Annotated in this window: 54 protein-coding genes (1 of these 54 only partly in view); 9 read left to right on the plus strand and 45 right to left on the minus strand. The window is 66.4% G+C overall.

Annotation, left to right across the window (positions count from 1 at the left end):
- The first annotated feature begins 104 nt into the window (after positions 1–104).
- On the plus strand, positions 105–296 hold the full coding sequence (locus AC1DQK_RS07315; RefSeq protein ID WP_477868890.1) for a hypothetical protein: 192 nt from the start codon (positions 105–107) through the stop codon (positions 294–296).
- A gap of 31 nt (positions 297–327) precedes the next feature.
- Here the strand turns inward: AC1DQK_RS07315 and AC1DQK_RS07320 are convergent, their stop codons facing one another.
- From AC1DQK_RS07320 to AC1DQK_RS07335, 4 genes are all read right to left on the minus strand, one after another.
- Positions 328–561: a hypothetical protein gene (locus AC1DQK_RS07320; protein WP_477868892.1), complete on the minus strand. Its 234-nt coding sequence runs from the start codon at positions 559–561 to the stop codon at positions 328–330.
- 150 nt (positions 562–711) lie between these two features.
- Positions 712–1,173 (minus strand): peroxiredoxin, encoded by a 462-nt coding sequence (locus AC1DQK_RS07325; protein WP_477869272.1) that lies wholly within the window; start codon positions 1,171–1,173, stop codon positions 712–714.
- A gap of 50 nt (positions 1,174–1,223) precedes the next feature.
- Positions 1,224–3,155 carry a [protein-PII] uridylyltransferase family protein gene (locus AC1DQK_RS07330; RefSeq protein ID WP_477868894.1) on the minus strand — a complete coding sequence of 644 codons (1,932 nt, stop codon included), beginning with the start codon at positions 3,153–3,155 and terminating at the stop codon, positions 1,224–1,226.
- 228 nt (positions 3,156–3,383) lie between these two features.
- Positions 3,384–6,080, minus strand: coding sequence for a bifunctional [glutamine synthetase] adenylyltransferase/[glutamine synthetase]-adenylyl-L-tyrosine phosphorylase (locus AC1DQK_RS07335; RefSeq protein WP_477868896.1), 2,697 nt, complete (start codon positions 6,078–6,080; stop codon positions 3,384–3,386).
- 67 nt (positions 6,081–6,147) lie between these two features.
- Here AC1DQK_RS07335 and AC1DQK_RS07340 point away from each other — a divergent pair, with 67 nt between their 5' ends.
- The gene (locus AC1DQK_RS07340) at positions 6,148–6,324 is read left to right on the plus strand and encodes a hypothetical protein (protein WP_477868898.1); all 177 of its coding nucleotides are present in this window, start codon (positions 6,148–6,150) and stop codon (positions 6,322–6,324) included.
- Between the two features lie 119 nt (positions 6,325–6,443).
- On the opposite strand, the gene AC1DQK_RS07345 is transcribed toward AC1DQK_RS07340, so the two are convergent.
- Positions 6,444–7,082 carry a sigma-70 family RNA polymerase sigma factor gene (locus AC1DQK_RS07345; RefSeq protein ID WP_477868900.1) on the minus strand — a complete coding sequence of 213 codons (639 nt, stop codon included), beginning with the start codon at positions 7,080–7,082 and terminating at the stop codon, positions 6,444–6,446.
- 162 nt (positions 7,083–7,244) lie between these two features.
- Positions 7,245–8,039 (minus strand): response regulator, encoded by a 795-nt coding sequence (locus tag AC1DQK_RS07350; protein ID WP_477868902.1) that lies wholly within the window; start codon positions 8,037–8,039, stop codon positions 7,245–7,247.
- 275 nt (positions 8,040–8,314) lie between these two features.
- On the opposite strand from AC1DQK_RS07350, the gene AC1DQK_RS07355 reads away from it, so the two are divergent.
- The 3 genes from AC1DQK_RS07355 (at position 8,315) to AC1DQK_RS07365 (ending at position 10,563) form a co-directional block, all read left to right on the plus strand.
- Positions 8,315–8,524: a NepR family anti-sigma factor gene (locus tag AC1DQK_RS07355; RefSeq protein WP_477868904.1), complete on the plus strand. Its 210-nt coding sequence runs from the start codon at positions 8,315–8,317 to the stop codon at positions 8,522–8,524.
- Between the two features lie 60 nt (positions 8,525–8,584).
- Entirely contained in the window at positions 8,585–10,126 is a 1,542-nt protein-coding gene (locus AC1DQK_RS07360) for a sensor histidine kinase (RefSeq protein ID WP_477868906.1), read from the plus strand.
- Positions 10,127–10,422: 296 nt separating this feature from the next.
- The gene (locus AC1DQK_RS07365) at positions 10,423–10,563 is read left to right on the plus strand and encodes an entericidin A/B family lipoprotein (protein ID WP_340315073.1); all 141 of its coding nucleotides are present in this window, start codon (positions 10,423–10,425) and stop codon (positions 10,561–10,563) included.
- A gap of 50 nt (positions 10,564–10,613) precedes the next feature.
- On the opposite strand, the gene tatC is transcribed toward AC1DQK_RS07365, so the two are convergent.
- From tatC to AC1DQK_RS07520, 31 genes are all read right to left on the minus strand, one after another.
- Positions 10,614–11,390: a twin-arginine translocase subunit TatC gene (gene tatC / locus AC1DQK_RS07370; RefSeq protein ID WP_477868909.1), complete on the minus strand. Its 777-nt coding sequence runs from the start codon at positions 11,388–11,390 to the stop codon at positions 10,614–10,616.
- Complete coding sequence (gene tatB, locus AC1DQK_RS07375; RefSeq protein ID WP_477868911.1) at positions 11,387–11,752, minus strand: Sec-independent protein translocase protein TatB; 366 nt, start codon at positions 11,750–11,752, stop codon at positions 11,387–11,389. The genes tatC and tatB overlap by 4 nt, the downstream gene beginning before the upstream one ends.
- Positions 11,753–11,781: 29 nt before the next feature.
- Complete coding sequence (locus tag AC1DQK_RS07380; RefSeq protein ID WP_477869274.1) at positions 11,782–12,039, minus strand: twin-arginine translocase TatA/TatE family subunit; 258 nt, start codon at positions 12,037–12,039, stop codon at positions 11,782–11,784.
- Positions 12,040–12,065: 26 nt separating this feature from the next.
- The gene (scpB, locus tag AC1DQK_RS07385) at positions 12,066–12,644 is read right to left on the minus strand and encodes an SMC-Scp complex subunit ScpB (RefSeq protein ID WP_477868913.1); all 579 of its coding nucleotides are present in this window, start codon (positions 12,642–12,644) and stop codon (positions 12,066–12,068) included.
- Complete coding sequence (locus AC1DQK_RS07390; RefSeq protein ID WP_477868915.1) at positions 12,641–13,420, minus strand: segregation and condensation protein A; 780 nt, start codon at positions 13,418–13,420, stop codon at positions 12,641–12,643. Before AC1DQK_RS07390 ends, scpB begins: the two co-directional genes overlap by 4 nt.
- Positions 13,421–13,521: 101 nt before the next feature.
- The gene (gene nagZ / locus AC1DQK_RS07395; protein WP_477868917.1) at positions 13,522–14,535 is read right to left on the minus strand and encodes a beta-N-acetylhexosaminidase; all 1,014 of its coding nucleotides are present in this window, start codon (positions 14,533–14,535) and stop codon (positions 13,522–13,524) included.
- A 114-nt stretch (positions 14,536–14,649) separates the two neighbouring features.
- A complete protein-coding gene (locus AC1DQK_RS07400) occupies positions 14,650–15,408 on the minus strand; it encodes an SPOR domain-containing protein (protein ID WP_477868919.1) in 759 nt (252 codons plus the stop codon).
- Positions 15,409–17,139: an arginine--tRNA ligase gene (gene argS, locus AC1DQK_RS07405; protein ID WP_477868921.1), complete on the minus strand. Its 1,731-nt coding sequence runs from the start codon at positions 17,137–17,139 to the stop codon at positions 15,409–15,411.
- Positions 17,140–17,199: 60 nt separating this feature from the next.
- Positions 17,200–19,038 carry a M20/M25/M40 family metallo-hydrolase gene (locus AC1DQK_RS07410; RefSeq protein ID WP_477868923.1) on the minus strand — a complete coding sequence of 613 codons (1,839 nt, stop codon included), beginning with the start codon at positions 19,036–19,038 and terminating at the stop codon, positions 17,200–17,202.
- On the minus strand, positions 19,038–20,204 hold the full coding sequence (locus AC1DQK_RS07415) for a deoxyguanosinetriphosphate triphosphohydrolase (RefSeq protein ID WP_477868925.1): 1,167 nt from the start codon (positions 20,202–20,204) through the stop codon (positions 19,038–19,040). The genes AC1DQK_RS07410 and AC1DQK_RS07415 overlap by 1 nt, the downstream gene beginning before the upstream one ends.
- A 73-nt stretch (positions 20,205–20,277) precedes the next feature.
- Positions 20,278–20,493 carry a hypothetical protein gene (locus tag AC1DQK_RS07420; protein ID WP_477868927.1) on the minus strand — a complete coding sequence of 72 codons (216 nt, stop codon included), beginning with the start codon at positions 20,491–20,493 and terminating at the stop codon, positions 20,278–20,280.
- A 67-nt stretch (positions 20,494–20,560) separates the two neighbouring features.
- Entirely contained in the window at positions 20,561–21,952 is a 1,392-nt protein-coding gene (locus AC1DQK_RS07425) for an SPOR domain-containing protein (protein ID WP_477868929.1), read from the minus strand.
- Positions 21,953–22,063: 111 nt separating this feature from the next.
- Entirely contained in the window at positions 22,064–23,536 is a 1,473-nt protein-coding gene (gene ftsZ / locus AC1DQK_RS07430; protein WP_477868931.1) for a cell division protein FtsZ, read from the minus strand.
- Between the two features lie 139 nt (positions 23,537–23,675).
- Entirely contained in the window at positions 23,676–24,938 is a 1,263-nt protein-coding gene (ftsA, locus tag AC1DQK_RS07435) for a cell division protein FtsA (protein WP_477868933.1), read from the minus strand.
- 36 nt (positions 24,939–24,974) lie between these two features.
- The gene (locus tag AC1DQK_RS07440; RefSeq protein ID WP_477868935.1) at positions 24,975–25,886 is read right to left on the minus strand and encodes a cell division protein FtsQ/DivIB; all 912 of its coding nucleotides are present in this window, start codon (positions 25,884–25,886) and stop codon (positions 24,975–24,977) included.
- Entirely contained in the window at positions 25,883–26,824 is a 942-nt protein-coding gene (locus AC1DQK_RS07445; protein ID WP_477868937.1) for a D-alanine--D-alanine ligase, read from the minus strand. Before AC1DQK_RS07445 ends, AC1DQK_RS07440 begins: the two co-directional genes overlap by 4 nt.
- 37 nt (positions 26,825–26,861) lie before the next feature.
- A complete protein-coding gene (murB, locus tag AC1DQK_RS07450; protein ID WP_477868939.1) occupies positions 26,862–27,821 on the minus strand; it encodes a UDP-N-acetylmuramate dehydrogenase in 960 nt (319 codons plus the stop codon).
- Positions 27,800–28,000, minus strand: a complete 201-nt coding sequence (locus AC1DQK_RS07455; protein ID WP_477868941.1) for a hypothetical protein — start codon at positions 27,998–28,000, stop codon at positions 27,800–27,802. The genes murB and AC1DQK_RS07455 overlap by 22 nt, the downstream gene beginning before the upstream one ends.
- Entirely contained in the window at positions 27,997–29,418 is a 1,422-nt protein-coding gene (gene murC / locus AC1DQK_RS07460) for a UDP-N-acetylmuramate--L-alanine ligase (RefSeq protein ID WP_477868943.1), read from the minus strand. Before murC ends, AC1DQK_RS07455 begins: the two co-directional genes overlap by 4 nt.
- Positions 29,415–30,575, minus strand: a complete 1,161-nt coding sequence (gene murG, locus AC1DQK_RS07465; protein WP_477868945.1) for an undecaprenyldiphospho-muramoylpentapeptide beta-N-acetylglucosaminyltransferase — start codon at positions 30,573–30,575, stop codon at positions 29,415–29,417. The genes murC and murG overlap by 4 nt, the downstream gene beginning before the upstream one ends.
- A complete protein-coding gene (locus AC1DQK_RS07470) occupies positions 30,572–31,789 on the minus strand; it encodes an FtsW/RodA/SpoVE family cell cycle protein (RefSeq protein WP_477868947.1) in 1,218 nt (405 codons plus the stop codon). Before AC1DQK_RS07470 ends, murG begins: the two co-directional genes overlap by 4 nt.
- Complete coding sequence (murD, locus tag AC1DQK_RS07475; RefSeq protein ID WP_477868949.1) at positions 31,786–33,066, minus strand: UDP-N-acetylmuramoyl-L-alanine--D-glutamate ligase; 1,281 nt, start codon at positions 33,064–33,066, stop codon at positions 31,786–31,788. The genes AC1DQK_RS07470 and murD overlap by 4 nt, the downstream gene beginning before the upstream one ends.
- The gene (mraY, locus tag AC1DQK_RS07480) at positions 33,063–34,133 is read right to left on the minus strand and encodes a phospho-N-acetylmuramoyl-pentapeptide-transferase (RefSeq protein WP_477868951.1); all 1,071 of its coding nucleotides are present in this window, start codon (positions 34,131–34,133) and stop codon (positions 33,063–33,065) included. The genes murD and mraY overlap by 4 nt, the downstream gene beginning before the upstream one ends.
- The gene (locus tag AC1DQK_RS07485) at positions 34,121–35,521 is read right to left on the minus strand and encodes a UDP-N-acetylmuramoyl-tripeptide--D-alanyl-D-alanine ligase (RefSeq protein ID WP_477868953.1); all 1,401 of its coding nucleotides are present in this window, start codon (positions 35,519–35,521) and stop codon (positions 34,121–34,123) included. The genes mraY and AC1DQK_RS07485 overlap by 13 nt, the downstream gene beginning before the upstream one ends.
- Positions 35,518–36,957 carry a UDP-N-acetylmuramoyl-L-alanyl-D-glutamate--2,6-diaminopimelate ligase gene (locus tag AC1DQK_RS07490; protein ID WP_477868955.1) on the minus strand — a complete coding sequence of 480 codons (1,440 nt, stop codon included), beginning with the start codon at positions 36,955–36,957 and terminating at the stop codon, positions 35,518–35,520. The genes AC1DQK_RS07485 and AC1DQK_RS07490 overlap by 4 nt, the downstream gene beginning before the upstream one ends.
- Positions 36,944–38,704: a peptidoglycan D,D-transpeptidase FtsI family protein gene (locus AC1DQK_RS07495; protein WP_477868957.1), complete on the minus strand. Its 1,761-nt coding sequence runs from the start codon at positions 38,702–38,704 to the stop codon at positions 36,944–36,946. Before AC1DQK_RS07495 ends, AC1DQK_RS07490 begins: the two co-directional genes overlap by 14 nt.
- Complete coding sequence (locus tag AC1DQK_RS07500) at positions 38,701–39,321, minus strand: hypothetical protein (RefSeq protein ID WP_477868959.1); 621 nt, start codon at positions 39,319–39,321, stop codon at positions 38,701–38,703. The genes AC1DQK_RS07495 and AC1DQK_RS07500 overlap by 4 nt, the downstream gene beginning before the upstream one ends.
- Positions 39,318–40,301, minus strand: a complete 984-nt coding sequence (gene rsmH / locus AC1DQK_RS07505) for a 16S rRNA (cytosine(1402)-N(4))-methyltransferase RsmH (protein ID WP_477868961.1) — start codon at positions 40,299–40,301, stop codon at positions 39,318–39,320. Before rsmH ends, AC1DQK_RS07500 begins: the two co-directional genes overlap by 4 nt.
- Positions 40,298–40,789 (minus strand): division/cell wall cluster transcriptional repressor MraZ, encoded by a 492-nt coding sequence (locus AC1DQK_RS07510; RefSeq protein ID WP_477868963.1) that lies wholly within the window; start codon positions 40,787–40,789, stop codon positions 40,298–40,300. Before AC1DQK_RS07510 ends, rsmH begins: the two co-directional genes overlap by 4 nt.
- 450 nt (positions 40,790–41,239) lie before the next feature.
- The gene (locus tag AC1DQK_RS07515) at positions 41,240–41,560 is read right to left on the minus strand and encodes a hypothetical protein (protein WP_477868965.1); all 321 of its coding nucleotides are present in this window, start codon (positions 41,558–41,560) and stop codon (positions 41,240–41,242) included.
- Positions 41,561–41,567: 7 nt separating this feature from the next.
- Positions 41,568–42,566 carry a cysteine synthase A gene (locus tag AC1DQK_RS07520; RefSeq protein WP_477868966.1) on the minus strand — a complete coding sequence of 333 codons (999 nt, stop codon included), beginning with the start codon at positions 42,564–42,566 and terminating at the stop codon, positions 41,568–41,570.
- Between the two features lie 80 nt (positions 42,567–42,646).
- Between AC1DQK_RS07520 and AC1DQK_RS07525 the strand changes: the two genes are divergently transcribed.
- Both AC1DQK_RS07525 and AC1DQK_RS07530 read left to right on the plus strand, forming a co-directional pair.
- Positions 42,647–43,150 (plus strand): DNA-deoxyinosine glycosylase, encoded by a 504-nt coding sequence (locus AC1DQK_RS07525; RefSeq protein ID WP_477868968.1) that lies wholly within the window; start codon positions 42,647–42,649, stop codon positions 43,148–43,150.
- A gap of 96 nt (positions 43,151–43,246) precedes the next feature.
- Entirely contained in the window at positions 43,247–43,627 is a 381-nt protein-coding gene (locus tag AC1DQK_RS07530) for a hypothetical protein (protein ID WP_477868970.1), read from the plus strand.
- A 59-nt stretch (positions 43,628–43,686) separates the two neighbouring features.
- Here AC1DQK_RS07530 and AC1DQK_RS07535 read toward each other — a convergent pair whose 3' ends face one another.
- The 8 genes from AC1DQK_RS07535 to AC1DQK_RS07570 all read right to left on the minus strand — a co-directional run bounded on the left by AC1DQK_RS07535 (position 43,687) and on the right by AC1DQK_RS07570 (position 51,645).
- Complete coding sequence (locus tag AC1DQK_RS07535) at positions 43,687–44,154, minus strand: YbaK/EbsC family protein (protein WP_477868972.1); 468 nt, start codon at positions 44,152–44,154, stop codon at positions 43,687–43,689.
- 4 nt (positions 44,155–44,158) lie between these two features.
- On the minus strand, positions 44,159–45,349 hold the full coding sequence (locus AC1DQK_RS07540) for a hypothetical protein (protein ID WP_477868974.1): 1,191 nt from the start codon (positions 45,347–45,349) through the stop codon (positions 44,159–44,161).
- A gap of 63 nt (positions 45,350–45,412) precedes the next feature.
- The gene (locus AC1DQK_RS07545; RefSeq protein ID WP_477868976.1) at positions 45,413–46,438 is read right to left on the minus strand and encodes a phytanoyl-CoA dioxygenase family protein; all 1,026 of its coding nucleotides are present in this window, start codon (positions 46,436–46,438) and stop codon (positions 45,413–45,415) included.
- 10 nt (positions 46,439–46,448) lie between these two features.
- Positions 46,449–47,252 (minus strand): 3-deoxy-manno-octulosonate cytidylyltransferase, encoded by an 804-nt coding sequence (locus tag AC1DQK_RS07550; protein ID WP_477868978.1) that lies wholly within the window; start codon positions 47,250–47,252, stop codon positions 46,449–46,451.
- Positions 47,253–47,268: 16 nt separating this feature from the next.
- Positions 47,269–48,261 carry a KpsF/GutQ family sugar-phosphate isomerase gene (locus AC1DQK_RS07555; protein WP_477868980.1) on the minus strand — a complete coding sequence of 331 codons (993 nt, stop codon included), beginning with the start codon at positions 48,259–48,261 and terminating at the stop codon, positions 47,269–47,271.
- A gap of 113 nt (positions 48,262–48,374) precedes the next feature.
- A complete protein-coding gene (locus AC1DQK_RS07560) occupies positions 48,375–49,712 on the minus strand; it encodes a class I SAM-dependent methyltransferase (RefSeq protein ID WP_477868981.1) in 1,338 nt (445 codons plus the stop codon).
- Positions 49,713–49,886: 174 nt separating this feature from the next.
- Positions 49,887–50,744, minus strand: coding sequence for an FkbM family methyltransferase (locus AC1DQK_RS07565; RefSeq protein ID WP_477868983.1), 858 nt, complete (start codon positions 50,742–50,744; stop codon positions 49,887–49,889).
- Positions 50,745–50,754: 10 nt separating this feature from the next.
- Positions 50,755–51,645, minus strand: coding sequence for an FkbM family methyltransferase (locus AC1DQK_RS07570; protein WP_477868985.1), 891 nt, complete (start codon positions 51,643–51,645; stop codon positions 50,755–50,757).
- A gap of 306 nt (positions 51,646–51,951) precedes the next feature.
- Between AC1DQK_RS07570 and AC1DQK_RS07575 the strand changes: the two genes are divergently transcribed.
- Positions 51,952–52,743, plus strand: coding sequence for a metallophosphoesterase (locus tag AC1DQK_RS07575; protein WP_477868987.1), 792 nt, complete (start codon positions 51,952–51,954; stop codon positions 52,741–52,743).
- 76 nt (positions 52,744–52,819) lie between these two features.
- Positions 52,820–55,395, plus strand: the 5' portion of a protein-coding gene (locus tag AC1DQK_RS07580) for an EAL domain-containing protein (RefSeq protein WP_477868989.1). Its footprint extends 79 nt past the window's final position; only the first 2,576 of its 2,655 coding nucleotides appear in the window; it begins with the start codon at positions 52,820–52,822; its stop codon lies beyond the right edge, outside the window.

Consider the following 55,395-nt stretch of genomic DNA (forward strand, 5'->3'; position numbering starts at 1 on the left):
CGGTCAATCCGGTGTGGAATAGCTGGAAGGTCGCAGAAGATGATTCGAGTCCCGGCTGGAGCAGGCGTAGTACATGGATCGGGGGCAATCGAAGGATGCGACCGATGAGACTCTTCCTGATCGCCCTCTGCGCCATGATCGTTGCCGCCTTGTTGACCTTGGTCTTCATGGCTTTGGTCGATGTCCGCAGCATGGTCTGGCCGCTGCTGGGCTATGCCTTCGTCACCACATGGGCGCTGCTCACCATCGGCATCCGGTTTGCGATGGGGCGGCCCGAAGCTTCGGACGTGTACTGAGACGCCAGCAGGCCGGCGGGTGCTGGCGATCTCATTCCAGGAAAGGAATGATGTCCTCACGCAATTGATATGCTGCACGCTCGGCGGCAGCCCGGATGTCTGCACCGGCCTTGTTGTCGCCAGCCTCGACCGACATCGCGAGTATCGTGACCAGCGCCTCGCGGATCGCTGGTGAAGAAATATAACTGGCCCCGAGTTCGGAACGATTGGCTTCAAGAACTTCACATACGATCTGCGCGAGGAGATCCTGCTGACGGTCGTTCATGGGGCTACGCTTCCAGTCTGATGGAATGAGACGCTCTATGCCGTTGCAGGTGTCGAAGTGCAGCTGGGACAAAGGCTGGCTTGCGCACCAATGGCGGGGACTGATGCAATGCGGTAGCCGCCGTTCAATCCATGCTGGAATGAACAGGCATCAGATCGCCTCGGCCGCGGCCAGCACCTCCTCGGCATGGCCCTTGACCTTCACCTTGCGCCAGATCCGGGCGATCCTGCCGTCCGCGCCGATCAGGAAGGTCGCGCGGTCTATGCCCATATAGTTGCGGCCGTAGAGCGTCTTTTCGATCCAAGTGCCGAACGCCTCGCAGAGGCTGCCGTCGCTGTCCGAGGCGAGCTGGACCTGCAGGCCATATTTGTCGATGAACTTCTTGTGCTTCGCAGGCGTGTCTTTCGAGACACCGATGATCGTCGCGCCCTTCGCGGCGAAGGCGCCGGCCAGCGCGGTGAAGCCCTGGGCCTCGGTGGTGCAGCCGGGCGTGTCGTCCTTCGGATAGAAATAGAGGACGAGGATCTTTCCGGCCTGGTCAGCGACGCTGGTCGTGGTCCCGTCGGGCAGCGCCAATGTCACGTTGGGGGCCTTGTCGCCTGGCTGCAGCATCATCTGTCCTCTTGTGGATGCCACCTCTTAGGATGGGCTGCGCCCGAAGTTCAACCGCTTCGCGCGGCCGGCTGGGATATCGCGCTGGACCAGACCTTCTGCACGATTTCGCGTGCCTCGGCATAGGCGGCGGTCAACAGATCCCAGCTTTGATAGCCGCAGGCCTGGGCGATCACGCCGCGCTGCTCGGGCGCAGGCAACTGGTTGTGCGGCGACAGCATGCGCAGGACGATCAGCATGCGGCTGAGCACTTCGTGCGCCGGGATGATAGCGGCGTCCATCAGTCCCGCGCTCACCAGCGAACGCAGCGCCGTGCGCAGCCGGGGGTGAATGCCGACATGCTGATCGAGCTGGTTCACATGGACGGCGAATTCGAGATCGACGAGCCCGCCCGCAACCAGCTTGACGTCGAAGGGACCGCGCGGCGGCTTGTGGCGGGCGATGTCGCCGCGCATCTTCATCGCGTCGAGCAGCAGCGTGGCGCGATTGCGCGGGCAGCGCAGCCGCTGGTCGACGACCGTCTTGACCGCCTTGCGCGCGGCATCCGACCCAAAGACCGGGCGCGCCCGGGTCAGCGCCATATGCTCCCATGTCCAGGCGTTTTCGCCATGATAGCGTTCGAAGGTTTCGATCGAGCAGGCGAGCATCCCCTTGGCGCCCCATGGCCGCAGCCTCGTGTCCACCTCATAGAGTGGGCCCAGCGTCGTCACGGTCGACATCGCGGTAGTGATCTGCTGCGCGACCCGGCTGAAATATTCGTTGGCATCCAGCGGTTTGCGTCCGTCGCTATGGGTGCGGGCGTCGCCGGTGAACAGGTAGATCAGGTCGAGGTCCGAGATGTTGGTGAGCGAGCGTCCGCCGAATCGCCCCAGCGCCAGGATCACCAGCTCTGCGCCCGGCACCTCGCCGTGATTCTCCTTCATGCGCGCCAGCACATCGTCGGCCATCGCACGCAGGCCGGCCTCGGCCAGATCGCAATTGGCGATGGCGAGATCGAGCGGATCGTCGGTCGCCTCGAGCAGCTGCAGGCCGAGGCCGAAGCGGTAGCCGCCGATCGCCTGGGCGACGCGGAGCTGGCCGGCGCCACGGTCGCTGCCGCTGATCAGCAGCCTGAACTCGGCATCGAGATCGGCGGCCGGTGGAAGCGGCGCATAGGCGCTGCTGTCGATCAATCGGCCGATCAGCTCCGGCTGCGCGATCAGGTGGCGCGACAGCATCGGCGCATGGCCGAGCAGCGACAGCAGCGACTTCATCAACGACGGCCGTGCCTCGAGCGGGGCGAACAGGGTGACGTCGGCCGGCAGCCGCGACACGATCTCGTCCAGCGCGGCGAGCGCACCGTCCGGGTCTTCGAAATGTTCCAGCTCGGCCACCAGCATAGGCAGAACCGCTTCGACTGCACGCCGCTCCGAGCCGCAGCGCAGCGCCGCCGGCACTCCGGCCCGCCACTCGCGCAGCCGCCGCGCGGCGGTGATCGGATCGGCGAACCCCGCGTCGATCAGCGCGACTTCGGTAGCGTCGCGGACGCCGCGATAGAGCAGCGCTCGGATATCGCGCGACAGCCGGTCGTAGAGCCGCGCGGCATCGGCGCGGATCGGTGCCAGCGTGACCAGCAGTTCGGCCGCCGCCGCCACTGCGCCATCGAAGCCATCGCTGCTGAGCAGAAGATCGGACAGCGGCGCCAAGACCGCCTCGGCCTCGCCGAACGCGGCTTCGAGATCGGCGTAGCTGGCATCGAAGCTCCGGCGCATCGACGGCTGGAGCGACGTCGGCATCGACAGGCAGTCGGTAAGATCGGCTGCCAGCACCGCGAATTCGTCCAGCCTGGCGAACAGCGCGTCTATCCGCTCGCCGCCCGACGCTACCTTGAGGGTGACGCAGCGCCGTTCGAGCTCGGACAGGAGCAGGGCAGCCGGAACCTGGGGCTCTGCCGCCCGAACGATGCCGCCGGCGACATCCTGGAGCCTGGGATCATGCTTCATGCCGTTTCCGGCCCGAAGGAAAGGGGACGCCCCGATACGCTGGGGCGCCCTTCGATGAATACGACCATCGATTTTCTCACGCTAAGCAACAACACAGTTGATGCTCCCTGACTAGCAGCCAGTCTTTAAACCGGCGTCGCCTAGCGTGGTTAAAATCGTGAAAACCCTCTTCTTCCGCCGATTTCGGCTGGAGGCGGAACGAGGCCGGAATGCGGGATCCGGGCGGCGTCAGCGGCCGTTTGCCGCCCCGGCCCAGGCGGCGCTGACGAGCGCTCGTGAGGTTTCATAGGCTTTAACCAGCGAATCCCAGTCCGCTTCGCCGCAGGTCCGCGCGACCAGCGGTTTCGACGCAGGCGGCGGCTCGCCCGATGTCGGCGAGACGAGCCGCAACGTCACCAGCATCCGCGTCAGCAGCTCATGCGCAGCAATCACGGCGGAATCGATCAGCCCTTGATCCGCCAGTAGTCGCATGGCGGTGCGCAGGCGCGGATCGAAGCCGGTGCGATGGCGCAGCTGGAGCAGGTGTACCGCGAACTCGGCATCGATCAGCCCGCCATCGATCAGCTTGACGTCGAACGGGCTGGACGGTGGCTTGTGCCGGGCGATGTCGCCGCGCATCTTGATAACGTCCGCGGTCAGGGTGGCGGGATCTCGCTCGCGGGACAGCGCTTCGGTGATGATGGCCTGCACCTCGTCACGCGCGCCGGGCGAGCCGAAGATCGGCCGTGCCCGGGTCAGCGCCATATGCTCCCAGGTCCATGCGCTCTCGCGCTGATATTGGGCGAAGCTCGCGGTCGACACTGCGAGCAGGCCCTGCGTACCCGACGGACGCAACCTCGTGTCGATCTCGTAGAGCGGACCCGAGGCGGTCGGAACGGACAGGGCGGCGGAGACGCGCTGTGCCAGCCGGTTGTAATAGGTGGTGGCACCGAGCGGCCGCCGCCCGTCCGATTCGGCCAGGATGTCGCCGGTGAACAGGTAGATCAGGTCGAGGTCCGAGGCGTGCGTGAGCACCCCGCCGCCGAGTCTGCCCAGCGCGATCACCAGAAACTCGCTGCCCGGCACCTTGCCGTGGGTCTCCTCGAAAGCGGCGATGGTCGCCCGGCCCAACACATCGAATGCGGCCTCGGCGACACGCGCATAGCCCTGTGCCACGTCGATCGGATCGGCGATGCCTTCAATGAGCTGCACGCCCAGCGCGAAGCGCCGCTCGCCGACCTTCTGGCGGACGCCGTCGAGCAACTGCTCATAGCTGTCGCTGCGTTCTCCCGCGCCCAGCTCCGCGATCAGCTGGGGGAGGGGTGGTGGGGGCTCCAGCGCTGTCGAGTCGATCAGGCCGTCGATCAGCGCGGGCCGTCGGCTAAGCGCCTGCGACAGCGTCGGCGCGTGGCTCAGCACATCGATCAGCGCACGCGCCAGCGACGGTCGCGCCTCCAGCAGCCGGAACAGGTTGATCGCGCTCGGCAGGCCGGCGATCAGGTCTTCGAAACGGTTGAGTGCATCCTGCGGCGACGGTGCCTTGGCGAGCGCCGCGATCAGCGTCGGCAGCATCGCCTCGAGCGCCGCTTGGGCGACTGGGGTGCGCAGCGAGCGGCTCTTGCCGGCACGCAATATCTCGATCCGCTTGCGCGCCGAGGAGGGGTCCGCAAAGCCGCTCTCGCGCAGCAGCGCTTCAAGCTTCTCGGGCTGGTGTGGCAGCCGTTCCTCGCCGCCGCTGTCGAGCGCATCATAGGCGGTGCCGACCGTCTCGATGTGCGGGCGCAGCAAGGCGAGCAATGCGGCGCCATCGTCGAGACCGTGGAGCGCCGCAACATTGTCGAGCGCCTCCGCCTGCCTGGGCAGGCGATGGGTCTGCTGATCGTCGACCATCTGCAGCCGGTGCTCGATCGTGCGATAGAGGCGATAGGCTTCGGAGAGAGCGGCGGCGATGTCGCCATCGATCCGTCCCGCGTCGCCCAGCACGCGCAGGGCGTCCAGCGTGGCGGGCGCGCGAAGCTTCGGCTCGCGGCCGCCATGGATCAGCTGCTGGATCTGCGCGAAGAACTCGACCTCGCGAATGCCGCCGCGCCCGCGCTTGAGATCATAACCGGGGCCGAGCAGCTGCCCCTGGGCGAAATGATCGCGAATACGCCGCGAGATCAGGCGGATCTCCTGGACGGCGCCAAAATCGATAGATCGCCGCCAGATGAAGGGGCGGATCGCATCGAGGAAGCTCTGGCCCAGCGCGGTGTCGCCGGCCGCAGCGCGGGCGCGAATGAAGGCCGCCCGTTCCCACGGCAATGCTGCCGATTCATAATAGCTCAGTGCCGCGCCGATCGGCAGCGCCAGCGGCGATGCTTCGGGCGATGGGCGCAGGCGAAGGTCGACTCGGAACACGAAGCCGTGCTCGTCGCGATTCTGCAGCAGCTCGACCACGCGGCGAGCGATGCGGACGGCGGCTTCGACCGGCTCCTCGCGCGGGCGGTGCGGCAGGGTATCGGGATCGAAGATCAGGATCGGATCGATGTCCGAAGAATAGTTGAGCTCGCGGCTGCCGTGCTTACCCAATGCGAGGGCCGCAAAGCCCCGGGGTTCGGCATCGGGCATGCGCTCGATGATCGCGGTGCGGATCGCCAGGTCCAGCGCATGGTCGGCGAAGGCGGAGAGATGCTCCACCACTTCCTCGAGCGATGCCATTCCGGAGAGGTCGGCAAGCGCGGTCGCGAGCGAGACCACCTGGCGCTGGCGGCGCAGCATCTTGGCGATGTCCGGCGATCTCGCCTCGGCCAATCCGTCCCGGATCGCACGCGCCAAACCCTGGTCACGAACCGCCGCAACTGTCGCGGGGTGACGATGGACGAGCGCTGCGAGAAACGGCGAATGGCTCTCGATCCGGCGCAAAGTGTCGGAAAAATCAACGATATCCGCGCGCGACGTCATGATCATCGAATAGGCGATTTGCCGTGGAGTGCAAGAATGGGAAACTTGCGCCCTGTCGCTGCGTTATGAATATATGGAAAAGCCTAGCGCCTCTTATCTCGCGTCGCATGCGCGCATCGCCGGCGCCCGCGCGATCGATGCGCCCACGCGGCACGAGGGGATCGGCAATGCCCTTCGCGCGGCCTTCGACCCCGGGAGCTACGGGCTGCCCGAGGACTTGGTGCGGCTGCTGGGAAAGATCGACGGGTAGAGTATTTCTGGCCGGCTGGATCCGGCTGACGATGCGCAAAACGCTTGACGCGCAGTCCGTCGGCGCCGTTGATCATCGTGCCGCGCACGCATCGGCACGACGAGGTTCCGCACCTTTTCCTATTCCTTGCTCAGGAAATCCACGTCCGCCATGATCTGCTGAAGCGTCGTCGTCGAAGGGTCGGTCTTGTGGTCGCGCCGCGACGGCAGCTGGCCATGGTCGAGCAGTTGCTCGAGCGCGGCTCTACCCCGGGCAACGCGGCTCTTGATGGTGCCGACCGCGCAGCCGCAGATCTCCGCCGCTTCTTCATAGGCGAAGCCGCCAGCGCCGACGAGTATCAGCGCTTCGCGCTGAGGCTGGGGCAGGTGGAGCAGCGCGCGCTGCATGTCGGCCAGTTCGATGTGGCGATCTTGCGAGGCCGGGGCGGCTAGAAGCCGGTTGGCGGTATGCTCGTCCCACTCGCCCCGGAAGCGGGCACGCCGCATCTGCGAGAGAAACAGATTGCGCAGGATGATGAATGTCCAGGCCCGCATGTTGGTCCCGGCCTGGAAGCGCTTGCGCGCCGCCCAGGCCTTCATCAGTGTTTCCTGGACGAGATCGTCGGCGAGGTCGCGATTACCCGAAAGCGATCGGCCGAATGCCCGCAGATGAGGGATGACGCGGGCCAGCTCGGCCTTGAAATCATCATCCGAAAGTGAAACCAGTTCGGCGGCCGGTGGCGCAACGCCAGCGACGCCGTCTTGATCTTCACCATCCATCTTTTGCCGTGTCCCGCTAAACGAGTGAGCCCTTGCGCGTTTCGTCAGTAGCACTGAAAATCCCACCCGGATGTGATCGGACGGCGAGGGCCGTCCGTTCCGATGCTAGAACAAAAGCCGGGCATCTCGGTTCCAATAAAACCGCATCCGAAGCGATATCGCTCAGGCCTCGATCGTTGCCGCGTTGAAGAAGAGCGCCTGGCTGATCGCCGCCTTCACGGTCGAGCGCTGGAACGGCTTGGTGATCAGGAAGGTCGGCTCCGGCCGCTCCCCGGTCAGTAGTCGCTCCGGAAACGCGGTGATGAAGATGACGGGCACGCTGAACTCGGAGAGGATATCCTTCACCGCATCGATGCCCGAACTGTCGTCGGCCAGCTGGATGTCGGCGAGGACGAGGCCCGGCCGATGCGCATGCGCCAGCGCCACGGCTTCATCGCGGGTGACGGCGACGCCGCTGACGCTGTGGCCAAGATCGCGGACGATGGTTTCTAGATCCATCGCGATGATCGGCTCGTCCTCGATGATAAGGACATCGGTGCGGGTCTGGCGGTCGATCTCGGCGATCGCGTCGGCGACCAGCGCCTCGACCTCCTCCGACGTGGTGTCGATCAGATAGGCGGTGTCGCTGACGGTGAAGCCCTCCATGGCGGTGAGCAGCAGCGCCTGGCGCGACAATGGGGTGATTCCCTGCAGGCGGGCCTGGGCGATGGCTTCGCGTTCCACGCCGCCCGCGGCCGCCTCGATCTCGTCATAATTGGCAGATGCCCAGATCGCCTGGAAGGTGCGGTACAAGCCCACGCGGGCATCGACGTCCTTCGGAAAATCTTCGGGTGCGGCCACGATCGCTTCGAGCGTGGCGCGGACATAATTGTCGCCATGGCTCTGGCTGCCGGTGAGCGCCCGAGCGTAACGCCGCAGGAAGGGCAGGTGGGGGGCGAGTTTCTGGCCGAGCGACATGGTGTATTAGCACTCCCTGACTTCATTGACCGCAGGCATATGCCGCCACGATTATCGGGGAAATAGCAGCCCCACCCGTGTCGCGGAAGCCACCCGCAGCTTCCATTATCGAATGTGCGAAAAGAGACATTCGAGCTATGGAACCAACGGAAGAGTTTTTTGTTTCATCCCCACAGCGTGCATTTTATGGAACTCCATAAGATGATACGCATCCGGATCTATCCAAGGGGGCGGCTGAGCGGAGCGCCGTTTTGCTGGAGAGTGTTGGGCAATAGATGATGTTCAGGGGCGCGGGCCGGTTGGCACAAAAAGATACATCACAAGCACCGGCGAACGATATCGCGGCGAGCAAGCCAGCCAAGCGCCGCCGCAGCGAGACTGCGCGCGACACCAATGTCGGCGCCGCACTGCGTTCGGTATATTCCCAGACGGTTGATGAACCTGTTCCCAACGAGTTTCTGGATCTGCTGAGCAAGCTGGATTGACCCCATGAGGCCGGCTAACCCTCGGACGGGCCGGGCTAAACGCGCTGGTGACGCCTACGGATGAAGCTGACGACCAAGCTCGCTTTTGCCCGTCTCTCCACCGGCACAAAGATGTTGATTATCCTCTCGGCCGCGATGCTGCCGCTGGGATTCATCGCGTTGCTCACCTCGCTCGACATGGCCCGCTCGGCATCGCTCGAAAGCAGGACCGCGGCGCAGACCACCACGGCCATGTACGCAGCTCAGTTGGATGCGGCCCTTAAATATGGTCTCGATACCGTCCGTGGCGCAGCGGCGAGCGTGCAAGAGCCCCGAAGTCTATGTGCCGCGCTCAACCGGCAGACGAAGTTCAACAGTATCCGCCGCCTGCCCACCGCGATCTTCGACCGGTCTGGCCGCAAGCTGTGCCAGTCGGTCGGCTCGCCGATCCGCCTCGCGACCGCGCTGCCACCTGGAACCGATCGTCTCGAACTCGATCCGCAAAGAGGACTTTTACGCTTCACCTCCGCACGCGCGGACGGAAGCGTGACGATCCACTCCGAGCTTCCGCTTGCCGCCATTCACCTGAACCGGCGAGAAGAGGAGGGGTTGCCGCTGACGCATCTGAGTTTGCGGCAAGGCGATAGCGTGCTTGTCCTGCTCAATCGCCCAAACAAGGGGGATGACGGCGTACTGCGCCTGTCGCAGCCGCTGGCCGGTGGCCGGCTGGCCCTGTCGGCCGAATACAGGCTCGCGCCGGCCCGGGCGAGGACCCTGCTCATGGTCATGCTGCCGATCCTGATGTGGGCCGCGGCCGCCTTTACGGGCTGGTTCATCGTCAGCCGGCTGCTGGTGCTCCCGCTGGTCCAGCTCAAGGAATCGATCGATGCCTGGCAGGGTACCGGAGGTCCTCTCGTCCTGCCCCGGATCAATACCCCGAGCCACGAGATCCGCGATCTTGCCGAGAGCTTCGCGACTGTGTCAGCACGCATCTACAAGCATGAGCGAGAGCTGGAGGAAGGGCTCGCCCGGCAAACCAAGCTGACCCGTGAAGTCCATCATCGCGTCAAGAATAACCTGCAGGTGGTGTCGAGCCTGATCAACCTGCACGCCCGCGGTGCAGAGGGCGCCGTTGCCGACGCCTATGGGGCTATCCAGCGCCGTGTCGATGCGCTGGCGGTGGTCCACCGCAACCATTATGCGGAGCTGGAGGAGAATCGCGGCGTCTCGATGCGGTCGCTGGCTGGCGAGCTTGCCAGTTCGCTCCGGGCGTCGGCTCCAGCGTCGGCGGCGGGTATGCCGATCGCGCTCAACATGATCGACGTCTATGTGATCCAGGATGTCGCCGTGCCGGCGGCGTTCCTGATCACCGAAGTGGTGGAGTTGATGATGCACTGCAATCCGCAGGGATCGGTGCTGATATCGCTTGAGACGACCGCCGAGCCGGATCGCGCGAACCTGCGCATCGAGTCTGTGGGCATGCCGGAGGGCGCGCTCGATCATTATCCGGGCATCACGCGATTCGAGCGGGTGGTGACCGGTATTGCCCGTCAGTTCCGGGCCCCGCTGGCCGAAGATCTTCACGCCGGGCGCTTTGAAATCCGGATCAGCATCCTGGGCTGACCAGCCGATTCAAGATCCTGCGGCCCGCGTCGAAAAATTTTCGCGGTGACAGGAACCAAATCAGCGGCAACCCGTTCTCGTCTTCGGATAGCGATGCTTTGCCCCCCCCGCTCCCGCTATCCGCTCAACAAGGGCCCGGTCGCGTCATCCCCCCCGTAGATGCGGCCGGGCCCAATAAATTTCCCAGTAATGTCCATGCATACGCATATGTTACCGCGCGGGAACAAAGCCTGCGCGGGAGCATTGACGATCGAGCCTCTCCGAGGAGGGGCCTGGATCAACCGAAAGGGTTCACCATGTTCAAGCGCACCATCGCCATTGCTTTCGTCAGCGTCAGCTTGCTCGCCATCGCGGCCTGCAACACCGTCGAAGGTGCCGGCAAGGACGTATCCTCGGCTGGCAAGGCGGTCGCCAACGCTGCAGACGACGCCAAGTAAAGGCACGAACTGCCCGGGCGTAGCCGGGGCAGGGCATAAGCCCGGGGCGGTCAGGCCGTCTCGGGCTTTTCGTTGCTGTCCTTCTTTCGGCCGCGCTCGGTGATCCAGATGCCGATCAGCGCCAGTTCGTACAGGATGACCAGCGGAACGGCGAGCAACAGCTGCGAGCCGACATCGGGCGGCGTCAGCACCGCGGCGATGGCGAACGCGCCGACGATCGCATAACGGCGCGCGCCGACCAGTTGTTTGCGGGTGACCACGCCAGCCCGCTCCAGCAGCATCAGCAGGATCGGCAGCAGGAAAGACAGGCCAAAGCCGAACAGGAACTGCATGACGAACGACAGGTAATTGCCCACGCCGGGCAGCGCCTCCTGCTGAACGCCGCCAAGATTGCCCTGGAAGCCGAGCAGGAAATGCAGGGCGACTGGGATCGCGACATAATAAGCCAGCGCTGCCCCGCTCAGGAACAGCATCGGCGTTGCGAACAGGAAGGGCAGCAGCGCGCGCTTCTCGTTGCGATAGAGGCCGGGGGCGACGAACTGCCAGATCTGGTTGGCGATGATCGGGAAGGACAGCATCATCGCGGCAAAGAAGGCGACCTTGATCTCGACGAAGAAGGCCTCGAAAATCTGCGTGTAGATCAGCTTGCCCTGGCCGGCGCGCAGCAGCGGCTGGACGAGGAAGGCGAAGATCGGCCGCGCGAAATAGAGGCACACGGCGAACGCGACCGCAAGCGCCGCGACCGACATCAGCAGCCGTCGCCGCAGTTCGAGCAGATGGTCGAGCAGCGGAGCGCGGCTCTCGTCGATGTCGGCAGTCTCGTTCATGGCAGCGGAGTTTTGGCCGGCTCGGCTTCGATATCGACAGGAGCGGGCATTGGCGCATCCGCTGTCGGCGGTGCTTCCGGAGGACCGCCCAGCGGCACCATCTCCCCCTCGATCATCGGCGGCTCCGCGGCATGCTCGCGCATGATCCGCTCATTTTCCGCCGCCCACTTCTTTTCCATCTCTTCGAGTTCGGCCTGGCGGATCATCTCGTCGATGCCGGAGCGGAAATGGCGCGCGACGCCGCGCGCCCGCGCGACCCATTGACCCACGAAGCGCATGGCCCGCGGCAAATCCTTGGGGCCGATCACAAGCAGCGCGACGACCGCCACGAGCAGCAATTCGGTTGGGGCGACGTCGAACATCGCGATCGATCAGCGGCCGGTGCCCTGAATCAGCTGTGCGGCCGATCATCCTGCATCGGCTGCAGCGTCGGATCCGGATTCGGTTCCAGCGGAGGCTGCTGCTGCAGGCGCGCGGCGGGACGCGGTGGTGCAGGCTGCACCGGCTCGTCTTCCTCGGCCATGCCCTTCTTGAAGCTCTTGATGCCCTTGGCGACATCACCCATCAGGTCCGAAAAACGGCCCTTGCCGAACAGCAGCATCACGACCACGCCGACGATGAGCCAGTGCCAGATGCTCAAACCACCCATCATGAATCTCCTTGGATGGGTGTCATCTAGTCGTCCTCGCCGCCTTTTTCCATCTGTAGTTGCTCGAAAGCGAGATCGACCGGATCGAGCAGGCCTGCGGCCTTCAGGTCTGCGATGCCGGGCAGGTCCTTGCGGCTGCCCAGACCGAAATGGGCGAGAAAGGCCGGCGTCGTCGCGAACAGCAGCGGTCGGCCCGGAGCCTCGCGCCGTCCGGCGGGCCGGATCCAACCGGCTTCGAGCAGCACGTCGAGCGTTCCCTTGGAAATCTGCACACCGCGAATCGCCTCGATCTCGGCGCGACTCACCGGTTCGTGATAGGCGATGATCGCGAGCGTCTCGATTCCGGCGCGGCTCAGCTTGCGCGGCTCCTCGCGCGTGCGCCGGAGGATATGAGCGAGGTCCGCGGCCGTCTGGAAGTGCCAGCGCCCGCCGCGCTCCACCAGCTCTATGCCGCGCCCGGAATAAAGGGCCGCCAGCCGTGGCAGCGCATCGCCCAGGCCGTCGGCGCCGATCACGCTCATCAATTCGGCCGGGCTCATCGGCGTCTCCGCCGCGAACAGGGCTGCTTCGATGGCGCGGAGAAGGTCGTCGGGTTCCTCGATCATGCCACCTCCGGCGCCCTGAGCATGAGCGGCGCGAACGCCCCATCCTGCATCAGTGCGATGCGGCCCTGCCGCGCCAGCTCAAGCGCCGCGACGAAGCTCGAAGCGAGCGCCGAACGGCGATATTCGCCGACCGCGTCGGGCGGCAGGAAGGCTTCGAGGCTGGTCCACTCGATCAGGACGCCCACCATCCGCGACACCCGTTCGATCGCCTGTTCGAGCGTCATCACGGGGCGGCGCTGGACGATATGGACAGGCACGTCGGCGCGGGCGCGCACCATCCCATAGGCGGCGATCAGATCGTAGATGCTCGCGTCCCAGGCGGCCTTGCGGATCACCTTGAGTCCCTCGGGCCTGCCGCGCCCGAACACGTCGCGGCCGAGCCTGTCGCGCCCCATCAGCCGCGCGCCGGCTTCGCGCATGGCGTGCAGGCGCTGGAGCCTCAGCTGAAGCCGCATTGCCAACTCTTCCGGGCTGGGATCAACCGCAGGGTCCTTGGGCAGAAGCAGGCAGGACTTGAGATAGGCGAGCCAGGCCGCCATCACCAGATAATCGGCGGCGATCTCGAGCTTCAGCGCCTTGGCGTTCTCGATGAACGACAGATATTGCTCGGTCAGCGCGAGGATGGAAATCTCGCGCAGATCGACCTTCTGCACGCGCGCCAGGTTCAGCAACAGGTCGAGCGGTCCCTCCCACCCGTCGAGCTCGAGCGTGAGCATGTCCGCGCCCGCCTCGGACAGCGGCAGGTCGAAATTATCGTCGGCGTCGTCCCCCAGCATCGCGCGATTAAAACAGGATTCGCGGCCCTTTGAAACCGACACTGTATGAAAATCATCCCTGTCCGCGGCCTCCGTCGGCTGACGAACGGGCGTTCCGGATGTCAGGCGGGCAGATAGGCCATCAGCGCATCCCGCTTCGCGATCAGCTCCTCCAGCGAAGCACCCGTTTTCGCGCCGGCCACCGTCGCCATCGCGCGGTCGAGCCGCGCCTTCGCCGCTTCTCCGATCGGACCAGTTACCCCGGCAATGGCCTCCATCTCGGCCATTTCGCCCGAGCAGTGCAGGGCGATGTCGCAGCCGGCCGCCAGCACGCCGGCCGCGCGCGCACCGAAGTCGCCGGACAAGGCGTGCATGCCGAGATCGTCGGACATCAGCAGGCCGTCGAAGCCGATCCGCCCGCGGATGATGTTCCCGATCACCCTGGACGACAGGCTGGCGCACTCCTCGGCGTCCCAGGCGGTGTAGACGACGTGCGCCGTCATCGCCATCGGTGCGTCGTTGAGCGCGATGAAGGGGGCGAGATCGGTTTCCAGAGCCGCCACGTCGGCATCGACCACCGGCAGCTCGACATGGCTGTCGGACATCGAGCGGCCATGGCCCGGCACATGTTTGACCACGCCGACCGCCCCGCCGGCGCGCAGCCCCACGAGCACCGCTCGGCCCAGCGCTGCGACGCGCATGGGTTCGGTTCCCAGCGCACGATCACCGATGATGTCGTGCGCCCCGGGCTGGCGGACGTCGAGTAGCGGCAGGCAGTCGACGTTGATTCCCGCCTCGGCCAGCATAACCGCGAGCGCCTGGGCGTTGTGACGGGTGGCCTCGATCGCGGTCATCGGTGCGATGTCATAGAGCCGGTCAAACAGCTCGGCCTTCGGGAAGGCAGGCCATTCGGGCGGCTGCATCCGCGCTACCCTGCCGCCCTCCTGGTCGATCAGGATCGGCACGTCGTCGCGGCCCGACAGGGCCCGGAGGCTATCGGTCAGCGCGCGCAGCTGGACGAGATCGGCGATGTTGCGCCTGAACAGAATATAGCCGGCCGGATCGAGATCGGCGAAGAAGCCGCGCTCAGCGTCGCTCAGCGCGGTACTCGCGAGGCCAAGGAAGAGGGGGGTCATCAGCCTGTAATTCCCTGTCCATTCAGCGTCACCCAGCGGAAGCCGGGGTCTCGGGAGCAGCGTAGCGCGCGAGCCCCCTGTGACCCCGGCCTCCGCCGGGATGACGACTATTGCTTATCCGATCACCGAGCAGCTCTCGCCCGCAGTCCTCAGGCGGCCGCAGATATCGCCTGCATTGCCGCCGCTGGCGCGGAGCCGGTAGAGCGTCTTGTCGCCCGACTGCACCGGCACCACCGACTGGGTGAGCCCGGCCAGGAAGGAAAAGCGCGTCGACAGGTTCTTCCACGCCGCATTGGCTTTGGCCTGGCTGGAGAAGGCGCCGAGCTGGATGGTCGAGCCGCCCGACACCGGCGCGGCGTCCGGCACCGCGGCGGCTGCGGCGGGCTTGGGTTTCGGCACGGTCTTGACCGTCGCGGCGGGTGCGGGAACAGCAGCCGGTTTGGCGGCGCTGGGCTTGGCCGCGACCGGCGCGGGTGGCGGCGCTGCGGGTTCCTCGACCGGCGCGCGCGCGACATTGACCGGCGTCTCGGCGGCGCTGCTCGTGTCGATCACGCTCTCGACCTCGTTGCCCTTGCTCGCGCTGTAGACGATCTCGTCGTCGCCGGCTGCGGGGGCCTGGTCCGCCGGGCGCTCCTTGTAATAGCTGTCGGGCGCCTCGATCAGCGCGCCTTCGCCGGATGCGGCGCGGTCATTGCCGCGCATCCAGAAATAACCCCCGACGACCATGCCGATCAGCAGCAGGGCGGCGACGGCCCACAGGATCAGTCTCCCGGTCGATATGCCGCCCTCTTCGGGCTCCTCCTCGACCGGTTCGAGCCACGGCAGGCGATCCTCGTCGTCGGGGCCGAGGCGGTCGCGCGAGTAATCGGTCATCTACTGCATCTCCTCCGCGGCGGCGACGCCCATCACCCCAAGGCCGTTGCGGATAATCTGCCCGATCGCGTCGCTGAGCGCCAGCCGCGCGCGGGTGATTTCGGGTCTGTCGGCCAGCAAAAAGCGACGAGACGGATCGTCGTTGCCGCGATTCCACAGCGCGTGGAACAGCGCCGCCAGATCGTAGAGATAGAAGGCGATCCGGTGCGGCTCATGCGCGATAGCCGCGGCTTCGACGATCCGGGGATATTGGGCGGCGAGCTTGACCAGCGCCAGTTCCTCGGCGTCGAGCAGCGACAGATCGGCGGCCGGCGTAACGTCGATCCCCGCCTCGGCGGCGCGGCGGTGCAGCGACCGGCCGCGCGCATGCGCATATTGGACGTAGAAGACCGGATTGTCCTTGGACGCCTCGACCACCTTGGCGAAGTCGAAGTCCATCTGCGCATCGGCCTTGCGGGTGAGCATGGTGAAGCGCACGACATCCTTGCCGACCTCGCGGACCACATCGGCCAGGGTCACGAAGCTACCCGAGCGCTTCGACATCTTGACCGGCTCGCCGCCGCGCAGCAGCCGCACCATCTGCACCAGCTTGACGTCGAAGGGGATCTTGCCACCGGTCAGTGCCTGCACCGCCGCCTTGATCCTCTTGACGGTCCCCGCATGGTCGGCCCCCCAGATGTCGATCAGCATGTCCGCGCCATCGGCCTTCTGCGCATGATAGGCGAGGTCGGTGCCGAAATAGGTAAGCCCGCCGTCGGACTTGCGCACTGGGCGGTCGCTGTCGTCGCCGAACGCGGTGGCCCGGAACAGGGTCATCTCGGTCGGTTCCCAGTCGTCGGGGAGCTCGCCCTTGGGTGGTTCGAGGGTGCCCTCGTAGACCAGCCCGTCGGCGCGCAGCCGATCGAGCGCTGCGTCGACCTTGCCGGCCTTCTGGACCGCTGCCTCCGACGCGAACACCTCATGTTCGATGCCGAGCAGTGCCAGGTCGGCTCGGATCATCTCCATCATCGCGGCGACGGTCTTTTCCCGGAACAGGTCGAGCCACTCGCTCTCGGGTGCACCGACGTAGCGCGAACCGAACTCGGCAGCGAGTGCCGTCCCGATCGGGATCAGATAGTCGCCCGGATAGAAGCCCTCGGGAATCTCGATCGTCTCGCCCAGCGCCTCGCGGTAGCGCAGCTGCGCCGAGCGCGCGAGCGTCTGCACCTGCGCGCCGGCGTCGTTGACATAATATTCGCGGGTGACGGTATAGCCGGCATATTCGAGCAGGGCGGCGAGCGCATCGCCGACGACGGCGCCGCGGCAATGGCCCATATGCATAGGGCCGGTGGGGTTGGCCGAGACATATTCGACGTTGACGCGCTTGCCGGTGCCGAGCTGCGACCGGCCGTAATCGCCGGCGGCGGCAAGGATCTGCGCGAGTTCGTCGCGCCAGCTGTCCTCGGTCAGCCGAACATTGATGAAGCCCGGGCCGGCCACTTCGGCTCCGGCGATCTCGGGCAGCGCTGCGAGCTTCGGCACGATCAGCTCGGCGAGCGCGCGCGGATTGGTGCCGGCCGGCTTGGCGAGCACCATCGCCGCATTGGTGGCCAGGTCGCCATGCGCAGGATCGCGGGGCGGCTCGACCGCGACATTCCGTCGATCGATGCCGGCCGGCAGCGCCCCGGTCGCTTCGAGGTCGTCGAGGATGGCGCCGATACGGGCGGCAAAACTGGCATAAAGCGTGGGCAAGGGATGTTCCGTCAGCACTTGGTCAATGGATGGCCGCTCTAACCGAACTGCCGCGAAAGGTCAGGCCTTAGTTTTGATGCCGCCTTCGGCGCGGCTGTAGGTCGGAATCGAAGGGGCGATCGGATCGAGCCGCACCCACAGCGCGAGCAGCATCGCCGCGGCCAGGGCGGTGCCCGGCATCCAGCGCGGGAAGCGCCCCGGCAGCAGCGGCTGGATCAGCGGCAGTGCCGCGAACAGCAGGACGATCGTCACTGCCGGCATCTCGGCGCCGATCGCCAGGAAGATGAAGTGCGCCTGTGCGAGCAGATGGCCGATGCCGATCGCCGCGCAGAGCGCGCCGATGACGAGGGCCGGCGCGAGCGGCAGCCAGGCGCGCGCCGCCAGGGCGATCGCGCCGAGCAGCAGCGGCCAGTGCAGAAGCGGCGCGGCGGTCGGCTCGACGATCTGGACCAGCGCTCCGGCGAGAAGCAGCAGCAATGCCGCACCCTCGCCGCGATCGTCGCTCGACGCCGGCAGGAACCAGGCCGCCGCCATCGCCATCAGCGCGACGGCGACCAGCGGGATGAGCGGACCGCCGGTCAGCAGTCCTACCCACATCAGCGCCATGGCGGGCGCGATCATCAGCGGACGCAGCTCGTGACGCCGAAAGCGATCGAACAACATCAACGTGGCGAGGATGGCCAATGCGGCGGCCATCTCCAGGCGGGGCAGCGCGGCGAGCCGATCATAATAATTGGCGCCGCCGCTCCCCGACAGCGCATTGAACATGGTCAAGAGCAGCGATGCGTGGAGCAGCAGCGCGGCCGTCACGATCATGCCCCGGCCGATCGAGCTCATCCCCGGCCGCGTCCGCGACAGCGCGGCGGCGATCAGCGCACCGGCCAGCAGCAGGACCGCCCAGCCGGCCGCTATGGGATAAACGATGGTCACCCGCCCCAGCAGATCGGCGAAGGCGGCATTCGGCGTCCTGGCCGGCAGGTCGGCCGCGAAGGCCATCGCCGAGGCGAGCGCGAGCGCCTGATCGCCCATGTCCTGCAGCGAACCGCGATCGACCGCTTCCGGGATTGCGAGCGGCGAATGATAGGCATAGCCGCCGTCCAGCACGGCGAGGTTGAAGCCGGCGATGCCGCGCTGCTTGGCAACGCTATAGTCGGTGTAGTTCGGCATCATGTCGTAGATCAGGACCGACAGCGAATTGGTCGCCGGCCGCGCGACCCTGTCGGCATAGAGCCGCATCTGCGCGCCGTTGGCGGATCCGGTCTCGAACATGTTGGCCCGCCCGCCCGCGCCCCGTGCCTCCATGTTGATGATCATCCCGACATGGGCCGCGAGAGGATGCCGGGTGAAGAAGGCCGTCGAGCCGTCGAGGCCGATCTCCTCGCTGTCGGTGAACAGCAGGATGACGTCGCGTAGCGGCTGCCCCTGCGCGCGCAGGGCGCGGCCTGCTTCGAGTGCCGCAGCAATCCCCATCGCATCGTCCGCTGCGCCCGGCGAACCCCACACGCTGTCAAAGTGCGCCATCAGCAGCAGCGCGGCCCGGGCACGATCGCGGCCGGGAATGATGCCGACGACATTATGCGCGACGACGCCCCGTTGCTCGCGGCCGCTCCATTTGCCCAGCCGGTCGAGCGACTTCTGCGGCAGCGGTGCGACCTGCTCCGAGACCTCGGCGCCGAGCACGCGCAATCTGGCGGACAGATAGGCGCGTACCTTGGCATTTTCCGGTGAACCCACGGGGTGGGGGGCACGGCCGATCGCCACGATGTCCGCAAAGGCACGGTCGGCTGAGAAGGCAGCCGGCGGAGCGTCGACGCCCCGCGCTGCCGGCGGCATCACGCTCAACACCGCCCAGAGGATCGCGCCCGCTAGCGCCGCGGCGAGGGCGATGGCGCGCGCCATCAGAATCCCTCGTCGAACTCGATCGGTCCGACCAGCTCGCGGTACCGGGACAGCGCATAGCGGTCGGTCATGCCGGCAATGAAGTCGCCAATGTGGCGCGTCCGTCCCGGCTCGGCCTGCGGCATGGTCTCGCGCCAATGAGGCGGAAGCGTGCCGGAGTCGGCCTTGTAGACATCGGCCAGCCCCCCGATCACCCGGCCGGTACGCGCCGCGATGTCGAGCTGCTGCGGATGGTGGTAGAGATTGGCGTACATGAAGCGGGTCAGCGCCTTTTCGCGCGCTGCCATATCATCGGAAAAGCCGATCAGGGCGCGGCCGGCTGCGCGGACATCCTCGACCGAGCCGGGCGCGGCTGCGTCGAGACGGCGGCGGCTCTCCGCGAGCAGGTCGTTGACCATGCAGCCGATCTGCTCGCGAACCAGTTCGCCAAGCAGGCGCGGGGACGGGACGTCCGGATAGCGTGCGCGGACCTTGTCCCAATTGGAGCGGACCAACGGGTCTTCGAGCACCTGGTCGAACGTCAGCAGTCCAGCCCGCACGCCGTCGTCGATATCGTGATTGTCATAGGCGATGTCGTCGGCGAGGGCCGCGACCTGCGCCTCGGCACCGGGCCAGCTGTCGAGGTCGAGCGGCCAGGCGGCGTCTATCTCAGCCATCGCCCAGGTCCTGCGCGCCAGCGGACCATTATGCTTGGCGAGGCCCTCAAGCGTCTCCCAGCTGAGATTGAGCCCGTCGTGTAGCGGATAGGGGGAGTCCAGCCGGGTCAGCATGCGCAGCGTATGGGCGTTGTGATCGAAGCCGCCGACCTCCGCCATCGCCGCCTGCAGCGCTTCCTCGCCAGCATGGCCGAAGGGCGGGTGGCCGATGTCGTGACCCAGGCAGAGCGCCTCGGTCAGGTCCTCGTTGAGGCCCAGCGCGCGCGCTATGGTGCGGCCGATCTGCGCGACCTCGAGGCTGTGGGTGAGGCGGACGCGGTAATGGTCGCCGTCCGGCGCCACGAAGACCTGTGTTTTTTGGCGCAGCCGGCGAAAGCTGATCGAGTGGATGATGCGGTCACGGTCGCGCTGGAACGCATCGCGCGGTCCCCGCGTCTCGCCGCCGCCCGCAATGTGGAACCTGCCCCGGCTACGGGCCGGATCGGAGGCATAAGGCGCAAGCGTCGGCATCGGCGCCGTGATGGCCGAGCAACGTGCGCAAGTCGAGGGGACTTCGCGATCCGCTCGGCCTCAAGCCGTCGGGTCAGCGCAGTTCGCTGCGCTCGTCGTTCTTCACGGGCCGTTCGGCGACATCGTCGATGTCGAGCAGGATGACCGGCAACAGCCCGCGCCACGCATCTTCGCTGACCTGGATTTCCGGGTAGAGCATGTCCACAGGCATCGAGACCTGCTTGAGGCCGACCGTTCCCTTGGAAGCCACCGCCGGTGCTGCCGTAAGCGTGAAGAGCGCCAGAATCATATGTTTCAGCATACCGCCCCCATGTCCCTTTGAGAGGTTAGCATGCCGCAGCAAGGTTAAGAAATCGTCAGTCGAGCCGCTCGACCTTCTGCCCTGGCGAAGTCGTCACCGGGAAGCAGCTGAAGCCCGCCGCGCGGGCGTCGTTGACATAGTCCTGCGCGGCCGACGAACTGGGAAAGGGACCGATCAGCAGCCGGTTGGTGGCGCGGTACGGCGCTGTCCAAGGCGTGCGGCCGGCGAGCTGCTTGCCGAACTTCGACTTCTGCTTGGCCCATTCCTTGTCGAGGTCGGGCTTGTAGGAACCGCTGGCGATCTGCACCCAATAGCGCTCGGGATTGGCCTTCCTCGCCTTGGCTTCCTCCTTCTCTTTCTCCTTCTTCTCGGCTGCGGCCTTTTCGGCCGCGGCCTTCTTCTGGGCGGCACGTCTGTCCTGGGCCAGGCTGCGCGAATCGATGGCGCGCTGCTCGGCATCGGAGGCCGGATCGGGGGAAATGGCAGCGGCGGCGGACTGCGATGCCGAGCCGGCCTTGGCGGCCGGCCCCTCGGTCCTCACCATCAGCCGGCCGGCATTGTCGAACTGCACCTTCGGAGTGGGGGCGGCGGCAACCGGTGCGGGCGCCGCCTTGTTCGATGCCACCGGGCTGGCGGCTGCCATCTGCATCGGCACCTTGTCTTCCGGGAAGTGCCCGAAATGGACCGCCGCCGCCTTCTCGGCGGGCCTGAGCGTGGGTAGCCGCTCCAGAAAGGGCTTGAGCGCGTTGGATTGGTAGCGCGGCAGCACGGCATCGGCTGCGGCTTCCGCGCCTGCCGTGTCGCCGGTCATCGCAAGCACGAAGGCGCGTGCGCGCCACGCCGGGATGTCGCGCTTGCGCAACAGCGGATCGAGGATGGCGAGCGCGCCGACCCTGTCTCCGCTCATCGCCAGCGACAGCGCGAGGCGGCGGATCGCCTCGGGATCGGGGCGGACGCGCAGCAGCAGATTATATTCCGCCTGCGCCCGCCTGTTGTCGCCGCGCAGATCATAGGCGAGGCCGCGGTCGAGGGCGACTTCAAACGGCGCCAGACCGAGGTCGGTGGCGCTGTCGAACAGCTTCAGCGCCGCGCGCGGCTGCTCCTTCTGCACGAGCGCCGATCCGAGCCCTGCCTTGATGCGCCCGTCGCGCGGCGAGATCTTGTCGGCACGGACATAGAAGTTGATGGCGGCATCGGCGTCTCCGACCGCGAGCGCCGCAGCGCCCGCGCCCGACAGTGCGTCGAGGTCACCCGGATCACGCGCCAGCACGCGCAGATAGCGGGCCAGGCCTTCGGCGGGATCGCCCCGTGCCATCGCGTCGCGCGCCGACGCCATCGGGTCGACGATCAGCGGCTCCTCGCCGATCGGCTGGGAGGCCGCCCTCTGGGTGAGCGCCGGCATCGCGGCGAGCAGCACCGAGATAGAGATGATATGGTGTATCTTCATGGGCGCATCGCTTACAGACGTTCGCTTTGTCGCCGACAACAGGTGAATGGAGGCAGAACGCCGAAGCGGGGCCGGATCGCGCCTATTGGCGCGGCCGGCCCCGCGGGACGGCTATTGATTGCCCTGGCGGTTCAGGAAGCGCGGGATCTCGGCGCCTTCTGCAGCGCTATCTTCGGGTGTGACCTGTGCCTTGGCAGCGCCGCGCGCGATGTTCGACATCCGCTCGAACAGGGTCGCACCGGCGGCCGACTGACGGCGCACGGGCTCCGGTTCGGCGACCCAGCGGCGATTGCCCGCAGGCTCGGGCGTTTCCTCCGCCTTCGCTTCGGCAGCCGGGGTCGGCATCGCCGTCTCCGGCTGGAGCAGCAACTCGTCGTTGAACAGGTTGGTCAGCTCGAGCGGTTCGGCTGCGGCTTCGGGCGCCTCCAGGACGATGCGCTCTTCGGCGGGCGTGTCGGCGGCCGGCTCGATCGTCGGTGCCGTCAGGGGGGCGGCAGCGGCGGCCGTCGGTGCAGGCGCGGGTGTCGCAGCCGGCGGCACGGCGACCGAGCGCTCCTCGCGGGCCGGCGTGCGCGGCGGGAAGCTGAAGCTCTTCGACGGCTCCGGCATGGTCGCGGCATCGACCTCGATGCCGGTGGCGACCACCGACACGCGGATCTTGCCTTCCAGGTCATTGTTGAACGCGGAACCCCAGATGATGTTCGCATCCTGGTCGACCAGCTGGCGGATATGATTTGCGGCTTCGTCGACTTCGAGCAGACGCATGTCGTCGCCGCCGGTGATCGAGACGATCACGCCCTTGGCGCCATTCAGGCTGACGCCGTCGAGCAGCGGGTTGGCGATGGCCTTCTCCGCTGCTTCGATCGCGCGGTTGTCGCCGGATGCTTCGCCGGTGCCCATCATCGCCTTGCCCATCTCGCTCATCACCGAACGGATGTCGGCGAAGTCGAGGTTGATCAGGCCCGGCATCACCATCAGGTCGGTGATGCCGCGGACGCCCTGCTGGAGCACCTGGTCGGCCATCTGGAACGCTTCCTTGAAGGTCGTGTTCGGGTTGGCGATCAGGAAGAGATTCTGGTTCGGGATGACGATCAGCGTATCGACATGCTTCTGCAGCTCCTCGATGCCGGCATCGGCCGAGCGCATCCGGCGGTTGCCTTCGAAGCTGAACGGCTTGGTGACAACGCCGACGGTCAGGATCCCGCGGTCGCGCGCGGCCTTGGCGATGACCGGGGCGGCGCCCGTTCCGGTGCCGCCGCCCATGCCGGCGGCGATGAAGCACATGTGCGATCCGTCGAGCGCCTTCTCGACCGCATCCATGGTCTCTTCGGCGGCGGCCCGTCCTATTTCGGGACGGCTTCCGGCGCCCAGGCCCTGGGTGATCTTCAGGCCGAGCTGGATACGGCGCTCCGCAGGCGACGCATTGAGCGCCTGCGCGTCGGTATTGGCGACGACGAAGTCGACTCCCTGCACATCGGCGGCGATCATGTTGGCGATCGCGTTTCCGCCCGCGCCACCGACCCCGATCACGGCAATACGGGGTTTCAGCTCGTCGACTTGCGGGCGCATGAACTCGATCGTCATATTAAATCTCCTTTGCGGCCCTGTCCGCCAAACCGCATCATGCGGCGAATCTTGCCAGACGCGAATCGCCGAATCACGCGAAAAGTTGTGCTATCCACAATTTTCGGGGTTAACGGAGGCGAGGCGCCGAAACCCACGGTCAATAGCCACTCTTCAGGGCCGTGATCAGCCTTGATACCAGTCCGCTGGCCTGAGCGCGATGGACGGTCTGCGGTTCGGCCGAGAATGGTCTCAGGTCGGCCGGATTGGTCGCAGCAACCTGGGCGAGCCCGGCGAGCGTGGCGAAGGCGGGGCCGCTATGGGCATCGGGCAGCCCGTGCATCGTCTTGGGCCGGCCGATGCGCACGCTCCGGCCCAGCAATCCCTGCGCATAATCGGCGATGCCCTTGAGTTCGGCGCCGCCGCCGGTCAGCACCACCTGGCGGCCAACCGGCCCGACATAGCCGAGTTCGGTCAGCGCCTTGGCGACAGCGTCCATCCAGTGGTCGAGCCGCAGCCGGATCACCTGGATCAGCTGTGCCCGGCTGATCCGCGGCGGTTCGGCGCCGTCCTCGGTTTCCTCGGGCGAGCCGATCTCGATCATCTCGTGATTGTCGCGCGGTGAGTTCTGTGCCGAGCCGTGGAAGCATTTGAGCCGCTCGGCCTGCGCGCGGCGGATGTTGAAGGCCGAGGCGATATCGTCAGTGATGTCGGAGCCGCCCATCGGCAGCGAGGTGAGGCCGACAAGCAGGCCGCCGGCGAACAGCGCGACATTGGTGACGCCGGCGCCCATCTCGACCAGCGCGATGCCCATTTCGCGGTCTTCCTCGGTCAGGCACGACACGCCGGTCGCGATCGGCGAGGCGACGATCGACTTGACGCCGAGATGCGCCGATCGGACGCATAGTGCGAGGTTGCGCACCGGTGACGGCTCCGCGGCGATGACATGGATCTCGACGCCGAGCTTGTCCGCGTGGAGACCGAGCGGATTCTTGACGCCGGTGAGGCCATCGAGCGTGTAGAGCGTCGGCTGGGCGTGGAGGACCATCCGCCCTTCGGGATTGAGCGAGCGCCGGCCCTGGCGGAGCAGCTCGTCGATATCCTGCTGCTCGATCTGGACGCCGCCCAGGTTGACCTCGACCTGCGCCACGTCGCTGACCAGCCCGCCGGCCGAAAAGCTTACCCAGACATGGTCGATATTGGTGCGGGCGATCGTCTCGGCCTGTTCGACAGCCTCGCGGATCGCCGCTTCGGTCGCCTCCATGTCGGCGATATAGCCGCGGCGCACGCCCCGGCTCTCGCGCTGGCCGGTGCCGAGCACTTCGAATTCGCCCGCCTCGTCGACGCGGCCGATCAGCGCCGAAATCTTCGACGACCCGATGTCGATGGCGGTGATCAGACCGTCGTTACGCGATTGCGCCATCACAGCTCCCTTTCCCCACATCGCCATGCACCCACCTCATGTCACCGACTTGGCGCTGAGTGGCGCTGGCGCTTCTATCTTGGTGCCGGGCTCGCGCGACATGCGGGCAACCACCCGGGTCGGATCGCGCATGTCGATCGATACCAGCCCCTTGCCGAGCAGGCCCGCGCGGCGATCCTCGAGCGCGAAGAAGGCGAGCGCCTTGGCCGCCTCCTCGTCGCCTTCCGGCAGCATCAGCTTCTCGCCCGACTGGAAGATGATGTCCCAGCGGCGGTCGCCCTGCCAGCTTGCGGCGGTGACGAGCGGCCTGAGCGACGGCGTCGTCGCGATCAGCCTGGCGAGTTCGGTGGCGCGGCGATTGGCGCCGGGGCCGACGACAACCGGCAGATCGGGCATCGCGCGGTCGTCGACCGGGCCGATCACCACGCCGTCCTTGTCAATCAGTGCGAGGCGGTGCTGATATTGCCAGATCGCGGTTGGCACGCGCTCGACGATGTCGACCACCAGCGTGTCGGGCAGCCGGCGCGAGACACGGGCGTCGGCGATCCAGCCGAGCTTCATCAGCTCGGCGCGGGTGCCGTCGAGATCGACCAGCGGCATCGGCCGGGCCTGCTGCCGCATGGCGATGTCGTAGACCACCGCGCTGTCCACCTGGCGGCGATTGAGGATCTCGACGTTGCGGACCTTGAAGCCGGCGTCGCCGATCCCGTCGGCGATCAGCAGGCCGATCATCTGGGGCAGGCCCATCGCGATCAGGCCGGCGATGATGCCGACGCAAATGCCGCCGCCGAGGATCCAGTTGCCCGTGCGCCGCAGCGTATCGCGCGACATCGGCAGATTGTCGACGGCGCGATCGATCGTCGACGCGCGGCGTTTGGCCGGCGTGCGGCGTGGCGGTGCATTGGTGCGCGGGCGCCGGTCGGCGGAACGGGCGCGGGCGGCGGTCATCCGCGCTCGCCCCGGGGCAGCGCTTCGTCGACGATAGCCTGGACGAGATCGGCATAGCTCATGCCGACGTGGCGGGCCTGTTCGGGCACCAGGCTGAGCGGCGTCATGCCGGGCTGCGTGTTGACCTCGAGCAGGTAGAGTCCGGCCTCGCCCTTCTCGTCGTCCCAGCGGAAGTCCGAGCGGGACGTGCCCTTGCAGTTCAGCAGGCGATGCGCGTCGAGCGCCATCCTCATCGCCGCATCAGCGATATCCTGCGGCACGTCTGCCGGGCAGATATGGGTGGTGAGGCCGTCGGTATATTTGGCCTCATAATTGTAGAAGCCGCTGGTGGGCACCAGCTCGGTCACGCACAGGGCGCGATCGCCGAGCACTGCGACGGTCAGCTCGCGGCCCCGGATGAAGGGCTCGGCGAGCAGGGTCTTGAAGCTTTGCCAGGGGCCATGCGCGTCACGATGAATCGGCGTGCCGTGATTGTCACGCTCTTTCACGATCGCCACGCCGACCGACGAGCCCTCGTTGACAGGTTTAAGCACATAGGGGCGCGGGATCGGGTCCGCTTCGTACAGGCTGGCGCTCGCGACGATCCTGCCCTCGGGCATGCGGATGCCGTGGGGAACGAGCTGCTGCTTGGTCAGCTCCTTGTCGATCGCGATCACCGACGTGGTGAGGCCGCTATGCGTATAGGGCAAGCCCATGAGGTCCATCAGGCCCTGCACCGTGCCGTCTTCTCCAGGCGTGCCGTGGAGCGCATTGAACACGACATCGGGCTTCGCCTCGGCAAGACGCAGCGCGACCTCGCGATCCATGTCGATGCGGGTGACGCGATGGCCGAGGCTCTCCAGCGCATCGGCGACGCCATGGCCCGAGGTCAGCGACACCTCGCGTTCCGAGGACCAGCCGCCCATCAGGACCGCTACGTGCAGCTTGGGGTGGGTCATGCCCAATTCCTCCCCGGCGCGGGGAACCGAAATCCGCTCACTTTGCCACCCTCGCGTCGTTCCGAAACAAGCCGACCCGTTGTATCTCCCACTCCAGTGTCACGCCCGACGTCGCCTTCACCTTCTCGCGCACCTCTTCGCCCAGCGCCTCGATATCGGCGGAAAGCGCCGTTCCGAGGTTGAGCAGGAAATTGCAGTGTTTCTCGCTGACCTGGGCGTCGCCGCGGGTGAGGCCTCGGCAGCCGGCCGCGTCGACCAGCGCCCAGGCCTTGTGACCATCGGGGTTCTTGAAGGTCGATCCGCCGGTGCGGCTGCGCAGCGGCTGGCTCGCTTCGCGTTCGGCGGCGATGCGGTCCATCTCGGCGCCGATCACCCCGGGCTCGCCGGGCACTCCCTCGAACAGCGCCTCGACCACGACGGCACCCTCGGGCAGTGCCGAATGGCGGTAGCTATAGCCCAGCCGCGCTGCGGGCCAGGTTTCCACGCTGCCGTCGCGCAGCACCACCGTCGCCTCGACCAGGATGTCGGAGGCGTCGCGGCCATAGGCGCCGGCGTTCATCCGAACCGCGCCGCCGACCGTGCCCGGGATGCCGCGGAGAAACTCAAGCCCCGCCACGCCCGCGTCGCGCGCGGCGCTCGCCACCGTGATGCCCATCGTGGCCGCTCCTGCGCGGACCCGATGGCCGGGCTCGATCGTCACTTTCGCGAAGCTCTTGGGCAGCCGCACGGTCACGCCCGGCACGCCGCCGTCGCGCACGATCAGGTTCGATCCGACGCCGACCGGGAACAGCGGAACTGCGGGATCGAGCTCTTTCAGGAAGTCGGACAAGTCCTGCGCATCGGCAGGGCGGATCAGCCACTCGGCAGGTCCGCCCGTCCGGAACCAGATGAAATCCGCCAGCGACGCACGCGCCTCCACGCTGCCGCGCAGGGGCGGCAGCCGCGGCGCTGGCAAGGTCGTGGCGGACGCGGGGCTCACTTCTTGTTGATGCCCCACATTGCCATCCACTGTTCCCACGCCCTGGCCTGCATGTCGGCGAGTTCCTTGGCCGCCTTGGCCGCGTTGTTGAATTGCTCGCCGCTGCCCATTGCCTTGAACGCCGCGTCGACGGCGGTCTTGTGCATGTGCAGGGCCTGGTCCTGCAGGAGTTTCCAGGACGCGAAATAGTCGGTCATGCTGCCTTCTCCTTGGTTATCGCCCCTGAGAGTCCCGCCGCCCATTTGGTGATATCACCGGCGCCCAGGCAGATCACCATGTCATCGGGGCCGATCGTCCGCGCCAGGGTGTCGGCCAGCGCATCCGGCCCGGAAATAGCCTGTGCGGCGCGATGCCCGCGCTGCTTGAGTCCGGCGACCAGCGCGGCGGCGTCGATGCCCTCGATCGGCGTCTCGCCGGCGGGATAGACAGGCGTGACATAGACGATGTCCGCATCGTTGAAGGCGGTCTGGAAGTCGGTCATCAGGTCGCGCAGCCGGGTGTAGCGATGCGGCTGGACGACGGCGATCACCTTGGCGCGGGCGCCTTCGCGTGCCGCGGCCAGCACCGCGCGGATCTCGACCGGATGGTGACCATAATCGTCGATGATCGTGGCGACGCCGTTGCCGACCGGCACTTCGCCGACCTTCGTGAAGCGTCGCTTGACGCCGCCGAACTTGGCGAAGCCGGTGGAGATGATGTCGTCGGTTATGCCCATCTCCAGCGCGACGCCGACCGCGGCGAGCGCGTTCTGGACATTGTGGCGGCCAGGCATCGGCAGGGTCACACCTTCGATCCGGCGGGTGGCGCCATCACGGTTGCGGACGACCACGTCGAAGCGGTTGCCGCCGGGGATCGGGGTGACATTGTCGCCCCGGACGTCGGCCTGCGCCGAGAAGCCATAGGTCACGACGCGCCGGTCGCGAACCCGCGGGATGATCGCCTGGACCTCGGGATGGTCGATGCACAGCAGCGCCGCGCCATAGAAAGGAACATTCTCGACGAACTCGACGAAGCTGTCCTTCACCTTCTCGAACGAGCCGTAATGATCGAGATGCTCGGGATCGATGTTGGTGACGACGGCGATGGTGCCGTCGAGGCGCAGGAAGCTGCCGTCGCTTTCATCGGCTTCGACCACCATCCAGTCCGATGCGCCGAGCCGGGCGTTGGAACCGTAGCTGTTGATGATTCCGCCATTGATGACGGTCGGATCGACTCCTCCCGCATCGAGCAGCGCCGCCACCATCGAGGTCGTGGTGGTCTTGCCGTGGGTGCCGGCGATGGCGACGGTCGACTTCAGGCGCATCAGCTCGGCCAGCATTTCCGCGCGGCGAACCACGGGCACGCGCTTTTCCAGCGCCAGCTCGACCTCGGGATTGCCGCGCTTGATCGCGGTCGAGGTGACGACCACTGCGGCATCGCGAAGGTTTTCCGCCTTGTGGCCGATCATCACCTCGATGCCGCGCTTGCGCAGCCCCTCGACGACATAGCCTTCCGCGACATCGGAACCCTGCACCTTATAGCCGAGATTGTGCATCACCTCGGCGATGCCGGACATGCCGATGCCGCCGATCCCGATGAAGTGGATGGTGCCGATGTCAATTGCGACACCCTTCATGCGAATGCGCCTTTCAAAGGACGGAGTTCGAGATTTTGTACCGGGATGGGATCCATGATCGGGGTGAGCCCGATCCGCTCGACCAGGTCGGCGAGATCCTCCGCGGCGTTGGGGCGGCCGACGCCATAGGCGCGCCTGGCCGCGTTGATCAGCGCCTTGGGATCGAGCGCCAGCTTCTGCATCTGCTTGGCCAGCTCCTGCGGCGTGAAGTTCTCCTGCCGGATCGATCGCGCGCCGCCGACTGCCGCGAGTTCGCGCGCGTTGGCGGTCTGGTGATCGTCGGCGGCAGACGGCAGCGGGATCAGGATCGCGGGCCGGCCCGCGACGCTGATATCCGCGATGGTCGACGCGCCGGCGCGCGCGATCACGAGATGCGCCCAGGCGAGCCGCTCGGGCAGGTCGGTGAAATAGGTAGCGAGATCGGCGGGGATGCCCAGCACCTTATATTTGCTGCGCACCGCCTCGATGTCCTCGGGGCGGCATTGCTGGGTCACCTGCAGCCGGCGGCGGAAGCCCTGCGGCAGTAGCGCGAGCCCGTCGGGCACGACATCGGAGAGAATCGACGCACCCTGGCTGCCGCCGGTGACGAGCACTCGGAAGATGCTGTCGGGGCCGATTTCGGGAAAGGGCTGGTTGCGGATATCGCGAACGATGTCGCGCACCGGATTGCCGACGAGGAAGGTCTTCTCCTCATATTTCGGCTTGAGCCGCTGGACCTGCGGATAGGCGGTGGCGATCGCGTCGACCTTGCCGGCGACGAGCCGATTGACCCGCCCGAGCACCGCATTCTGCTCGTGCACCAGCGTCGGGACGCGCGCCTTGAAGCCGGCGCGCAGGGCGGGGAGGGCGGGATAGCCGCCGAAGCCGATCACCGCCGCCGGATCGAAGGTCTCGTAGAGGGTTCGCGCCATCGCCGTACCCGCGCGAATGTCGCGCCAGGCCTTCAGCCATGCGCGCGGGCCGCCGCCAAGACGCCCCGCCGGGATGATATGGGTCTGGACGCCGTCGAACAGGCCCGGGATGCGCGCGCCGCGCTCGTCGGTGACGAGGGCGACGCGGTGGCCGCGGCGCATCAGCTCGGCCGCCAATGCATGCGCGGGGACCATATGGCCCCCGGTCCCGCCGGCCGCGAGGGCGAAATGGCGAACGATCGTCATCGGCCGTTCCAGCGCACCGTATAGGCGGCTTCCTTGAGGTGCGGGTTCTCGCGGGTGAAGGCGAGGAGCAGCCCGAATCCGATCGACAGCGCGATCATCGACGAGCCGCCATAGCTGATGAACGGCAGGGTCATGCCCTTGGACGGCGCCAGCCCGACATTGACCATCATGTTGATCAGCGCCTGCAGCCCGAATTGCGACACGAGGCCTGCAGAGGCGAGCAGCAGGAAATCATTCTCCTCGCGCAGGAGGCGCAGGCAGACGCGGGCGACGATGGCGAGATAGAGGCAGGCGATGGCGATGCACGCGATCAGCCCGAACTCCTCGCCGATCACCGAGAAGATATAGTCGGTGTGCGGCTCCGGCAGGGTGAATTTCTCGGTTCCCGCACCCGGGCCGGTCCCCAGCAGTCCGCCGTTGGTGAGCGTGGCATGGGCGCGGTCCATCTGGTAGGTGTCGCCCTGCTTGAACAGGAATTTGTTGATGCGTTCGGTGGCCACCGAATAGAACAGATAGGCGGAGACGACCGCGGCGAGACCGCCCGCGCCAAGCATCCCGAGCAGCTTGAGCGACGCGCCCGACAGCATCAACAGCACGATCCATACCGAAACGAAGATCACCGTTTGGCCGAAATCCGGCTGCTTCATCAGCAGCACCGCGATCAGAGCCATGGGCAGGACCGAGATCAGCGCGAAGGGAATGCCCGGATTGCGGGTGCGCAGCGAGAAGAGCCAGGCCATGCCGACCGCGAACAGCGGTTTCAGGAACTCCGACGGCTGGATCTTCGCCGGGCCGAGCGCGATCCAGCGTGTCGCCCCGTTGGCGGCGCTGCCGACGACCGGCACCAGCGCCAGTAGCAGCAGGAAAATACCGCCGCCGATCAGCGCCATCCGCCGCGCGACCTTTACCGGCAGTGCCGAGACGCCGATCATCACCGGCACGGCGATGATCGTCCAGGCGAGCTGCATCCAGAAATAGTGGCGCGCGGCGACGGTGACCCCATTGCCCGAATAGCGCACGCCCGCCGCCGGCGAGGCGGCGGCGACGGCGATCAGGCCGATGCCGATCAGCATCGTCACCAGCAGCAGCAGGACGCGGTCGATCTCCCAGAACCAGCGCGCGAAGGGCGTGCGCTTGCCGCGCCCGAACCGGGAGCGCTTCACGGGGCGGGGCGACGGCGGGACGGCAGAGTCGAAATTCACCGAGACGTTCATAGCGAAAGCCCCTTCACCGCGCGACGGAAAGCGTCGCCGCGTGCTTCATAATCGCCGAATTGGTCGAACGATGCGCATGCCGGCGAGAGCATCACGACCTCGCCGGGTCTGGCAGCGGCGGCGGCATCGCGCACCGCTTGGTCGAGCGTGCCGCTCTCGGTAACGGGCTTGCCGGCATCCTGGAGAATCCGCGCGTACATCGGGCCGGCCTGGCCGATCGTATAGGCGGCGACCACATGATCGAACTGCGGTGCGCAGTCGTCGAGATCGTCGGTCTTTGGCAGGCCGCCGAGGATCCAGTGAATGCGCGGATAGGCGGCCAGCGCCGGCGCGGTCGCGGTCGCGTTGGTGGCCTTGCTGTCGTTGACGAACAGGATGCCGGCCTTCTCGGCGACCCGCTCCATCCGATGCGGCAGGCCGGGATAGGTCGCGAGACCCTTGTCGATCGCACCCTCCGGGATCTCCAGCGCGCGGGCGACCTGTATCGCGATGACGGCGTTCTGCGCGTTGTGCGGTCCCTGCAGCGCCGGCCAATGCTCCTGGCCGGATACCTCGGCCGAAGACACGCCGATCACCTGGGGATAGCGCGATGCTATCGCCCGGCTCGGCGCATCCTCGACGGCGATGATCGCGACATGCTCGGGTGACTGCATCGCGAACAGCCGTTCCTTGCTGTCGGCATAGCCCTGGAAGCCGTCATAGCGATCGAGATGATCGGGGGTGATGTTGGTCAGCACCGCGACGTCGCAGTCGAGGCTGAAGGTCAGGTCGATCTGATAGCTCGACAGCTCGAGAACGTAGATGCCGTGCTTTTCGAGCGGATCACGGCCCATGATGGGGAGCCCGATGTTCCCGCCCATCAGGGTCGGCACGCCAGCCGTTTCGATGATGTGCTTGATCAGCGCGGTCGTGGTCGACTTGCCGTTGGTGCCGGTGATGCCGACGACCTTATGGGCAGGGAGGTCGGCGCGCGCCTGGGCGAACAGCTCGATATCGCCGATCACGGGCACGCCGAACTGCGCGGCGTGCGCTACGATCGGATGCTTGTTCAGCGGCACCCCGGGCGACACGATGACGCTCTCATATTCGCTGAGGTCGGAGGCGAGCGGATCGGCCGGGGTGGCGCCGCCCGGAAGCTTCGCGCGCGCTTCCTCCTTTCCGTCCCACGCGGTGACGCGGGCGCCGCTCGCCAGCAGCGCCTCGACGGCCGCCAGTCCCGAGCGCGCCAGCCCGAGCACCGCGTAGGTCTTCCCCGCAAAGGCGCTGCTCGTGATCACCGCAACTTGAGCGTCGCGAGGCCGGCGAGGGCGAGGACGAAGGCGATGATCCAGAAGCGGATCACGACGGTCGGCTCGCTCCAGCCGAGCTGCTCGAAATGATGGTGGATGGGCGCCATGCGGAAGATGCGCTTGCCGGTGCGCTTGTAGAAGAACACCTGGAGGATCACCGAGACGGTCTCCATCACGAACAGGCCGCCGACGATCGCCAGGACGATCTCGTGATGCGCGACCACCGAGATCGCGCCGAGCGCTCCGCCGAGCGCCAGGCTGCCGGTGTCGCCCATGAACACCGCCGCCGGCGGCGCGTTGAACCACAGGAAGGCGAGGCCGCCGCCGATGATCGCCGCGGTCATGATCGTCAGGTCGCCCGCCCCGAAGACATGCGGAATGCCGAGATAATGCGCGAATTTGGCGTTGCCGACCAGATAGACGATCACGAAGAAGGCGAGGCTGGCGATCACCACCGGCATGGTGGCGAGTCCGTCCAGCCCGTCGGTCAGGTTCACCGCATTGCCGAAAGCGACGATCACGAAGGCGGCAAACAGGATATAGAAGGGGCCGAGATCGATCACCGGTCCGTTATAGAAGGGCAGGTACAGCTCAGTGCCGTTGCCCGACACGATCAGCCAGCTTGCCAGCCCGGCGATGACGAATTCGCCCAGCAGGCGAACCTTGCCCGAGACGCCCTTGTGGCTGCGCTTCGTCACCTTGTCGTAATCGTCGAGGAAGCCGATCAGCCCGAAGCCGAGCGTCACGCCGATACAGGCCCAGACATAGCGGTTGGTAAGGTCCATCCACAGCAACAGCGAGACCATCACCGCGATCAGGATCATCAGTCCCCCCATCGTCGGCGTGCCGACCTTGGCGAGATGGGTCTGCGGGCCGTCGGCGCGGATCGGCTGGCCTTTGCCCTGGCGAATGCGCAGCCAGCCGATGAAGCGCGGGCCGATGAGCATGCCGATGAACAGGGCCGTCAGCGCAGCCGCGCCCGCGCGAAAGGTGATGTACCGAATGAGGTTCAGGATTCCCGGAAACCCGAGCTGATCGGCAATCAGGTAGAGCATGTCGTCCTTTCGCCGGCTCCTGCCCTCGAGCGCAGATGCTCGACGAGGCGCGAAAGGCCGATCGCGTTCGATCCCTTGATCAATATGGCATCGCCGGGCGCGATCAGTGTCTCGATCGAATCGAGCGCCGCGCCGGCGTCGGGCACATGCGCGAAATCGATGCGTCCCTCAAGAGCGTTGGCGAGCGCGGTCATCTCCGGGCCGACGAGCAGTGCAAAATCCACCTTGGCTTCGTGCAGCGGCCCGGCGAGATCGGCGTGGTAGGCGGGCGATCCGGCGCCCAGCTCGCGCATTTCCCCGAGCACGGCTATCCGGCGCTCCGCCTTCTCCTCGCCCAGCATCTTGATCGTCGCCGCCATCGAGGCGGGGTTGGCATTATAGCTCTCGTCGATGACCAGCGCCGTGCCGCCGCCGGCGGCGACGTGGCTGCGTAGCCCGCGCCCGGGCAGGCCCGCCATGTCCGCGAAGGCGAGGCCGGCGGCGGCCAGGTCGCCCCCGACTGCCCAGACCGCGGTGATCACCGCCATGGCGTTCGATACCCAATGCTCGCCTGGAGGCGCGATGGTGAAGGTGAGCTCGGCATCGGGAAGGATCAGCGATACCAGGGTGCCGTTGTCGAGCGGCACCATGTCCTGGATGTGGACATCCGCGGCCCGGTTGGCGCCGAAGGTGAGGATCCGGCCTGCGAAGGGCCGGGCGGCGGCGAGGAGCCGCTCGCGGTGGGGGCTGTCATAGGGAATGATCGCGGTGCCGCCAGGCTCCAGTCCCTGGAATATCTCGCCCTTGGCCTCGGCTATCGCGGCCTCGCTTGCGAAGAATGCGCTATGGGCCGGGGCGATGGCGGTCACGATCGCGACATGCGGACGGACCAGTCGGGTCAGCGCGGCCAGTTCGCCGCTATGGTTCATCCCCATCTCGAAGATGCCGATGCGCGTATCGGCCGGCATCCGGGCGAGGCTCAGCGGAACGCCGGTATGATTGTTATAGCTTTTGACCGATCGATGGACCCTGCCGCGCAGCGACCGGTCGAGGCAATCGAACAGGGCTTCCTTGGTGCCGGTCTTGCCCACCGAACCGGTGACGCCGATGATCTGGCCCTTCATCCGGGCGCGGGACGCGGCCGCCAGCGCGTCCAGTGCCGCCATCGTATCGGCGACTCGAACATGCGGGCCGCTGCAGGCTTCCGATACGATCGCGCCGGCGGCCCCTGCCGCGAAGGCCCTGTCGAGGAAGCGGTGCCCGTCGGTCGCTTCACCCTGCAGCGCGATGAACAGGTCGCCGGCGCCGATCTCCCGCGAGTCGAAGGCGACGCCGCTCGCGGAGAAGTCGCCATGCACTTCTCCATCGACCGCCGCGGCGATGTCGAAGGCGGTCCAGAGCGGGGTCATGCCGCGCACTCCCGCGCCACGCCGACGTCGTCGAACGGCAGCACGCGCATCGTCTCGCCGGCACCGATGATCTGGCCCTGCTCATGGCCCTTGCCCGCGATCAGGACGATGTCGCCGCCCTGGGCCTCGCCGATTGCGGCGGCGATGGCCTCGCGGCGGCCTGCAACCTCGATGGCGCCGGGCGCGCCAGCCATGATGTCCCGACGGATTGCGCCGGGATCCTCGCTGCGGGGATTGTCGTCGGTCACGATCGCGCGGTCGGACAAGCGGGTCGCCACCTCGCCCATCAGCGGGCGCTTGCCGGTATCGCGATCGCCGCCCGCGCCGAAGACGGTGATGAGCCGATTGGCGGCGTGCGGGCGCAGCGCGCTGATCGCGGCTTCGAGCCCGTCCGGCGTGTGCGCATAGTCGACATAGACCGGCGCGCCCGTCTTCGTGATCGCGGCGCGTTCCAGCCGCCCGCGGACCGGCGCCACGCGCTGGAGATTGGCGAGGGTCAGGTCGACCTCGCCGCCAGTGGCGATGACCAGGCCTGCCGCGACGAGCGCATTGGCAGCCTGATAGGCGCCGATCAGCGGCAGCTTGAGTTCGCGTGCTTGGCCGTCGATTTCGAGGCGCAGGGTCTGGCCCAGCGCGGTGGGGGTGCGATCGAGCAGCCGGATTGCCTCGCCCTTGGCACCAACGCTGACCAGCCTGATGCCGCGCGCCGAAATCGCCGCCAAGACATCTGCCGCCTTGGGATCGTCGGCCCACACCACGGCGGTGCCGTCCTGATCGAGTACCTCGGTGAACAGCCGCAGCTTGGCGGCGAAATAGGCCTCCATGGTGCCATGATAATCGAGATGATCGCGGCTGAGATTGGTGAACGCGGCGGCGCGGACCGGCAGACCCTCGGTGCGATACTGCGACAGGCCGTGGCTCGATGCCTCGAAGGCGGCATGGGTGACGCCCTCGCGGCGCAGCCCGGCCATGTTCGACAGGAAGGTGACGATGTCCGGCGTGGTGAGCCCGGTCGAAACCTGCTCGTCCGCGGTCGTGACGCCGAGCGTGCCGATCGACGCCGCGTGGTAACCCGCCATCCGCCAGAGCTGGCGGGTCAGCTCGACCGTCGAGGTCTTGCCGTTGGTGCCGGTGACAGCAACCGTCGTCTCGGGGAAAGGGGCGAAAAAGCGTGCGGCGAGCGCGGCAAAGGCGCGGCGCGGCTCGGCATCGCTGACATGGACCGCCCCTTCGACCGCCACGCCGGGCGCCGAGATCACCGCGACCGCACCATCGGCGATCGCCTGGCCGATGAAATCCTCGCCGTTGAAGCGCGCTCCCTTGAAGGCGCCGAACACCGTTCCCGGCGCCACCTTGCGATGATCGATGGCGAAGCCGGTGATGCGGGCCTGTCCTGCCTCGGCGGGAATGTCCGGGAGAAGATCAGTCAATCGCATGGATCGAGGTCTCTTTCTGCTCGCCCTCTTTCGCCTTCAGCTGCTCTTCGTAGACATAGGGAAGCAGGTCGGACAAATCGATGTCCTTGCTGGGATCGGGAATGATGCCGAGGAGCGGGCCGATGCGGGCGATGATGTTCTTCACGGCGGGCAGCGCGGTCCAGGCGGCAGTGCGGAAACCATAGGTCTCCTTGATGCCCTGCGGCTCGTCCATGGTGACGATCACGACATAGCGCGGGGCGTCCATCGGGAAGACGCCGGCAAAAGTCGTGACCAGGCTGTTATGGATGTAATGGCCATTGAGGTTCTTTTCCGCGGTCCCGGTCTTGCCGCCGATCCGCAGGCCGGGAAGATTGCCGCTCTTGCCGGTGCCATGGGTCACCACCAGCCGCATCAGCTGCCGCATCCGCGCGCTGGTCGCCTCCGAGATGACGCGCCGGCCCGCCGGCACCGTGCCGGGCGCCCGCTTGAGCATCGTCGCGGGACGCATGATCCCGCCGTTGACCAGCGCCGCATAGGCATTGGCGAGGTGGAGCTGGCTCACCGCGATGCCATGGCCATAGGCCGTCGTCATGACGGTGGTCCGCGCCCAGAAGCCGGGCCAGAGCGGCTTGCCGCGCGCACCAAGCTCCAGATCGACCGGGCGATCGAAGCCCAGCTTGCGGAAGAAGGCGGAGGTCCGCGCCTCGCCCAGCTCGTCGGCGATCCGCGCGGTGCCGATGTTGCTCGAATGGATCATGATGTCGGGGATCGACATCCAGCGATTCTCGGGATGATCGTCCCGGATCGTGAAGCCGCCGACGTGCAGCGGCGCGGTCGCGTCATATTTCTTGCCGAAGTCGGTGATGACGCCGTTCTCGATGGCGTTGGCGAAGGTGATCATCTTGAAGGTCGAGCCGAGCTCATAGACCGAGCTGATCGCGCGATTATAGCGGGCGTCCGGACGAAGCGGATCGGTGCCGACGGGCACCAGTCCCGGCGCATTGGAGTTGAACACCGGCAACGACGCCATCGCCAGTATTTCGCCGGTGTGCACGTCGAGAACGATGCCCGCACCGCCGACGGCGCTATGCTTGATGACCTGCGCGGCGAGGGCGCTCTCCATCGCGGCCTGCACCCGGCTGTCGAGTGACAGCGCCACCGGCTGGCCGGCATTGGCAGGGCTGGTCAGCCGCTTGTCGAGATAGGCCTCCATGCCACTCACCGGCACGCCGCCGATGTCCATATAGCCGATCACCTGGCTCGCCATGGTGCCCTGCGGATAGAAGCGCTTGGGCTCGGGAACCTCCTCGATCGCCGGTTCGCCGAGCAGCCGCACGGCGTGGATCTTGGCCGGCGTCGCGCCGCGCTCGAGATAGACGAATTTGCGCGGGCCGCGCAGGATGCGCCGGTAATAGTCGATCGGCCGTGATGGGAAGAGCCGCGCCAGCTCGGTCGCCAGCTTCTCCTTGTCTCCGATCACCCGCGGCGGGCGCACGGCCAGGCTGACGCCCTTGATGGTTGCGGCGAGCACGACGCCATTGCGATCGGTGATGTCAGCGCGCGGACCCGTGGCGGCCGAGACGGCGCTGCGATCGGGCGCGTTAAACAGCGCGAGATAGAACAGGCGCAGTCCGATGATGCCCGTGAGCAGCGCAAACAGCAGCATCAGGATCATCAGCCGGTAATGTGCGATCCGGGTCGCGTCGTTTATCTTGGCGAGGGCGCGATCGCGCGGCGGGGCGAGCCCGACGGCGATCGCGTTCATGGCCGCGCTTTGCGCGGGCGGCCGGCGGATCCCTCGTCGCCGAGATCGGCGAGGAAATCGTCGCCCAGTCCCGCCCTGGCCGGCCGGTGCTGCGCGATCTCCTGGATCGGCGAAGGCGTCGAGGGCGCCAGCGCCGACGGCTTGGCCTGGACGAAGCTGGCCTGACGCAGCGTCGGTTGCGCGATCTGAGGCGATGGCGTCGCGGCCACGGTCTTGATCGCCCGTGCGCGCATGCCCCCATCCTCGATGACGTTGAGGTTGACCTGGCTGACCGCGCCATGGCTGGCGACGATAGCCGGATCGAGCGGCAGCGCCGGCGCCGTCTGGGGCTGGGTGAGTGCCACCAGCTTGATCGCGTTGTCGACGAACTGGCCGGCACCGGGAGCCTGCAAGCCGTAGACCCGCTGATTCCAGCTTTCGATCTGGGCGAGCCCGCCGCGCGTGTCGATCTCGGTGCGGAGTTGGCGGATCTCCTGGTTCGTCGCGGCGATCTTGCGCTCGACCCCGGTCAGCTCCGCGCGCTTCGTCGCCACGGTCTGCGACACCATGTAGAAGGAGAGCGCTGCGGCGCAGATGCCCCCAGTCCAGACCACCTCTCTGAATCGGGTCGTGATCATCCCAGACGTCCTTCTTTTTGTGCAGCGGGGCCCCATGGCGAGGCCTCGGTCCGACGTGCGACGCGCAATGTCGCCGAACGGGACCGGGGGTTGCGGGCAACCTCGGCATCGCCAGCACGCACCGGCTTGGCGACGGCCTCGAAGCTTGGACGCGGCCCCCCGCCGCGCACGTCTGGAAGGTGCCGCGAGCCGGCGGGGGTCGCCCCGCTTCGCTCGCGCAGGAAACGCTTTACAATCCGATCCTCGATCGAATGGAACGACACGACCGCGAGGCGGCCGCCCGGGCGAAGCACCCGTTCGGCGGCAGCAAGGCCCTGCTCCAGTTCATCGAGTTCGGCATTCAGGTGGATCCGGATCGCCTGGAAGGTGCGGGTGGCGGGATCCTTCTTCTCATGCGGCCGATGGCCGAGCGCGCGGCGCACCACTTCGGCCAGCTGCGCGGTCCGGGCGATCGGGCGCGCCGCCACGATCGCACGCGCGACGCGGCGTGCTCGCGGCTCCTCGCCCAGCTCGTGCAGCACGTCGGCGATCTCAGCCTCGTCGGCTTCGTTGAGGAAATCGGCCGCGGTCATGCCGGCCTGCTCCATGCGCATGTCGAGCGGGCCATCGGCTTGGAACGAAAATCCGCGATCGGCCTGGTCGAGCTGCATCGACGAGACACCGATGTCGAGGGTAACCCCATCGACTTGGTCGACACCGCGCTCATGCAGGGCCTCGGCGATCCGGGAAAAGCGATCGGATACCAGGATCAGCGCCCCGTCATTCTCCGCTTCCAGGGCGCGGCCTTCGGCGATGGCGTCGGGATCGCGGTCGAAGGCGATGACGTGCGCCCCGGTGCGCAGGATCGCGCGCGTATAGCCGCCTGCCCCGAAGGTGCCGTCGACATGCGTTTCGCCTGCCTTGGGGGCCAGGCCGGCGAGCACCTCGTCGAGGAGCACCGGGATATGCGGTGCGGCATTCTGGGAGGCGGTGGCGGTCATGCGCGCTCCTTCCGCTTGGCCAGCAAGTCGTCCATCTCCTCGAGGACGTCTTCGGATTCGGCATCGAGGTTGGCGCGGAGAATTTCGGGGTTCCAGATGCGGAAGCGTCGGCCGCGGCCGACGAACAGCGCATCGCTGCCGATCTGCGCCTTGGCGCGCAGTCGCTCCGGCAGGATCATGCGGCCTGCGGAATCGTAGCCGACATCCTTCATCTGCGGATAGGTCTTGGCCTCGAGCTCGTCGAGCACGTCGCCGTGCAGCTGGCCGGTCTGTTCTGCCATGCGGGCGGCATGGGCGTTCATCTGCTCTTCGGTTTCGGCGATCTGCAGCGCGTCGCTGACCTCGATGCACGGCAGGGTCGGGTGCTTGGCCATGCGCAGCGTCTTTTCGAGACCCTTGGCCACGTTTCCGGTGGTGCAGCGGATGTCGATGGTCTGGCGGAAGGCAGCCGGCAGCGAGACCCGCCCCTTGGCGTCGACGCCGTTCAAATGAACGTCATTGAAGACCGCACCCGCCGCCACCGCGTACCCCGTTCGGGGGAGGAGGATCGCCGGAGCCGCGCTGCCCTTTCCGGACGGCGGGAGGCGTCAATACGCCGGGCGATATTCCTAACCCCATTTCACCGCCTGGATGTACTTGGTTTGGGTCGGGTTTTCAAAGCCTTTTTATACCATTTCGTGGTTTTAGCTGCCTTCAGGTTGTGGATTTCAGGAATCCCGTGGACAGCGCCGCGACCTGTGCGCGACCGCGGGGCGCGGGAATCCGGCACTGCCGGTGCGGACAAGGCTGTGGATAACTATGTCGAGAACATTGAGGGCGAGTGGCGCCGCGCTACCCCGGATCGGTGGTGACAGCCTCAGGCCGGTCGCCTAGCTGGAGCGGGCGCGGCTTTGCGCGCGACTCGATCGAGTGCGAATCGCAGCCCGAGTTCCGCCCCGTTATTTCGTGGACTGCGGTCCGGGGTCGTCGCCCGCTGTGCCGCCCGGCGCGACGCCGAGTTCGGCCAGCGGGTCGGCTGGCGCGACTTCGCTATTATTGCCGGCAGCCGACGAGCCATTGCCGCCGGTGGCATTGTCCTTGGAATGGAAGCCGACGATGGCGGCAGCCAGCAGCACGACCAGGAACACCACGGCCAAGCCGGTAATGCCAATCCGCACGCGCTGCATCAGCCGGTAATCCCCATAAGCGCCAACTTCCGCCAGGCGCGGGCGGAGGTCAATTGCAAATGTTAAGCCGTTCGCCGTCGTCGCGACGATCACGTCCCGTTCAGCGGTTGAGCAGGGCCGGGACCGGCAGTCCTTTTGCCTCCAGCCAGGCCGGATTGTACATCGACGAGAGATAGCGCATCCCGGAATCGCACAAGATGGTCACGACGGTCTTGCCCGGCCCCAGCTCCCGGGCGAGCGCGATGGCCCCGGCGACGTTGATGCCGGAGGAAAGACCGACGCACAGCCCCTCGTTCTGCAGAAGCGCGAAGGCCTGCTCGAGGCCCTCCTCGTCGGAAATGCGGAACTGGGTGTCCACTGGCGCGCCATCGAGATTGGCGGTGATCCGGCTCTGCCCAATGCCTTCGGCGAGGCTCGATCCCTCCGCCTTCAGTTCGCCATGCGCAAAATAATTGTAGAGCGCAGCGCCGTGCGGGTCGGTGAGACCGATCACGATATCCTCGCTATACTCCTTAAGCCCGAGGCCGACCCCTGCCAGCGTGCCGCCGGTGCCGACCGCGCAGGTGAAGCCGTCGATCCGGCCGCCGGTCTGCGCCCAGATCTCAGGTGCGGTGGTACGGATATGAGCCAGTCGATTGGCGGTATTGTCGAACTGGTTGGCCCAAAGCGCGCCCGGCGTCTCCTCGGCTATGCGTCGCGATGTATGCACATAATGGGCAGGGTTCGAATAAGCGGTCGGCGCGACGAGGACGAGCTCGGCGCCCAGCGCGCGCAGCGTGGCCTGCTTCTCCTGGCTCTGGGTGTCGGTCATCACGATGATCGTGCGATAGCCGCGCGCATTGCCTACCAGCGCCAGGCCGATGCCGGTGTTGCCCGCCGTGCCCTCGACGATGATCCCGCCCGGCTCGATCAGGCCGCGTTCCTCCGCGTCGGTGATGATCGCCAGCGCTGCGCGGTCCTTGACCGAACCGCCAGGGTTCATGAATTCGCACTTTGCGAGAATTTCACAGCCGGTCGCTTCGCTCGGGCCCTTCAGTCTCACAAGCGGGGTGTTGCCGATGAGAGCGAGCGCGTCGTGCGCAATCTTGTCTTGTGCCATTGGCGGAATCTAGCCGAGCGCGGTCGCGCTTGCCAACATAGCTTCTCTTTGGCGTTCGTCTGTGCTGCTTGTCGGCGTTGATGACCCGCAAAGCCAGTTTTCCGCCCGTCGTCGGCCCCGAGACCCGTCTGCTGCTGCTGGGCAGCTTACCGGGCGAGGCATCGCTGCGCGCAGAGCGCTATTACGCGCATCCGCAAAATCAGTTCTGGCGCTTGATCGGCGCGGCGATCGGCCGGGAAGAGTTGAATCAACTCGCATATGCCGAGCGCCTGGCCCTGCTTGGCGCCGCGGGTGTCGGCCTGTGGGACGTCGTTGCCGACGCGGTGCGTCCGGGTAGCCTCGACGGCGCGATCCGCGACCACCGGCCGAACGACCTGGCTGCCCTTGTGGCGACCCTGCCTGCCCTGCGCGCAATCGGGTTCAACGGAGGGACGGCCGCGCGAATCGGCCGCAAGATGATCGGCGCTGTGGCCGAACTGGAGCTGATCGACCTCCCGTCGAGCAGTCCGGCCTATACGCTCGCCTTCCCGGAAAAGCGGCTGAGCTGGCTCCGCCTGCAGAGATTTGTGGAACATTCCACCTGATCCGGGGTCTGATCGCAAAAAAACCGATGTTCATGCAGGCTTCATGGCGTTCCTGTACTTGACGCACCGCACAAAAGGACCACAAGCACCGCCGCTATGTACATCCAGACCCGCTACATCACCGCCGCCGTTCTCGGCTCCGCTCTCATGCTCACCGCATGCGGCAAACCGGAAACCATCACTGCCAGTGAATCCGATCCCGATGCCGCGGCGCTCAATGCTGCCGCGCCGGTTGAGCTTCCGCCGATGGTGACGCAGAGCCGGACCTACCGGTGCAAGGACGCCAGCCTCGTCTACGTCGACTTCTTCAGCAACAACACGGCTGCGTACAAGACCTCGAAGGAGGGTACGCCCACGATGCTGAAGGCCGCCGAGGCCGGCAAGCCCTACGCCGCCGATGGCTATTCGGTGAGCAGCGACGGCCCGCAGGTCGAGATCGCAGCCCCCGGCAAGCCGGCCCAGAGCTGCAAGGCCTGATCTCTTTCCCTTGAATGGCCAGGCCGGCGCGAGCGATGCTCCGCCGGCCTTTTTTATGCCTATGCAGGCAAGTGGCACACGTCGATCCAGCTGGCGCCGGTCAGCGCGGCCAGGCGATCGGGGCTGATCTGCACCGATGCGGTGCGCGCGCCCGCCGCAGGATAGACGACAGTAAAGTCGCGCAGCGAGATGTCGCAGTAGATCGGCAGTGGCCGGGCAAGCCCGAACGGACATATACCGCCCACGGGGTGCCCGGTCAGGGCTTCAACCTCCGCGCGATCCAGCATCCTTGGACGCCCGCCGAGAGCGTCCTTCGCTTTTCGGTTGTCGAGGCGGGCGTCACCGCGCGCGACGATCAGCATCACCGCGTCGCCGATTCGCACCGACAGCGTCTTGGCAATCTGGCCGGGCAGGACGCCAAGCGTCTCGGCGGCCTCGTCGACGGTGGCGGTGCTCGCTGCCTGCGTGATGATAGTGATCTCGGGCGCATGCTCCGCAAAGAAGGCGCGGACGGAGTCGAGGCTCATGGATTCAGCCCTTGCGGACGATGAGACCGAAGGGGACGCTATTCCCGCGAACGGCTGAGCCGCCGAAATTAAGCTGGGCGACGCTGAAGCCGCGCGAGATCAAGGTGATGGCGGTGCGCTCCAACTCCGCTCGGGGAATGGGGCCGCCGGCCGCGACCGCCATGTCGAGCATGTGCACTGCATAGCCCCCAGGTCGGAGCAGCTTCATCATATCGAGCAGCGCCGGGACCAAATTGCCCGCGGCATAGGCCTGGGTGGCCACGCCGATCGACCAGGTGAAATCGAACCCTCGCTGATCGGCGGCCGTCTCCGCCATCGACAGCAGGACAGCCGGCAGGGCGCCATCGGGAGCGGGCTGGGTATCGAGCCGTGCGCACGGCAAAGGATCCGCCGCGAAATTTGGCGTTCCCTCTTCGGCCGGCAGAGCCAGCAAGACTTCGCAGCCAGCGGCGCTCATGGCCGGCGCAAGCGCCCTGCCTGCACGTCCGAAAGCAAGGCCGCGGCCGCCGGGGCGCAGCATTTCATACCGATCCAGCACCTGGGCGATAAAGGCGAGTTCCCAGCGTGCGGCATTGCTCGGCGGAGCTGGGGTCAATGTCGCCGCCCACCGGCCGAAGTCGGGTTCCGCAAACTGATCCTCGGTCATCGCCTGCGATACCGGGTCACGGAATGATGGCCTGACGTCCTCGATCAGCCTCGACGGCATATCTAGGGCGGCCGTGCCGAGCCGGGTCGGCAGCAGCAATTCCTCGGCCGCGCGTCCCTCGGCCGCTTCGAGCTCCTCCACCGTGATGGTCAGGCCCGATGCGCTGGCGTCGGTTCCGCCCGTGCAAAAGCCGTATGCGGCATAGGCAGCGCCCGCCACGCTGAGGATCGAGATGGTCAGCCCGCGCTCCGCGGCGGCACGATCCGGAAGATGCAGGCGCGATGAGGTGACGAAAACGGCGTCGCGGCCGCTATCCGGGATGAAGGCATTGATGTTGACCTGAAGTTCGCCAAAGCTCGCCTTCAACCCGTCGAACCTGATATGGAAGATCAGCCGGCCGGGTGGGAACTCCACATAAGGCGTGTGGAAGACATAGCGTGGATCGGGGCCGCGTTCCGCCCCGCCGAGCGAACGGATAGCACTGCTATGCCCGATCAGGAATCCGAAGGGATCGAGCGTGCGGACCGCGTCCTTGATATTGGCATCCATGATCGCGGCTCTTAGCGGTGGAGCGCTGGGATATCCAGCGAAGCCGCTCTCGCTGCGACGGGATTATCCTTCATGGGGACGTTTGCGGCCAGCCTTGGCCCAAGGTTGGCCGATCCAGCGCCGGTAGATGTCATGGGTGAGCCATAACAGTGGCACTCGGCGCTCGGCGATTCCCGGCAGGCTCCAGATGTCGAGCCCGGCGAAGGGGAGGAACGGGTTGCGGCGGCTATAGGCGAACAGTTCCAGGCGGGTAGACGCCCGCTCGCTGCGGCCTCGCGCATGGAAGCCGAAGGTATCCGCGATGACGAGCGTATTGGCCGGAACGGCAAAGGCGGTCGGCTCCGGCAGGCCAAGAGACGTCAATTGCCCCCTTTCGATCCGGAACGAGCCGCGTGCCGAAAGATAATCTCCCTCGCTCCGGGCTGTAAGGCTGCGACCTTGCTCCCATGCCAGCCGCTCCGGGGTCAGTCGGTGCGATCCGGCGACATAGGTCAGCGGACCGTCTTCGAGTGTCACGTCTTCGAGGAACAGCCAGGCCTTCATCGTCGGGTGAAAGGTGTCCGCGTGGAGGTTTGTCTGGGGATCCGGCGCCGCGTCGTAACGCTGGCTGAGGATCGCCTGGACGTAAAGCAGCGGCTCGATGTCGAAGCTCGCCACATATCTCGCCAGCGCGCGCCAGCGCCGATCGCGCAGAAAGGCGCGCATCGCAGGGACCGCATCCAGCAATTCGGGGTCGGCCGCGTAGCGGCGGGTGATGGTGTCGCCCTGGACCATTTCGCGCGCAGGCCCCTGCCATGCGAGCAGTTGCTCACGAAGCGCCGCGAAGATGTCGGGCGGCAGGAAGTCGCGTTTCATGACGAAGCCGTTGCTTTCGAACGATGCAATGTCGACGGGGTCCGCCCGCTTCGCGAGCCGGGTGCGGCGGCGCTCGGCCATCGCATGTGCAAGCTTGACGCGGCGCACATGCAGGCCACGCCGGTTGAGGCGTTCCGACCCGATCAGCGGATTATCGAGAAAGGATTTCGCGCCGGTCAGAAGTTGCATCGCCCACCAGGGCGCAAGCAGCAAGCGCAGGATCGAACCGGTCATGCAGCGGTTCTTATGCGATTCCGCGCGCTTTGAGTACGGCTTCGATCGGAGCCACGTCCGTTGGGTTGTTCAACTCGATCGCATCCCAGCCAAGCGGCTCGAACGGGACCACGCCGACCGCTATGCCACCATCGAGGAAGCGAAGCTGTTCCAGCCCTTCGAGCTGCTCGATCTCGGACGGGCCCAAGGCGACATAGCGGCGCAGCGCCTCGGGCCGATAGGCATAGACGCCGAGATGGAGGTGGACAGGGGGAAAAGCCTGGGCTGCGGCATCGGGCGGAAGATGCGGGATCACCCGCTTCGAAAAATACAGCGCGCGATGGTCGCTGCCGAACACGACCGTCGTACCGCCGACGCGGCCTTGGGCCTGGTCCTCCACGAGGTGGCTATAGACGCTCCGGGAGCAACGGATCGCGGGCGTCGTCATCGCCACGTCCGGAGTGGCCCGCAGGGCATCGACCAGCGCGGTCACGACATGGGCCGGCGTGAGCGGCGCGTCGCCCTGGAGGTTGACCACCGTTTGCGGCTTGATGCCCAGCCGGGCGATCGCGTCGGCGCAACGCTCGGTGCCGTTGGCGCAACTCTCCGCAGTCATCACCACCTGTCCGCCAAAGCCGCGCACGGCATCGGCGATGCGGTCGTCATCAGTAGCGATCCAGATAGATCCCCGATCGGTGATCGTCGCCGCGCATTCCCAGCTGCGCTGTACCAGCGGTTTGGCCACGCCGCCGGCGCCCACGAGCAGCGCCAGGGGTTTGGCCGGGTAGCGGGACGATCGATAGCGTGCGGGGATGATGACCGCGAGATCGGTCATGGCAGGAATTTCAAACCTAGCTCAGCCCGTAGCGCACGAAGTCATGAATATGGACGATGCCAGCCGGATAGTCCGGGCGGTCCTCTTCCATCACGAAGACGGTGGTGATCTTGCAGTCGTTCATGATCATCAGCGCATCTTCGGCGAGCGTGTCGGGCGGGACGGTCTTGGGGCTGGCGGTCATGACCTGGGCCGCGGTGCCATCCAACAGATCGCCGATGTGGCGCCGCAAATCGCCATCGGTGATCACGCCGACGAGCCGGCCATCGTCATCGGCGACGCCTGCAACACCGAAGCCGATCGAGGTCATCGTCATGATCACGTCGCGCATCGGCGTATCGAGCGCCACCAACGGAAGACTGGCGCCGCTGTGCATCATCTCGGTGACCGCCATCAGCCGAAGGCCGATTGCTCCACCGGGATGCAGGAGCTTCAGGCTGTCCCGCGCGATGCCGCGCACGTCCATGAGCGCCATCGCCAGTGCATCGCCGAGCGCCAGCATCATTATGGTCGAGGTGGTCGGTGCGATGTTGCTGGGGCAGGCTTCTCGCACTTGCGGCAGCAGCAGCCGCACATCGGCAGCCTGCATGACCGGAGAATCGGCGCGCGAAGCGATGCCGATGATGCGGATGCGGAGGCTGCGGCAATGCTGCATGATCGGCGTCAATTCGGTGGTGGCACCCGAATTGGACAGGACGATCATGGTGTCGCCGTGCTGCACCATGCCGAGATCGCCATGCGCGGCCTCGGCGGGATGGATGAAGATGGCCGGAGAGCCCGTAGCGGACAGCGTGGCAGCGATCTTGCGCGCCACGTGGCCCGACTTGCCCATGCCGGTAACGACGATCCGGCCCCTGGTCGATTCCAGTAGCCGCACCGCTGCGGAAAAGCTGTCGTCGAGAGATGCCTCGAGCTGAACCAAGGCATCGATCTCGGCCTTCAAGACCTCCCGACCCCGGGACAAAATGTTCAGATTGGTCGCGTTGGACCGGATGTCGTGTGTTATCACGCTCGTCTCCCTGGCCCCCTAGCGTCGGCGCAAAATAGCCACGCCGGCATTTGTTGCAACATCTTAATTGCGGCAATGCACCAAAATGGACGCCGCGGCCGGGCTGGCGCCGATTAGCCCTTACGCACGATCATTCCGAAAGACGTTGATACCCAACGCAATAGTGCGAGTTTCAGATGGGGATCGCTGCTGTACGGCGGCACATCGATGAGGCGGTCGAGTTCGCTGTCGCCGCTATCGAAGGTGATGGGAAAAACCTCGTGCCCCGCGGCGATCAGGCGACGGGACAATAACTCGAAGTCGGCGCGGCGAAACAGCACGGTCGCCCCGCCTTCGAGCGTTCCCTCGTTCGAGCTGAGGTTCAGTTCGGTAGTGTGCACCGCCAGGCCTCCCTTTTTGAGGCATCGCAGCGAGTTCTCGAAGAATTGCAGGCCTGCCTCGATCGATCCCAGATGTTCATAGGCGCAGGACGACCATGTGAAGTCGAAATCGGTAAGATCGGCGGGGATCGCGTTCATGTCGACAGGTCGATAGGAGACGCGCGCGAAGAAATCGGCCTCGCTGCATAGCCCGGGATAATGCATCTCCCTGAGATTTCCGCCCAGTTGCGCGGTGTCGCCCCAAATCTTTGCGCGATCGTCCTCGGTCGGCAGGTCGGTTGCAAGCACCTCGCAACCGGCAGCGGCGAACAGCGATGACATCGGTTCGACACCCACCCCGAAACCGAGCCCGCGATGACCAGGCGCAATGGCGCCATGATATTCAAGCGCGCGCAGAATAAAGGCGAATTCCCAATGCTTGCGGTGCAATGAGTTGGGCTGGCCAAGCCGGTCGGACAATTCCCGGAAAATAGGCTCCTGCATCTGATGCGCCGTGCACATCTGGGAAATCGGTTCGACCAGCGTGGCCTTCCTATCAACGACGATGTTTTTCAGCGTACCGGTACCCGGCTCCGACAGGAAATCGCGCCGCGCCGTATCGAGCCGCGCTACCAGGGCGTGGTCGGGTTCGCCGCCGATCGCGCTGATTTCGATCTCATCGGCATAGGCGTCGGCATCGGACGAAAGCGTTCCGATGAGCGCGTAGCTATGGTCCGGGTCCGCCGACACCGCTAACTCGATCCGGCCTCCACCAGCAGCAAGGCGACGCAGCGGCCATTGCTTAGTTTTGACCACCTCAGTCTGCCCGCGATCATCGAGCCGGTTGATCGTCAGCGTCAGTTCACCCGCTTGCGCCGTGAGGCCCTTGAGGCCCACCTCGAAATCTATGCCGGTGCCGGCCGCCGCGATGTAATCGCTATGAAACATATAACCTGACACCAGCCGTGCATCCGTTCCGCCATGATCGACGACGCCGCTGGCATGGCCATTCGGAAAGAAAAAGCCGGGCAGGCGCACCTTGGGGGCGCTGCGCAGCAACGTGAGGAAGCGTGCCCTATAACGCTGAGCCAATCGCGCGGCCCATCCTCGCAGCGGTAAAATCGGACGCGGCGAACGCTCTGCGGACAGGGGGCTGTTGATGGTCATGGTAGGAGCGTCCCTGTATGACCGCGAGCGCAACGTTTCAACAACGCAGATCAGAGGGCTGCCCCACAGCGCTGAGCTCGGCGCTGCAAAGTCGCGAGATCAGCGCTGGAAGATAAGCATTTGCTGCGCTGCGCCGTGCAGTATATCGGAGCGGCTGATAGAACAGATGCCGCGTTCGTCGTCGATGCTCGAAATCCTGAAGCCTGCCGCTTCGGCTTCGTCCAGCATGGCTGGGGCGTTCTTATAGCTCGATGGCGTGAACTCCACGATCACGTTGCGGAGACGATCGCCCGCGATCATCGCAGTCATCCCGCGCCAGATCTCTTCCTCCATGCCCTCTGCGTCGATCTTGACCAGCGCTGCATCGAGCGCCCCTGGCACACCATCCAGACGTCGGGTCCGCGCCTTGATGAAGTTCGGCCCGTCGGGGGTGAGCGAGGTAACCTGGGTGCCGCCGGGATGGTTGAAAGACAGGAGGAGGTTGACCTCCTCGCCATCCGTCGCGCCAAGCACGACCTCATGGAGATCCACGCGGGTCTGAAAACCGTTGAGCAACAAGGATTCCCGCAACCGTTTCGCCGTTCCCGGGTTCGGTTCGAAGGCCAGCACCCGTCCAGGAGTTCCGCCGACAGCCGCCATGACGATGGTAAAATAGCCGAGATTGGCGCCGACATCGATGGCCGTCATGCCGTGCCTCATCAAATCGATGATGACTTCGGTGGTTCGCGGTTCCCAATAGCCCTGCATGATCAGATGCGGTGAGATACTCCGATCCGAAGGGTCGGCATAGAGCTTGTAACGGCCGAGGATACGGCAAAGGATCATCTCGTCATCGAGGCGGATCGCCCACGCCATATGCCTGAGATAGAGCTCGCGCAGCAAAATCTGCAAACGCGGCCAGCGGCGGAGCCATGATCGGCGGTGCGCGAGAAACGCGTAGTTCAGGGGATGGCCCATCGGTCGAATCCTAGCGAGTAAAGACCAGCATCTGATCGACATGCGCGGGTCTTGCCAGGATCTCCTCGCGCGTCGTCGGAACGACGCCTGCCTCATAGTCGATATGGGCCGACGAGAAGCCGCTGGACATTATCGTGTCGAGGAACCCGCCCGGGTCGCCATAGCGCGCCGCCGTGAATTCGAGGATGACGGTAAGGGGCCGCCGGCTGTCGAGAATACCCTGCATCCCGGCCCAGACATGCTCTTCGGCGCCCTCGACGTCGATCTTGATCAGATCGATCGTATCGGCGCCCGGGAGCTCGTCGAGACGCAGGATCGGGATGTTCGCGGCGATATCCTCCGCTCGTGCTGGATGCGGGCTAAGATAGGCGTTCTTGGGTTCGTGCGGCGGGATCTGGAGGATCGCTTCTCCGCTGGCGCGGCCCAAGGCGGCCCGGTGCAGGGTAGTCCGCCCGAGAAAGCCGTTCACTTCGATGGTCTTGGCGAGCTTCGCCGCGATCGCCGGATTGGGCTCGAACGCGTCGACATGGCCGGTTTCGCCGACCAGATCCGCCATGATGAGCGTGAAATAGCCGAGGTTCGCACCGCAATCGACGACATGCATGCCCGGCCGCACGCGCGTCACAAAGGCTTCGGTGACCCACATCTCCCAATAGCCGCTGAGCAGCATGTGGCTCGAAAACCCGAGATCGGTTGTGTCGACGAACATGCTATACCGGCCCAGCACGCGGCAGAGTGAACTGTTGTCGCCGAGATAGGCATTATCGCACAGTCCGCGAATGATCGCCTGGTTGCGGCCGCGGCTGCCCGGCTGCAGGCTGGCGATGTCGAACAGCGGCTTGCCCTCGACGGTTGCGGCAGGGGCCCTGACCGCACGCTTCAGCGCGCTGAACAGCGACATTTCAGCGTTGTCCCGCGTTCACGGCGGCGCCAGGCGCGCGCTCACCGGGAGCCGAACAGGGCAGCGCGACGATCGATGACCAGGCCGACGCTGACAATTCACGGAAAACCAATATTCCCCCTGCGGAGTGCTGAAATTGAAGATCGGCCACGCTATGGCCCCATGAAGCTGGTCTTTCAACCATGCAGATGGTCCCGCCCGCCAGCATTGCCATTCCTCCAGTGCACCGCCATATTCTCCCGTGCGGAGGCAGATTTGAACCAGGCTGGATTTGGGCAGGGCGGCGACAGGGGCTGGTTGCAGCGGATGAATACGCTGACCGCCCGGCGCGGCGATGCGTCCCGGCCGCAGATTCCCGCTGGCCAGCGGGTCTATGCGGTCGGCGACGTCCATGGCCGGCTCGACCTGCTGCTGCCGCTGCTGGCGCAGATCCGCGACGATATCGCCGCCCGCGCGCCGGCCGACAACCATGTCGTGCTGCTCGGCGACCTGGTCGACCGCGGCCCCTATTCGGCGGAGACGATCGAGTTCGCGCTCGGCTATCTCCCCGGCTTCGCGACCTTCCACGTGCTGATGGGCAACCATGAGGAGGCGATGCTGCGGGCGCTCGATCCGCTGGAGGACCGCAGCGAGAATCTGTGGCTGAAGTTCGGGGGCTATGAGACGCTGGCCAGCTATGGCGTCCCGGTGTCGACGCTCGGCGAACAGCTGCCGCCGGTCGAGACGCTGCGGCACTATATCCCGGAGCGGCATCGCCAGTTCCTCGACAGTCTGCCGGATGCTATCCGCTTCGGCGACTATGTGTTCGTCCATGCCGGCATTCGGCCGGGGGTTGCGCTCGAAGAGCAGAATTCGAGCGACATGCGGTGGATCCGCCACGAGTTCCTGCAACATCGTGGCGATCTCGGCGCGTGCATCGTCCATGGCCACTCGATCTCGACCGAGCCCGACGTCCAGGCGAATCGCATCGGCATCGACACCGGCGCCTATCGGACCGGCGTGCTGACCGCGCTGGGCCTGGAAGGCGACCGCCGGTGGCTGGTGCGCGCCAGCGTCGTCGATGGCGAAGTTCAAACGAAATTAAGCAGCCTGGGTTAAGCACCGAATCGGGGGCGGGCGCCCGCKGCCGGGGGACCGGSGGGGCGCCTCGCCGATAACGAGGAGGATGCGCCGCATGCGGCGGGTGCGTGGACGATCGGCTCTTGCCGTCGAAGCCCTGGATGAGATCGATGCGATCCGTTTTCGCTTCGTGCGCGGCCTGTTTCCGCGCGCCGGCGAGCATGACCAGCAGTCGCTCGCCAATCGCGTCCGCATGGCGGTCGACGCCATGCCGATGCTGCTGCTGGCGAACGCCGCCGTCGCCTGTGGCCTCTGGCTGGTGCGGGCGCCGCGACTGAACCTCGCGCTGGGGTCGATCGTTGCGCCGCTGGGCCTGCTCCTGGCTGCAGGTACCGTCATCCGCCACCTCGCCCGCCACAAGCGGCCGGCGCGCAGATCGCCCGAACAGATGCACGCACTGGTCGCGCTGTTCGGGCTGGCGCAGGGCCTGTGCTGGTCGGCCTGGATGCTGGGCGCCGCGCGCGACATGACTTCTGCGAACTGGCCGATCGCGGCGGTCGCCTATTCGGCGCTGCTCGTGATCACGACACTGGTGTTCGCGCCCGTGCCCACCGCCGCGCTGGCGCTGTGGCTGACCCTGTCGATCAGCGTCGCGCTGGTGGTGAACGACTGGATGGCGCTGGTCATCCTGGTCCCGCTGCTGGGTATCGCCACGGTCGCGCTCGGCGGCATTTCGGAGCGCAGCTACCTGGCCTCGCGCCGCTGGCTCGCCAACGCGGCCTCGGCGCTGAAGGCGGCGGTGCTGCTCCGCGAGTTCGAGGAGAACCGGCGCGGCTGGTTCTGGGAGACCGACGCGCGCGGCCTGCTCAGCTATATCTCGCCGCAGATCGCGGCCGCGCTCGACCTGTCGGTCGACGATCTTCTCGGGACGCCGATGACCGGCCTCGTCCTGCACGAGCGGCGCGATGTGCGCGGGACCGGCGACGGCGAACGCACGCTGGGCTTCCACCTGTCCACCCGCCTCGCCTTTTCCGAGATCGCGGTGCGCGCCGCGGCCGGGCAGGATGTCCGCTGGTGGTCGCTGTCCGGACGACCAGCCTTCGACGAATATGGCAGCTTCCTGGGCTTTCGCGGTAGCGGCACCGACCTGACCGAGATGCGCCGTTCCGAAGCCGAGGTGAAGCGGCTGGCGAGCTACGATGCGCTGACCGGCCTGCCCAACCGCATCCTGATGCGCCGCACGCTCGACGAGTCGCTGCACGATGGATCGGGGCGCGCCCAGCGCACCGCGCTGTTCATGCTCGACCTCGACCGCTTCAAGACCGTCAACGACACGCTGGGCCACCCGATCGGGGACATATTGCTGCGTCAGGTCGCCGATCGCCTGAACAAGGTGGTCCATAATGACGGCCAGGTCGGCCGGCTCGGCGGCGACGAGTTCAACATCGTGCTGCCCGGCATCGTCGACAAGAGCCGGCTGGCGACCCTGGCCGCCGCCATCATCGCCGAGCTGTCAAAGCCCTATTCGATCGAGGGCGCGCATGTCTCGATCGGCGCGTCGATCGGCATCGCCATGGCGCCCGACGATGGCGCGAGCGCCGACAAGCTGGTCCGCAACGCCGATCTCGCGCTCTACGCGGCCAAGGCGGACGGCAAGGGCGTCCACCGCTTCTACGAGCCCGAGATGCATGCCACCGCCAAGGAGCGGCGGCTGCTCGAAATGGACCTGCGCAAGGTGATGAACGAGGGTGGGCTGCATCTCGTCTACCAGCCGGTGGTCGACGCGGAGAGCGAGACGATCGTCTGCTTCGAGGCGCTGGCGCGCTGGAATCATCCGACGCGCGGGCCGGTGTCGCCCAGCGAGTTCATCCCGATCGCCGAGGAAATCGGGCTGATCGCGCAGATCGGCGAATGGGTGCTGCGCACCGCCTGCCTGGAAGCGGCGAACTGGCCCGATCCGGTGCGCGTTGCCGTCAACATCTCGCCGATCCAGTTCGCCAGCCCTGCGCTGCCCGGCATCGTGATGAGCGCGCTGGCCGCGGCCCAGCTACCGCCCCACCGGCTCGAGCTCGAGATTACCGAGGGCGTGTTCCTGAACGACGATGCCGCGACCGACGCGATGTTCGCGAAGCTCAAGGCGATCGGCGTCCGCTTCGCGCTCGACGATTTCGGCACCGGCTATTCGTCGCTCGGCTATCTGAAGAAGGCGCCGTTCAACAAGATCAAGATCGACCAGAGCTTCGTGCAGGGCGCCGCCGTGCCAGGCAACCGCAACGCCGCCATCGTCCGGGCGATCGTCGCGCTGGCCGAGAGCCTGGAGATGGAGACGACCGCCGAGGGCGCCGAGACCCCCGAGGAGCTGGCGCTGATCCGCTCGCTCGGCTGCAGCCATATCCAGGGCTATATCTTCGGCCGCCCGATGCTGTCGGACGAGGCCCGCGCGCGGGTTTCGGGGTCGGGCAAGCTTGTCATGCCGGCGCTGCTGGTGACCCGCGATCCGCGCGTCGCGGTGCTGCGAGCGGCCACTGTCCGCAGCCGGCATGGCGTCGATACCGGCCGCGTCCGCAACCTTTCGCGCTCCGGCGCGATGATCGAATGCGGGATCGGCTTTCGGCCGGGCGAAACCGTGACGCTCGATTTCGGCGACGGCCGGCCGGTGGGCGGGGTGATCCGCTGGGCCGACGAGGACCG

Source organism: Rhizorhabdus sp. P4_G5 (assembly GCF_056401065.1).

What these genes read in the sequence shown, in the direction of transcription:
- AC1DQK_RS07315 (WP_477868890.1), top strand. Translation starts at nt 105, where the DNA reads ATGAGACTCTTCCTGATCGCCCTCTGCGCCATGATCGTTGCCGCCTTG.
- AC1DQK_RS07320 (WP_477868892.1), bottom strand. Translation starts at nt 561, where the DNA reads ATGAACGACCGTCAGCAGGATCTCCTCGCGCAGATCGTATGTGAAGTT.
- AC1DQK_RS07325 (WP_477869272.1), bottom strand. Translation starts at nt 1,173, where the DNA reads ATGCTGCAGCCAGGCGACAAGGCCCCCAACGTGACATTGGCGCTGCCC.
- AC1DQK_RS07330 (WP_477868894.1), bottom strand. Translation starts at nt 3,155, where the DNA reads ATGAAGCATGATCCCAGGCTCCAGGATGTCGCCGGCGGCATCGTTCGG.
- AC1DQK_RS07335 (WP_477868896.1), bottom strand. Translation starts at nt 6,080, where the DNA reads ATGATCATGACGTCGCGCGCGGATATCGTTGATTTTTCCGACACTTTG.
- AC1DQK_RS07340 (WP_477868898.1), top strand. Translation starts at nt 6,148, where the DNA reads ATGGAAAAGCCTAGCGCCTCTTATCTCGCGTCGCATGCGCGCATCGCC.
- AC1DQK_RS07345 (WP_477868900.1), bottom strand. Translation starts at nt 7,082, where the DNA reads ATGGATGGTGAAGATCAAGACGGCGTCGCTGGCGTTGCGCCACCGGCC.
- AC1DQK_RS07350 (WP_477868902.1), bottom strand. Translation starts at nt 8,039, where the DNA reads ATGTCGCTCGGCCAGAAACTCGCCCCCCACCTGCCCTTCCTGCGGCGT.
- AC1DQK_RS07355 (WP_477868904.1), top strand. Translation starts at nt 8,315, where the DNA reads ATGATGTTCAGGGGCGCGGGCCGGTTGGCACAAAAAGATACATCACAA.
- AC1DQK_RS07360 (WP_477868906.1), top strand. Translation starts at nt 8,585, where the DNA reads ATGAAGCTGACGACCAAGCTCGCTTTTGCCCGTCTCTCCACCGGCACA.
- AC1DQK_RS07365 (WP_340315073.1), top strand. Translation starts at nt 10,423, where the DNA reads ATGTTCAAGCGCACCATCGCCATTGCTTTCGTCAGCGTCAGCTTGCTC.
- tatC (WP_477868909.1), bottom strand. Translation starts at nt 11,390, where the DNA reads ATGAACGAGACTGCCGACATCGACGAGAGCCGCGCTCCGCTGCTCGAC.
- tatB (WP_477868911.1), bottom strand. Translation starts at nt 11,752, where the DNA reads ATGTTCGACGTCGCCCCAACCGAATTGCTGCTCGTGGCGGTCGTCGCG.
- AC1DQK_RS07380 (WP_477869274.1), bottom strand. Translation starts at nt 12,039, where the DNA reads ATGGGTGGTTTGAGCATCTGGCACTGGCTCATCGTCGGCGTGGTCGTG.
- scpB (WP_477868913.1), bottom strand. Translation starts at nt 12,644, where the DNA reads ATGATCGAGGAACCCGACGACCTTCTCCGCGCCATCGAAGCAGCCCTG.
- AC1DQK_RS07390 (WP_477868915.1), bottom strand. Translation starts at nt 13,420, where the DNA reads ATGCTGGGGGACGACGCCGACGATAATTTCGACCTGCCGCTGTCCGAG.
- nagZ (WP_477868917.1), bottom strand. Translation starts at nt 14,535, where the DNA reads ATGACCCCCCTCTTCCTTGGCCTCGCGAGTACCGCGCTGAGCGACGCT.
- AC1DQK_RS07400 (WP_477868919.1), bottom strand. Translation starts at nt 15,408, where the DNA reads ATGACCGATTACTCGCGCGACCGCCTCGGCCCCGACGACGAGGATCGC.
- AC1DQK_RS07410 (WP_477868923.1), bottom strand. Translation starts at nt 19,038, where the DNA reads ATGGCGCGCGCCATCGCCCTCGCCGCGGCGCTAGCGGGCGCGATCCTC.
- AC1DQK_RS07415 (WP_477868925.1), bottom strand. Translation starts at nt 20,204, where the DNA reads ATGCCGACGCTTGCGCCTTATGCCTCCGATCCGGCCCGTAGCCGGGGC.
- AC1DQK_RS07420 (WP_477868927.1), bottom strand. Translation starts at nt 20,493, where the DNA reads ATGATTCTGGCGCTCTTCACGCTTACGGCAGCACCGGCGGTGGCTTCC.
- AC1DQK_RS07425 (WP_477868929.1), bottom strand. Translation starts at nt 21,952, where the DNA reads ATGAAGATACACCATATCATCTCTATCTCGGTGCTGCTCGCCGCGATG.
- ftsZ (WP_477868931.1), bottom strand. Translation starts at nt 23,536, where the DNA reads ATGACGATCGAGTTCATGCGCCCGCAAGTCGACGAGCTGAAACCCCGT.
- ftsA (WP_477868933.1), bottom strand. Translation starts at nt 24,938, where the DNA reads ATGGCGCAATCGCGTAACGACGGTCTGATCACCGCCATCGACATCGGG.
- AC1DQK_RS07440 (WP_477868935.1), bottom strand. Translation starts at nt 25,886, where the DNA reads ATGACCGCCGCCCGCGCCCGTTCCGCCGACCGGCGCCCGCGCACCAAT.
- AC1DQK_RS07445 (WP_477868937.1), bottom strand. Translation starts at nt 26,824, where the DNA reads ATGACCCACCCCAAGCTGCACGTAGCGGTCCTGATGGGCGGCTGGTCC.
- AC1DQK_RS07455 (WP_477868941.1), bottom strand. Translation starts at nt 28,000, where the DNA reads ATGACCGACTATTTCGCGTCCTGGAAACTCCTGCAGGACCAGGCCCTG.
- murC (WP_477868943.1), bottom strand. Translation starts at nt 29,418, where the DNA reads ATGAAGGGTGTCGCAATTGACATCGGCACCATCCACTTCATCGGGATC.
- murG (WP_477868945.1), bottom strand. Translation starts at nt 30,575, where the DNA reads ATGACGATCGTTCGCCATTTCGCCCTCGCGGCCGGCGGGACCGGGGGC.
- AC1DQK_RS07470 (WP_477868947.1), bottom strand. Translation starts at nt 31,789, where the DNA reads ATGAACGTCTCGGTGAATTTCGACTCTGCCGTCCCGCCGTCGCCCCGC.
- mraY (WP_477868951.1), bottom strand. Translation starts at nt 34,133, where the DNA reads ATGCTCTACCTGATTGCCGATCAGCTCGGGTTTCCGGGAATCCTGAAC.
- AC1DQK_RS07485 (WP_477868953.1), bottom strand. Translation starts at nt 35,521, where the DNA reads ATGACCCCGCTCTGGACCGCCTTCGACATCGCCGCGGCGGTCGATGGA.
- AC1DQK_RS07490 (WP_477868955.1), bottom strand. Translation starts at nt 36,957, where the DNA reads ATGCGATTGACTGATCTTCTCCCGGACATTCCCGCCGAGGCAGGACAG.
- AC1DQK_RS07495 (WP_477868957.1), bottom strand. Translation starts at nt 38,704, where the DNA reads ATGAACGCGATCGCCGTCGGGCTCGCCCCGCCGCGCGATCGCGCCCTC.
- AC1DQK_RS07500 (WP_477868959.1), bottom strand. Translation starts at nt 39,321, where the DNA reads ATGATCACGACCCGATTCAGAGAGGTGGTCTGGACTGGGGGCATCTGC.
- rsmH (WP_477868961.1), bottom strand. Translation starts at nt 40,301, where the DNA reads ATGACCGCCACCGCCTCCCAGAATGCCGCACCGCATATCCCGGTGCTC.
- AC1DQK_RS07520 (WP_477868966.1), bottom strand. Translation starts at nt 42,566, where the DNA reads ATGGCACAAGACAAGATTGCGCACGACGCGCTCGCTCTCATCGGCAAC.
- AC1DQK_RS07525 (WP_477868968.1), top strand. Translation starts at nt 42,647, where the DNA reads ATGACCCGCAAAGCCAGTTTTCCGCCCGTCGTCGGCCCCGAGACCCGT.
- AC1DQK_RS07530 (WP_477868970.1), top strand. Translation starts at nt 43,247, where the DNA reads ATGTACATCCAGACCCGCTACATCACCGCCGCCGTTCTCGGCTCCGCT.
- AC1DQK_RS07535 (WP_477868972.1), bottom strand. Translation starts at nt 44,154, where the DNA reads ATGAGCCTCGACTCCGTCCGCGCCTTCTTTGCGGAGCATGCGCCCGAG.
- AC1DQK_RS07540 (WP_477868974.1), bottom strand. Translation starts at nt 45,349, where the DNA reads ATGGATGCCAATATCAAGGACGCGGTCCGCACGCTCGATCCCTTCGGA.
- AC1DQK_RS07545 (WP_477868976.1), bottom strand. Translation starts at nt 46,438, where the DNA reads ATGACCGGTTCGATCCTGCGCTTGCTGCTTGCGCCCTGGTGGGCGATG.
- AC1DQK_RS07550 (WP_477868978.1), bottom strand. Translation starts at nt 47,252, where the DNA reads ATGACCGATCTCGCGGTCATCATCCCCGCACGCTATCGATCGTCCCGC.
- AC1DQK_RS07565 (WP_477868983.1), bottom strand. Translation starts at nt 50,744, where the DNA reads ATGGGCCATCCCCTGAACTACGCGTTTCTCGCGCACCGCCGATCATGG.
- AC1DQK_RS07570 (WP_477868985.1), bottom strand. Translation starts at nt 51,645, where the DNA reads ATGTCGCTGTTCAGCGCGCTGAAGCGTGCGGTCAGGGCCCCTGCCGCA.
- AC1DQK_RS07575 (WP_477868987.1), top strand. Translation starts at nt 51,952, where the DNA reads ATGAATACGCTGACCGCCCGGCGCGGCGATGCGTCCCGGCCGCAGATT.